Genomic DNA, 57,160 nt, shown 5'->3' with positions numbered 1-57,160 from the left:
CACATACAAAGCGTGATCGCGGGTGTGAGGTCGTCCTCCCCGGGCTCCCTTCCACGGAAACCTAACCGGCGGAGAAAATCCCGCATTCCCTGGTCGGCAAGCGGCCGGCAAGCCGTCTTACAGCCGGTTTATGACCGAAAGGGGCAGGATAGAGGCCACACCCCACGAACAGACCTGCCCTCAGGGGCACAGAGGAAGGACAGCGCCGTGCGCGTACTCGTCGTCGAGGACGAGCAGCTGCTCGCCGATGCGGTGGCCACCGGACTGCGCCGGGAGGCCATGGCCGTCGACGTCGTGTACGACGGAGCGGCCGCCCTCGAGCGCATCGGGGTCAACGACTACGACGTCGTCGTGCTCGACCGGGACCTCCCGCTCGTGCACGGGGACGACGTCTGCCGCAAGATCGTCGAGCTCGGCATGCCGACGCGCGTCCTGATGCTCACCGCGTCGGGCGACGTCAGCGACCGCGTCGAGGGCCTGGAGATCGGCGCCGACGACTATCTCCCCAAGCCCTTCGCGTTCAGCGAGCTCACGGCACGCGTGCGTGCCCTCGGGCGGCGTACGAGCGTGCCGCTGCCGCCCGTCCTGGAGCGCGCCGGGATCAAGCTGGACCCCAACCGCCGGGAGATCTTCCGCGACGGCAAGGAGATCCAGCTGGCCCCCAAGGAGTTCGCGGTCCTCGAGGTGCTGCTGCGCAGCGAGGGCGCGGTCGTCTCCGCGGAGCAGCTCCTGGAGAAGGCCTGGGACGAGAACACGGACCCGTTCACGAACGTCGTCCGGGTCACCGTCATGACCCTGCGCAGGAAGCTCGGCGAGCCGGCCGTCATCGTGACGGTGCCGGGCTCCGGCTACCGGATCTGATCCCCGGTGGCCGCGACCCCGGCGCCACCGGCGGCGCCCCCGAAACCGACCTGGGACCCCCGAAAGGTCGAAGTACCTTTCCCGTGGCTGCGCCCCACCATCCGGATACGGCTCACGCTCCTCTACGGAGGCATGTTCCTGATCGCGGGCATCCTGCTGCTCTCGATCATCTATCTGCTCGCCGCGGAGGCCCTGAACGTCGGCAGCGACCTGCCGTTCAAGATCGTCGAGGGCAGGGTGACCAGCACGGTCTGCAACCTGCCCGACAAGGCGTCGCCGACCGAGTTCAACGCGGCGATGAACGACTGCGTCAACACCCAGCGCCAGCACGCCCTGGACAACCTCCTGAGCCGCTCGCTGCTGGCCCTGCTCGGCCTCGCCGTGATCGCCTTCGCCTTCGGGTACGCGATGGCGGGCCGCGTCCTTTCGCCGCTCGGCCGCATCACGCGCACCGCGCGCCGCGTGGCCGGCACGGACCTGACGCGACGGATCGAACTGGACGGTCCGGACGACGAGTTGAAGGAGCTGTCGGACACCTTCGACGAGATGCTGGACCGCCTGGAGCGGGCCTTCACCGCCCAGCAGCGGTTCGTCGGCAACGCCTCGCACGAGCTGCGCACGCCCCTGGCGATCAACCGCACGCTCCTTGAGGTGCAGCTCTCCGACCCCGGAGCGCCGCCCGAGCTCCAGCAGCTCGGCAAGACGCTGCTCGCCACCAACGAGCGCAGCGAGCAGCTCGTGGAGGGTCTGCTGCTGCTCGCCCGGAGCGACAACCAGATCGTGGAGCGCAAGCCGGTCGACCTCGCCGAGGTCGCCAACCGCGCGGTCGACCAGGTGCGCTCCGAGGCCGAGGCGAAGGGCGTGGAGATCCGCGGGGAGCGCGCTCTGGCGGTCGTCCAGGGCAACGGCGTACTCCTGGAGCGGATCGCCCTGAACCTCGTCCAGAACGCCGTCAGGTACAACGTGCCGGAGGACGGCTGGGTCGAGGTCACCACGGAGGCCCAGCACGGCCAGGCGGTCCTCGTGGTGTCCAACACGGGCCCCGTCGTCCCGGCGTACGAGATCGACAACATCTTCGAGCCGTTCCGGCGGCTGCGGACGGAGCGTACGGGCAGCGACAAGGGGGTCGGACTCGGCCTGTCGATCGCCCGGTCGGTGGCGCGGGCCCACGGGGGCCGTATCATCGCGGAGCCGCGCGAGGGGGGTGGGCTCGTGATGCGAGTCACCCTGCCTCTCTGAGATGCTGCCGCGGACGCGCCGCGATGTTCGCTTTGCGCGGAATTTTCGGGACCTGAACCCGGGAGATCCGTGTGTGATCGATCACAGGGGCGAATTTTCGGCCATCTACTCTCCGTGATCGTGAAAGTCCTCGGAAAGCCGGGAAAATGCGGGTTTTCGGGGGTCCAGATCACGGGAAGTACACGGGGTGGCGCCTGTGAAGTGCGACATTCGGACCGTGTACGGTCCCGATCGCCATCCAAACCGATCACCTCTTCAGGGGTGCGGTTGGGTGTCGATTGAGTAACAGACCTTGATGTGAGGCAAAATCTCCGCCTCAGGTCGGGCACAAGTCCGGCCTCTCACGCGTTACGTGCGCTGAGACACCGCAGACACCCAGAGGGGGAGAGCGACATGGCAACGGACTACGACACCCCACGCAAGACCGACGATGACGTCAACGAGGACAGCATCGAAGAGCTGAAGGCTCGGCGGAACGACAAGTCGACCTCGGCGGTCGACGTCGACGAGTTCGAGGCCGCAGAGGGCCTCGAACTGCCCGGCGCGGACCTTTCCAACGAGGAGCTCGCCGTTCGGGTGCTCCCGAAGCAGCAGGACGAGTTCACCTGCATGAGCTGCTTCCTGGTGCACCACCGCAGCCAGCTGGCCAGGGAGAAGAACGGCCAGCCGATCTGCCGCGACTGCGACTAGGGCAGGGTCGGCCGTGACAGGCTCGACCCCGCCCAGGAAGCGCCGCTTCCGCAAGCGCGGGGCGGACGAAGCAACCGCCGTCCCCGACGGCGTACGTGACGACGAGCGGGGCTCTTCCCCCACAGGGACGGCCTCGCTCGAACCGGCGAACGCCTTCGAGACGGCACCCGACGAGGCGGCGGCCGACAAGGCGTCCGGGACGAGGACCGGCAGGACCGAAGAGTCCCGTACGTCCAAGGGCCGCCGCGTTGCCGCCGTCGCCGGCGGAGTCAAGGCGGGCGTGCTCAAGAGCGGGCGCGGCGCCAAGGCCGGCATCGGCTATCTCGCCGACCGGATCATCGAGAACGCCCCACGGGTGCCGATCCGCGATCTGGCCACCCTCCGCAAGCAGTTCCCGGGCCTGGACCCCGAGCAGCTCGCGGACAAACTCATCGCCGGCGCGGCCAACGCGACCTCCACGGTCGGGGCCGGAGTCGGCGCAGCGGCGATGCTGCCCGTGCCGCCCGCGATGCCCGCGGAGCTGGCCGCCGAGATCACCGGCGTCGCGGCCATAGAGCTGAAGCTGATCGCCGAGCTGCACGAGGTCTACGGCAAGCGCCCGCCCGGCAATCTCAAGGACCGCAGCACCGCCTACCTCACGGCGTGGACCGAGGAGCGCGGCATCGATGTCGCGAAGCCCGCGTCGATCAACGCGGCGCTCGGCAGCCAGATGAAGCGCGAGCTGCGCCAGCAGATCATGAAGCGCATGGTGCGGAACCTGCCGAACCTGATGCCGTTCATGGTGGGCGCCGCGGTCGGGGCGGTCATGAACCGCCGTGACACCAAGAAGCTGGCTGAGCGGGTCCGTAAGGACCTGCGGAAGGCCCAGGTGTCCTGGGACGCCCTGCCTGAGCTGCCGCCCCTTGAGCAGCCGCTCAAGCCGCTCAAGCTGCTTAAGCCGCTCGACCCGCTGTGGCCCGGCGGCCGCGCCAAAGAGCTGGGGCGCTGACCCCGGGGGCCCGGGGCTAGGAGGCCCGGACGGCCGTCAGCGCCGCCGCGAGCGCCTCCGGGTTCCGCGTCGAGACGTACACGTACGGAGTCGGGTCCTGCGGGTCCGTGATCTCGATCCGCAGTGCCGTCGGGATGTAGGCGCGCAGAAGCATGAAGGCGCGCGGGTCGGCCTTCTGTCCGCGCCAGGCGCGCGCCTCTTCCGGGTCGAGCACCTGCGGCTCACCCAGGGCGGCGACCGGGATCTTCGCGTCGCCGACGACGAGCGAGTCCGCCACCACGCGGATCCGCGGCGAGCCGTACGAGCTGGTGACGACCGCGGCGACCGCCGTCCCGGCGACCAGGCCGCCGAGCAGCGGCAGGGCGCCGAAGGGGAGCATGATCAGCGCCATCGCGATGCCGACCAGGAGCGAGACAAGCCACCAGGAACGGGGCGCCGTCAGGCGTTCTTCGTAAGGCTGCATGAAGTCAAGCTTGGCACGATGAGCTGAGTCACTGGACTCGCGGGTAAGGTCTGCGGCTGTGAGTGGTACATCAGCAGCTCTGACGCCCCCGGCCGACGCCATAGCGCCCGTCCGCCACCCCGACGCGCCCGCCCCCGGCGAGCTCATCGGAGCCCACTACGAGCACTGTTTCGGGTGCGGCGACGGCCAGGCCCACGGGCTGCATCTCGCCGCGCGCGCCGGTGAAGGCGTCTGCATCACCGCCGAGTTCACGGTCCGCGAGGCGCATCAGGGCGCTCCGGGCCTCGCCCACGGCGGGATCCTCGCCACGGCGCTCGACGAGACGCTCGGCTCGCTGAACTGGCTGCTGAGGGTGATCGCCGTGACCGGACGGCTCGAGACGGACTTCGTGCGGCCCGTGCCGGTGGGCACCGTGCTCTTCCTGGAGGCCGAGGTGACCGCGGTCGCCGGGCGGAAGATCTACTCCACGGCCACGGGGCGGATCGGCGGCCCCCAGGGGCCCGTCGCCGTCCGTGCCGACGCCCTCTTCATCGAGGTCAAGGTCGACCACTTCATCGAGAACGGCCGTCCGGAGGAGATCCGGGCCGCCATGGACGACCCGGACCAGGTCCGGCGCGCACGCGCCTTCGAGGTGAACCCGTGACCCCCGTTTCCCGTACCCCGGCGCCCCGTCCCGAACTCGACGTCCTGATCCGTCGCGTGGACTCGGAGGTGCCGCTGCCCGCGTACGCGCAGCCCGGCGACGCCGGGGCGGATCTGCGGACCACCGAGGCGTGCGAACTCGCCCCGGGTGAGCGGGTGGTGCTGCCCACCGGGGTGTCCATCGCGCTGCCCGAGGGGTACGCGGCCTTCGTGCACCCGCGTTCCGGGCTCGCCGCCCGCTGCGGTGTCGCTCTGGTGAATGCCCCAGGGACGGTGGATGCCGGGTACCGTGGGGAGATCAAGGTGATCGTGGTGAATCTCGACCCGCGCGAGCGTGTGCGGTTCGAGCGCTTCGACCGGATCGCCCAACTGGTCGTCCAGCAGGTCGAGAAGGTGCGCTTCCGGGAGGTGGCGGAGCTTCCCGACTCGGCGCGGGCCGAGGGGGGCTTCGGGTCCACCGGCGGCCATGCCGCCGTGGGCGCCGGCTCGGGTGAACAAACGGGTGGGAATCGATACGCATCGGTCGTATCTGACCGGGAAGGACAGTGACGTGTTCGGACGTCGCAAGAAGGACAGTGCCGCCGAGGACGCGGCGGGCGAGGCCGAGCAGGTCGTCGACAGCGGCGACGCAGCGGAAGCGCAGTCCGAGCGTGTGAGGCTCGAGCCCGAGCCGCGCCCCGACGGGCCCTGGGACGCCTCCGAGGTCCGCGAGCCCGGCGAGGGCCGGGTGGACCTGGGCGGGCTCTTCGTGCCGGGTGTCGAGGGCATGGAGCTGCGGGTGGAGGTGGCGGGTGACGCCATCGTCGCGGCCACCGTCGTGCTGCAGGACAGCGCGATCCAGCTGCAGGGCTTCGCCGCCCCCAAGCGGCAGGGCATCTGGGGCGAGGTCCGCGAGGAGATCGCCTCGGGCATCACCCAGCAGGGCGGTGTGATCGACGAGGTCGAGGGCCCGCTGGGCTGGGAGCTGCGGGCGCAGGTGCCGGTGCAGCTGCCGGACGGCACGGGCGGTGTGCAGGTCGTGCGCTTCATCGGCGTCGACGGCCCGCGGTGGTTCCTGCGCGGAGTCATTTCCGGCCAGGGCGCGGTGCAGCCGCAGGCGGCCGGACTCCTGGAGCAGATCTTCCGGGACACGGTCGTGGTGCGCGGCGAGGGCCCCATGGCGCCCCGTGACCCGATCGTCCTGAAGCTGCCGGACGACGCCCAGATGGTCGCCGAGGGCGGCGTCAAGGAGGAGCCGCAGGAGGGCTCGCGGTTCTCCGGCGGCATGGGCCAGCTCGCCCGCGGACCGGAGATCACCGAGGTGCGCTGAGGCGTACCGACCGGAAGTCGTGTGCCGATGGGCCGCACCCCTGATGGGGTGCGGCCCATCGGCGTTTTCGCACGTAGGAGCGGGCGGGCGGCAAGACCCGTAAGAGAGTCGTCAATGGACGACCGGCGGCCGTAAGGGAGGCGTCAACGACGGTCGGATCCGGCCATCGAGGGGGTTTGCTCAAGACGTCAGGAAACCCGAACTCATCTAGGAGCACACGATGGCCGACGTGGCCTTCGTCGTCACCACGATCGCGGTGTTCGCGCTGGTGGCCTTTGTCGCCAAGGGGGTGGCGAAGCTGTGACTGCCGAAAACATCGTCGGTCTTGTCGTGGCCGTCGCCCTGCTGGGCTATCTCGTTCTCGCTCTTGTGTTCCCGGAGAGGTTCTGAGTACGGATATGAGCCCCGTTCTTGCTGGTGTGCTCCAGCTGCTCGCGCTGATAGTCGCGCTGGGCCTCGCATACCGTCCGCTCGGCGATTACATGGCCCGGGTCTACTCTTCCGAGAAACACCTCCGGGTGGAGAAGTGGATCTACAAGGGCATCGGCGCCAACCCGAACGCCGAGATGCGCTGGACCGCCTATCTTCGCGGCGTCCTCGCGTTCTCCGCCGTGAGCGTCCTGTTCCTCTATCTGCTGCAGCGGGTGCAGGGTTCGCTGCCCGGCTCGCTCGGCTTCAGGTCGATCGACCCGGACCAGGCGTTCAACACCGCCGCGTCCTTCGTCTCCAACACCAACTGGCAGTCGTACTACGGCGAACAGGCCATGGGCCATGTCGTGCAGACCGGCGGCCTCGCGGTGCAGAACTTCGTTTCGGCCGCCGTCGGCATCGCGGTCGCGGTCGCTCTCGTACGGGGCTTCGCGCGTTCCCGTACCGGTGAACTCGGCAATTTCTGGGCCGACCTGGTGCGCGGTGTCGTCCGCGTCCTGGTCCCGATCTCGGTGATCGGCGCGCTCGTTCTCGTGGCGTGCGGTGCCATCCAGAACTTCTCCGGCATTCACGAGGTCGGTCAGTTCACGGGCGGTACGCAGGAATGGAACGGCGGGGCGGTGGCCTCGCAGGAGGTCATCAAGGAACTGGGCACCAACGGCGGCGGTTACTTCAACGCCAACTCGGCCCACCCCTTCGAGAATCCCAACGCCTTCTCGAACCTCTTCGAGGTCTTCCTGATCCTGGTCATTCCGTTCGCGCTGACACGGACGTTCGGCAAGATGGTCGGTTCGGTCAAGCAGGGTTACGCGATTCTCGCCACGATGGCGACGATCTGGATCGGCTTCACGGCGCTGATGATGTGGACCGAATTCCACCACGGCGGCCCGGCGTTCGACGCCGCGGGCGGTGCGCTGGAGGGCAAGGAGACCCGGTTCGGGATCGGCGGTTCGGCGATCTTCTCCGTCGCGACGACCCTGACGTCGACGGGCGCGGTGAACTCCTTCCATTCGTCCAACACCGGTTTCGGCGGCGGACTCAACCTGCTGGGCATGCAGCTCGGCGAGATCGCGCCCGGCGGCGTGGGCTCGGGCCTCTACGGCATGCTGATCATGGCGATCATCGCGGTGTTCATCGCGGGTCTGATGGTCGGCCGTACGCCGGAGTACCTGGGTAAGAAGATCGGCACCCGCGAGATCAAGCTGGCGGCCTGCTACATCCTGATCACGCCGGCGCTGGTCCTCGGCTTCACGGCGGTGTCGATGGCGCTGCCCACGCCGAAGGAATCGATGCTGAATTCCGGGGCGCACGGATTCTCGGAGATTCTGTACGCCTTTACTTCCGGGGCCAACAACAACGGTTCGGCCTTCGCGGGGCTGAGCGCGGACACGAACTGGTTCAACACCACGATCGGCCTCGCCATGCTGCTCGGCCGATTCCTGCCGATGGTGTTCGTGCTCGCGCTCGCCGGTTCGCTCGCCGAACAGCAGCCGATCCCGAAGACGGCGGGCACCCTGCGTACCGAGAAGCCGCTCTTCACCGGGCTGCTGGTCGGCACGATCATGATCATCACCGGTCTGACCTACTTCCCCGCACTGGCCCTCGGGCCGCTCGCCGAGGGGCTGGCGTCATGACCACCGACACAAAGAAGCCAGAGGAGCCCCGCTCCATGTCCACCGCTACTCCCACACGGGCACCGCACCAGGATCTGCCCGGCGCGCACACGGACGGCGGCGGCCGGGTCGGCGGGGGCCTGTTCGACCCCAAGCAGCTCCTGAAGTCCTTCCCGGACGCGGTGCGCAAGCTCGACCCGCGGGTGATGGTCAAGTCGCCGGTCATGTTCGTCGTCCTGGTCGGCTCGGTGGTCACCACCGTGCTCGCGGTCAAGGACCCGGGGGACTGGTTCGGCTGGGCGATCGCCGGGTGGCTGTGGCTGACGACGATCTTCGCCAACCTGGCGGAGGCGGTGGCCGAGGGCCGCGGCAAGGCGCAGGCGGACACCCTGCGCAAGGCCAAGACCGACACCGTGGCGCGCCGCCTCAACGGCGGCACCGAAGAGTCGGTGCCGGGCACGGAACTGCGCATCGGTGATCTGGTCGTCTGCGAGGCGGGCGACGTGATCCCCGGCGACGGTGACGTCGTCGAGGGTGTCGCGTCCGTCGACGAGTCGGCGATCACCGGTGAATCGGCCCCGGTCATCCGGGAGTCGGGCGGTGACCGGTCCGCCGTCACGGGCGGCACGAAGGTGCTCTCCGACCGGATCGTCATCAAGATCACGACGAAGCCCGGCGAGACGTTCATCGACCGCATGATCAACCTGGTCGAGGGCGCGGCCCGGCAGAAGACGCCCAACGAGATCGCGCTGAACATCCTGCTCGCGTCGCTCACCATCGTCTTCCTGCTCGCGGTCGTGACGCTCCAGCCGTTCGCCGTGTACGCCGGTGCCGAGCAGTCCATGATCGTGCTCGCCGCGCTCCTGGTGTGCCTGATTCCCACCACGATCGGTGCGCTGCTCTCCGCGATCGGCATCGCGGGCATGGACCGCCTCGTGCAGCGGAACGTCCTCGCCATGTCGGGGCGGGCCGTCGAGGCCGCCGGTGACGTGTCGACGCTGCTGCTCGACAAGACCGGCACCATCACGCTCGGCAACCGGCAGGCCGCCGAGTTCGTCCCGGTGCGCGGCACCACCGCCGCCGAACTGGCGGACGCCGCCCAGCTGTCGTCGCTGGCCGACGAGACGCCCGAGGGCCGCTCCATCGTCGTACTCGCGAAGGAGAAGTACGGCCTGCGCGAGCGCCACCAGGGCGAGCTGGTCGGCGCCGAGTGGATCGCCTTCACCGCGCAGACCCGGATGTCCGGGGTCGACCTTGTCGAGAACGGCTCGGCCCGCAAGGTCCGCAAGGGCGCGACCGGTTCGGTCGTCGCCTGGGTGACCGAGAACGGCGGCACCGTCTCCGAGGACGCCCAGGAACTGACCGGCGCCATCTCGCAGGCCGGCGGCACGCCGCTGCTGGTCGCGGCCATGGACGACAAGGGGGCGCGGGTCCTCGGTGTCATCCACCTGAAGGACGTCGTCAAGGAGGGCATGCGGGAGCGGTTCGACGAGCTGCGCCGGATGGGCATCAAGACGGTCATGATCACGGGCGACAACCCGCTGACCGCCAAGGCGATCGCGGACGAGGCGGGCGTGGACGACTTCCTCGCCGAGGCCACGCCCGAGGACAAGATGGCGCTGATCAAGCGCGAGCAGGCCGGCGGCAAGCTCGTGGCGATGACCGGCGACGGCACCAACGACGCGCCCGCGCTCGCGCAGGCGGACGTGGGCGTGGCGATGAACACGGGTACGTCGGCCGCCAAGGAGGCCGGCAACATGGTCGACCTCGACTCCAACCCCACCAAGTTGATCGAGATCGTCGAGATCGGCAAGCAACTGTTGATCACGCGTGGTGCATTGACCACGTTCTCGATCGCCAACGACGTCGCGAAGTACTTCGCGATCATCCCGGCCATGTTCGCGGTGGTCTATCCGGGCCTGGACAAGCTCAACATCATGAACCTGTCCTCTCCGGAGTCGGCGATTCTCTCCGCCGTCATCTTCAACGCGCTGATCATCGTCGCGCTGGTGCCGCTGGCCCTGAAGGGCGTGCGCTACCGGCCGATGAGCGCGGACCGGATGCTCCGGCGCAACCTCGGGGTCTACGGGCTCGGCGGCCTGATCGCCCCGTTCATCGGCATCAAGATCATCGACGTACTCATCTCTCTCATCCCCGGGATCGGCTGACGGCCATGAACAACTCCGTACGAAACACCGGCCGGTTGCTGTCGGCGGGCCTGCGCGCCCTGATCGTGCTCACCGTGATCTGCGGCGTCATCTACCCGCTCGCCGTCACCGGGATCGCCCAGGTCGCCTTCAACGACACGGCCAACGGCTCGGAGATCAAGTCCGGCGGCAAGGTGGTCGGTTCGTCGCTCATCGGGCAGACCTATCTCACCAAGGACGGCAAGCCCGACCTGAAGTGGTTCCAGCCCCGCCCGTCCAACGGGCTCGGCGAGAACAGCGTCAACACCCAGTACCAGCTGATCCTCTCCGGCGCCACCAACCTGGCCGGCGACAACAAGGACCTGATCAAGCAGGTCAAGGACGCCAAGGCGGCCGTCGTCAAGGACAACTCCACGGCCGACTTCAAGGTCAAGCCCTCCGACGTGCCGGCCGAGGCCGTCACTTCCTCGGGCTCGGGCCTCGACCCGCACATCTCGCCCGCGTACGCCGAACTCCAGGCACACCGCGTCGCCGAGAAGAACCACCTGGACGTGAAGCAGGTCGACAAGCTGGTCGCCGACCACGTCGACGGGCGGATCCTGGGCTTCATGGGGGAGCCCCGCGTGAACGTCCTCGAACTCAACGTCGCCCTCAAGGAGCTCGTCGCCGACAAGGGGTGACGATGCCTCAACTCCCGTGTGGCCCGCGGTGATCCGGTCCTTCCGGAGCATTGCGGGCCACATTCGCGTACGTCCATACTGTGCCGGTCACGCGGGGGGAGACCGGTACGGTGAGCGGACGGCGCGTGCCCGCCGTGGTGCGGAGCGGCCGGTATCACGGGATGGTGCTCGGGGCCGCCGGGCTCGCCGTGCTGCTCGCGGCCACGGTCCTCGCAGCGCTCGCCGCGCTCACCGAGAAGGCGGTCGAAGGCGGCGTACGGCAACGCCTCGCCGCGGACCGCGACGCCGTCGTCGAGGTCGCCGGGCGCCACGAGGCCGACCGGGTACGGCAATGGGACGCGGACGTGCGGACCGCGGTGGACCGCGTCTACGGAGACGTGCCCCACCGGACCCGGCTCGCGCTGCGGGCGCCCGCGGCACGGAACGACGAGCTGACCGTGACCGAGGCCGGCGGACGCCGCCGCGAGGACGCCACCGCGTCCGTGGTCGCGCTGGAGGGAGCCCGGCAGCAGGCCGATCTGGTGGCCGGCCGGTGGCCGCGCGGCGGCTTGGGAGACGGCGCCGTGGAGACCGTGCTGACCAAGGCCTTCGCGGCCGAACTCGCGGTGCGCACCGGTGACGAACTGCGCGTGGGCGGCGGCGAAGGCCGGCCGGTGCGGCTGCGGGTGGTCGGGCTCTACGCGACCGAGGGGCACGCGCCCGCGGTGTGGGCCGCGCTGAGCAGCACGTTCGGGACCGCCGACTCCATCGCGCTGGTGCCGCGCGCCGCGTTCACGGCGCGGCCGGTGCTCGCGCGGGACGCCCGCGCGGTGTGGCTCGGGGTGCCCGAGGCGCGGGGGCTGCGGCTCGGTGACATCGGCCCGCTCGCGGAGCGGGCCCGGCAGTTCGGCGGCAGCGACGCCTCGCTCTCCGTGCTGCGCGGCAAGGGGCCCGCGGCCGATCTGACCGTATCCGCCGGGCTGCGCAGGGTCCTGGACCGGCTGACGACGCCCGTCGCCGTGGCCCGTGCGGGGCTGTATGTGCCGGCCACGCTGCTCGCCGCCCTCGCGGTCGCGGCGCTCGTGCTCACCGGGCGTCAGCTCGCCGAACACCGTCGCCCGGAACTGGTGTTGCTGGCGGCCAGGGGCGCGGGGACGCGCCGCCTCATGATGTCGGCGGGCGCGCAGTGGGCTGCCGTCGCCCTGCCGACGGGGATCGCCGCGCCGTTTCTCGCGGGGCCGCTGCTCCGGCTGCTCGAAGCGGCCGGGCTGCTGCACGGCGGCGTACCGGACGCGGCCGCGGTCACCGACGCCTGGGTGGCCGCCGCGCTCGCCGTCCTGGTGCACGGAGCCGCGGTGCTGCTGCCGACGGCGCGGGCGGTGCGGGACCGGCGGGCGGTGCGCCGGCTGCGGCTGCGGGTGGGGCGGTTCGCGGGCGCGCAGCGGGTCGGGGCGGATGTGGCGCTGGGCGCGGTGGCGGTCCTCGGGTGGCTGCAACTGCGGCAGTACCGGTCGCCGGTGACGAGCGGCGGCGTCGACCCCGTGCTCGTCTTCGCGCCCGTGGTGATGACCACCGCGGCCGCGCTGCTCGTCCTGCGGCTGCTGCCGCTGCTCGCGCGCGGCGCCGACCCGCTGGCCCGGCGCGGCAAGGGGCTCGTGCTGCCGCTCGGCGCCCTGCAGATCGGGCGGCGGGCGGCGCGCCACGCGGGGCCCGCCCTGGTGGTGACGCTCGCGCTCGCCGTCGCGGCGCTCAGCAGCACCGCGCTGGCGATCCTCGACCGGGGGGACGCGGACCAGGCGGCCTTCCAGGTGGGCGCCGATCTGCGGATCGAGCCGGGCGAGAGCGTGCCCTCGGGGGAGCGGCGCGTGGCGTACGGCGGGCTTCCGGGGATCACCGCCGTGACGCCCGTGGTGACCACGGAGGGCTATGTCGGGCAGGACGCGGTGGCGGTCACGGGGATCAACACCGGGCGTGGTCCGGTGCCTTCGCTGCGGGGCGATCTCGCCGACCGGCCGGTGCGGGAGCTCGTCGCGCCGCTCGGGAAGGGGATTCCCCCGCACGGGCTCGCCGTCGCTCCTGCCCGGCCCGCGGGCGAACTGCCGCTCCGGGTACGGCTCTCCGCCGACGGGCCCGGTCGTGCCGTACCCGTCCGGCTCACCGTCTTCTTCGAGGACGACGACGGCCTCGTCCACTCAAGTGCCGTACTTCTTAAAGAAGGTGGTTCCCGGACGGTGCCGCTGAAGGTGCCGGTGCGCTCCGGCGGCGTACGTGTGCTGCAGATCGACCTGAGCATGGTGGGCGAGACGGTGCGGCGCACCTACCGGCTCCGGGTCGACGGGGTGCCCGGACTCACCGAGGCGGCGCGCTGGCACGACCTGCGCACGGACGCGCCGGACCGCTACGGGGCGGGGTGCCCCGACGCAGAGCGGCCACGCGGGGCGATGGGGGAGGCGCCGGGGCCCGTGCTCTGCGGCGACCGGCCAGGAGCCGGCGTGCTGCTCGACGCCGTGCTCCGGGGGCCCGACACACGGCTCAAGTACCCGACGTGGAGCGTCCGGCTCGGCACGGACAGCGCCGAGCAGCGCCCCGCCGCGCCCGCGCTCGCCGACGACACGCTGCTCGACTCCGGGGCGGTGCGGGTCGGGGACACGGTGACGGTGCGGAGCGGCACGGGCGGTGACGCACGGCTGCGGATCGTCGGGCGGATCGCGGCGGTGCCGGGCGTCGCGCGGGACCGGCCCCGGCTCCTCGCCGACTCGCGGGCCATCGCCGCCCAGTTGGTGCTGAGCGGGGCGCTGCCGGGCGCGGAGAGCGTGTGGTGGGCGCGGGCCGGGCAGGGCGAGGCCGGTGCCGCGTGGCAGGCGGTGCGGGACCGGCCGCGGCTCGGTACGGCCGTGGATGTGCCGCACGCGCGCGTGGCGCTCGGCGACGACCCCCTGCGGAGCGGCGCGCGGGCCGGACTCGTGCTGTGCCTCGCGCTGGCACCGGCGTTCGCCGTCATCGCCTTCACCCTGCACACGGTGCTCTCGGCGCGCGCCAGGGGGCGGGAGTTCGCGCTCCTGAGGGCCTTGGGCGTACGACGGACACAGCTCGCCGCGTACCTGTGGACCGAACAGCTGACGCTGGCCGGCGTGGCGGCACTCCTGGGCACGGCACTGGGAGCGGGGCTCGCCGTCGTGATCATGCCGGTGGTGACCGTGGACGCCACGGGCGAGCCCGTCTTCCCCGGCCTGCTCACGGAGGTCCCCTGGGGACGGGTCTGCCTGGTCGCCGCAGCCGTGACGGCGGTGATCTGCGCGGTGGTGAGCGGCGCGGCGCGCATGCTGGCGCGGGTGGACCTGGGGCGGGTGCTGCGGGCGGGGGAGGACGGATGAGGCGGTTGGGGCGTCTGCGGGGCGAGTTGGCGCTGCTCGGGTGTCTCGCGGTGCTCGTCGCCGTGCTCAGTGGCGTCGTCGTCGCCGGGCCCGGGCTGCTCGAGCGGGCCTCCGGGGGCGCGTTGGACTCGCGGCTCGACCGGGAGCAGCGGGCGGCGCCCGGGATCACCCACAGCATCCGGTTCGAACCGGCGGAGGAGCGGCCCGGCGGGACGAGCGCGCTCGGCGCCGACCTCCGGGGGGTCTCGACCGTCATCGAGAACGCCGCGCCCGCCACCCTGCGCGGCAGCCTCGTCCGCGACTCCACCCGGATCGCGCTGCCCGCCGTACGGACCGGCGACGGCACGGCGCTGTCCCTCGTGTACGCCTCCGACGCGCCGCCCCGTGGCGCCTACGCCGAGGGAAGGCCGCCCGCCGCGCGCGGGCGCGTGGTCGAGATCGCCGTCTCCACCCGCACCCGTGACGAGCTGAACCTGCGCATCGGACAGGAACTCCGGCTCGGGCCCGGCACGTTGCCGGCCGTGGACGCCCCGGCTCGGGTCGTCGGGTTCTTCGCGGCCGACGACGGGCGGCGGCTCTGGCGCGAGCAGCCGCTGCTCGCGCGGACGGCACGGGATCCGCGCGGCGGCGGGGACGGCGCGGACGGCGCGGCGCGGTTCGCGGGCGCCCTCGTCGCGCCGCGCGGCGTCGAAGAGCTGCAGAACCAGTCGCTGGCCCCGCTCACCGTGATCTGGGGCATGCGGCTCGACCTCGGCGCGGACGCCGCGCGCTTCGTCGGCGACCAGGGGCAGCGCGACTTCGAGCGCCTCATGCTGCGCTATCCGGAGGCGGTGCGCGGCGTCACCTGCGGCGCCCCGATGTTCGGCGGTGGCGGCCTGCCCTGCGCCCTCGGCCCGCACCCGGCAGCCGAGGTGGAGAGCGCCACCGAACTCCCGGACACCCTGGCCGAGTTCCAGCGCCAGTGGCGGCAGGCGAGCGTCGTGATCTCCTTCGCGCTCGCCTCGGTGACGGCCGTGGGGCTCGCCGCGGTCGTGGCCGCCGGGCTGCTGTCCGTGCGCCGCGGGCTTGACGCGCACCGGCTGCAACGCGCGCGTGGGGCGTCGGCGGCGGGCATCGCCCTGGGGCGCGCGCTCTGGACGGCGCCGGCCGCGGTCCTGGGATTCGCGGGCGGCTGCGCGGCCGCTTCGGCGCTGCCGGGCGCGTCGTCGGCGTACGGGCGCGGGCTGCTCGTCGCGCTGTGCGCGTGGCTGCTGCTGCCCCTGCTCACCTGGTGGGCCCTGCGGGACCGGGCGCTGCTCCGCGCGCGGGACAGCGGGCCCGGCGGGGGGCCCGGCGGGGGCCGCCGTGTCGTCGCCGAGGCGGGCGTGGTGCTGGTGGCCGCCGGGGGTGTCTTCGCGCTGCGGGCCCGTGGCACCGCGGGTGGCGCGGGCGACGATCCGCTGCTCGCCGCGGTGCCGGTGCTGCTCGGGCTCGCCACGGTGGTGGTGCTCGCGCGGCTCTATCCGCTGCCGGTGCGCCTCGTCGCGCGCTGGGCCGCCCGGTGGCGCGGCGCCGTGGTCCTCATCGCGCTGTCCCGTGCCGCCAAGGACGCTCCCGCGCGGGCGCTCGCGCTGCTCGTCCTGGTGGTGACGCTGGCCGGTGCCGTGTTCGGCGGTCTGGTCGCGGGGACGCTGACGGAGGGGCGGCGGGACGCGGCGGCCTGGCGGGCGGGCGCCGACGCAGCCTTCGTGGGGGCGGCGCGGGATCCCGCCACCGCCGGGCGGCTCGCACGCGCGCGTGGAGTGCGCGATACGGCGACGGTGCGGCAGCTGCGGGTCGACCCTATGAGCGGGCGGGACGGCGGGCGGTACGGGGTGGCGAGCCTGATCGGCGTCGACGCCGTGAAACTCCGGTCCGCGGCGGGCGATTCACCGGCGGCGCGGGCGCTGCTCGACGCGGGGATCGGCCGGGGCGCGGACAGCGGCGGGGACAGCGGCGGGGACATCCGGGTGCTCGCCGACGCGGCCCGCCCGGGCGAGACGCTCACCGCCACCGTGCACGGCAAGGAGCGGCGGCTGCGCGTCGTGGGCGCACTCCCCGAAGCCGTGGAGAGCGACCCCGCGCTCGGGCCCGTACGCGCCGCCGACGAGTCCGGGGAGCGCCTCCTGCTCACCGACAACCGATACCTCAAGGGCTTCGACGCGAGCGAGTTCGAGGAGTCCGCGCTGCTCCTGTACGGGCCCCGCCTGGACCCGGAGCGGCTGCGCTCCGTCGTCCCGCGCACCGCACCGGGCACCGGCGCCGGAGAGCTGCGGATCCGCGCCGAGGAGCAGGCGGAGGCCGACGAGGACAGCCTGGTCGCGGCGGTCACCGCGGCCCACACCGCGTGCACCGCCCTTGCCGTGCTCCTCGCGCTGCTCGCCCTCGTGCTCGACCTGCTGCTGTCCGCCCCGGCGCGCGGCAGCACCGCCGCCCGGCTGCGCACCCTGGGGATGGGCGGCCGGGCCACCGCCGGGCTGCATCTGCTCCAGCTGCTGCCGCTGGTGCTCGCGGCCGTGGCGGGCGGCGTCGCGCTCGGTCTGACCCTGCCCGGGCTGCTCGGACCCGCCCTCGACCTGCGGGAGTTCACGGGTGGGCCCACCGCGCCCGCCCTGCGGACCGACGCGCCGTTCACCGTGGTGCCGGCCGCCGGGACCCTCGCCCTGGTGGCCGTCGCGGTGGGCGTGGAGACATGGCTCGGACGGCGCCGCGGTCTCGGTGCCGTCCTGCGACTGGGGAGAACCGATGACTGAACCGACTGAACTCGCCGAACTGGAGGCGCGGGCCACCGCCGCCCGCGCTCCCGCCGGTGACGAGGGCCTGGTCGTCTGCGACAACGTCGTACGCGTCTATCGCACCGACGCGGTGGAGGTGCAGGCCCTCCAGGGGCTGGACCTGGTGGTCCGCGAGGGAGAGTGCGTGGCCCTCGTGGGCGCCTCCGGGTCCGGCAAGTCCACCCTGCTCTCGATCCTCTCCGGACTCGATCTCCCCACCGCAGGACGGGCCAGGGTCGCGGGCCACGACCTGCTCGCCATGGGGCGCCGCGAACGCCTCGGCTACCGCAGGCACACCGTCGGCTTCGTCTGGCAGCAGACCGGGCGCAACCTCCTGCCGTACCTCACGGCGGCGGAGAACGTCGCGCTGCCGATGAAGTACGCGCGCGTGCCCCGCCGCAGGCGGCTGAAGCGGGCCGCCGAACTCCTGGACGTACTCGGCGTCGCGCACTGCGCACAGCGGCGGCCCGCCGAGCTCTCCGGCGGCGAACAGCAGCGGATCGCCGTCGCGGTCGCCACCGCCAACGGGCCGCGCGTGCTGCTCGCCGACGAGCCCACCGGGGAGCTGGACACGGCGAGCGGCGAGCAGGTGTTCGCCGCGCTGCGCCGCGCCAACGAGGAGCTGGGCGCGACGGTCCTGGTCGTCACGCACGATCCGCTCGTCTCCGGGCAGGTCCGCCGCACGGTGCGCATACGGGACGGCCGTACGTCTACGGAGACGCTGCGCGAACGGGGCGGTACGGGGGAGGAGTTCACGGTTCTGGACCGGGCGGGGCGGTTGCAGCTGCCGCGGGAGTACGTCGAGCGCTATGGGCTGCGCGGGCGGGTGCGGCTCACGGAGGAGACGGACCACATCGGGGTCTGGGGTGACTCCACGCCTTGACGGAAGGCTGGTCCGTACCTATGGTCACGGGCCAACACGCGTGTTCAGAAAGGCACTTGAAGTTCACATACGAGAATGGATGGCCCTTCGCATGGCCGACACCCCCACACCCGTGCGTCACCGCCGCAGACGTCGCACCACCGTCCTGGTTGCCGTCGCCTCCGTAGTGACCGCCTTGGTCGCCACCGCCCTCGCCTGGCCCGGCGCCGAGCGCGCCGACGCCGCGCCGAGCACCTTCGCCCACCCCGGAGTCGCCGTCTCCCGCGGCCAGCTCGACTTCACCAGGGAGAAGGTCAACGCGGGCGCCCAGCCCTGGAAGGGCGCCTACGACCAGATGCTGGGAAGCAGGTACGCCTCCCTGTCGCGCACACCGAAGCCCCGCGCGGTCGTCGAATGCGGCTCCTACTCGGACCCCAACTACGGCTGCACCGACGAGCGCGAGGACGCGATAGCCGCGTACACGACCGCCCTGGCCTGGTACATCAGCCGTGACGAGCGCTACGCGAAGAAGTCCATCGAGCTGATGGACGCCTGGTCCGGCACCATCAAGGACCACACCAACAGCAACGCCCCGCTGCAGACCGGCTGGGCGGGCTCGTCCTGGCCCAGGGCCGCCGAGATCATCAAGCACACGTACACCGGGGGCTGGGCCAACTCGGGGCGCTTCGCGACGATGCTCAAGAACGTCTATCTGCCCGAGATCATCAACGGCTCCAACTCCAACGGCAACTGGGAGCTGTCGATGATGGAGGCCGCCGTCGGCATCTCCGTCTTCCTCGAGGACAAGGGGTCGTACGACAAGGCCATGGCGAAGTTCCGTACGCGTACGGCCGCCTACGTCTACCTGGAGTCCGACGGCGCGCTTCCGAAGACCGTGCCCAGCCAGAACCTGGACACCCGCGAGAAGATCGTCAAGTACTGGCAGGGGCAGGGCACCTTCGTCACCGGGCTCAGCCAGGAGACCTGCCGCGACTTCACGCACACCGGATACGGGCTCTCCGCCATCTCGCACGTCGCCGAGACCAGCCGCATCCAGGGCGACGACCTCTACAAGACCGACGTGGGCGAGCGGCTGCGCCAGGGCCTCGGCTTCCACGCCAGGTACGAGCTGGGCGAGGCGCCGCCGAACTGGCTCTGCGGCGGCTCGGTCGACCGGGGCCTCGGACCCGTCACGGAGGTCGGCTACAACGCCCTGCACGGCCGCATGGGGCTGCCGATGACCAACACCCAGAAGCTCACGGAGCAGAACCGCCCCGCCGGTTCCAACAACCTCTTCGTGGCCTGGGAGACGCTGACCCACGCGGGCAACCCCAGCTGATCCGCACCTTGTCGGGCCGGGCGCCCGGTGCACATACTGGCGCCCGGCTCAACAGGACCGTACGGGGGAGCGCGGATGACCGGGAGTGCCGTCGTCGTCGAGGACCTGCACCGCTCGTACGGCAGCGGTCCAGCCGCCGTGCACGCCCTGCGCGGTGTCTCCTTCACCGTCCCGCGCGGCGAGCTGGTCGCCCTCAAGGGGCGTTCGGGGTCCGGCAAGACCACCCTGCTCAACCTCGTCGGCGGGCTCGACACCCCCGACGCCGGGAAGATCACCGTCGAGGGGCTCGAACTCGCGGGCCTCGACGAGGACGGCCTCCTGGAGCTGCGCCGTGACCGCGTCGGCTTCGTCTTCCAGTCCTTCGGGCTCATCCCGATCCTCACCGCCGCCGAGAACGTCGGGGTGCCGCTGCGGCTCAAGAAGACCGAGCCACGCGCACGCGCGGAGCGGGTCGCCCTGCTGCTCGCCCTCGTGGGCCTCGCCGACCACGCCGAGCAGCGGCCGGGCGAGCTCTCCGGAGGGCAGCAGCAGCGCGTGGCGATCGCCCGCGCGCTCGCCAACGAGCCGTCCCTGCTGATCGCCGACGAACCCACGGGGCAACTCGACGCGGAGACCGGACTCGCGGTGATGGAGCTGCTGCGCGCAGTCGTCCGCAGCCAGGGCGTCACCGCCCTGGTCGCCACGCACGACGCGGCGCTGCTCGACCTCGCCGACCGGGTCCTGGAACTGGGCGACGGCGAGATCGTGGAGCACTGAACGCCGCAGCCGGGGCGCCCACCAGCACATCAGGGTTGTGTCAAGGAGCGTCGCCCCGCGCCCCCTCGTCCCTTTTGCGGGAATTGTTGGCCGTAAGGTCGACGCTGCGTACAGAGCCGGCCCTGCGCACGGAACGGAGTCGGCACTGCGTACAGCGCAGTCTCGGGAAGACAATGGGGCCATGGCACGCGGCAAGCTTCGGATATACCTCGGTTCGGCACCGGGCGTCGGCAAGACGTACGCGATGCTCTCCGAGGCGCACCGCCGCATCGAGCGCGGCACCGACTGCGTGGTCGCCTTCGTGGAACACCACGACCGGCCACGCACCGAGGTGATGCTGCACGGCCTCGAACAGCTGCCCCGCAAGGAGCTCGAGTACCGCGGCACCCTCTTCACCGAGATGGACGTGGACGCCGTCCTGGAGCGGTCACCCGCCGTCGCCCTGGTGGACGAGCTGGCGCACACCAATGTCCCCGGCTCGCGCAACGCCAAGCGCTGGCAGGACGTCGAGGAACTCCTCGCCGCCGGCATCGACGTCGTGTCGACCGTGAACATCCAGCACCTGGAGTCCCTCGGCGACGTCGTCGAGTCGATCACCGGCGTACGCCAGCGCGAGACCGTACCGGACGAGGTGGTGCGCCGCGCGGACCAGATCGAGCTGGTCGACATGTCGCCCGAGGCGCTGCGCCGGCGCATGGCCCACGGCAACATCTACAAGCCCGACCGCATCGACGCATCCCTCTCCAACTACTTCCGCCCCGGCAACCTCACCGCCCTGCGCGAACTCGCGCTCCTCTGGGTCGCCGACCGGGTCGACGAGTACCTCCAGCAGTACCGGGGCGAGCACAACATCCGCTCCACCTGGCAGGCCCGTGAGCGCATCGTCGTCGGCCTCACCGGCGGCCCCGAGGGCCGCACGCTGATCCGCCGCGCCTCCCGGATGGCGGCCAAGGGCTCCGGCAGCGAGATCCTCGCCGTCTACATAGCCCGCAGCGACGGCCTCACCGCGGCCTCGCCCAAGGAGCTGGCCGTCCAGCGGACCCTTGTCGAGGACCTCGGCGGCACCTTCCACCACGTCATCGGCGACGACATACCGGCCGCGCTGCTCGACTTCGCGCGCGGCGTCAACGCCACCCAGATCGTCCTCGGCTCCTCGCGCCGCAAGACCTGGCAGTACATCTTCGGGCCCGGCGTCGGCGCGACCGTGGCCCGCGAATCAGGCCCCGACCTGGACGTCCACATCGTCACGCACGACGAGGTCGCCAAGGGGCGCGGGCTGCCCGTGGCGCGCGGGGCACGGCTCGGCACGTCCCGGATCATCTGGGGCTGGCTGGTGGGCGTCGGCGGCCCCGCGCTCCTCACCCTGCTCCTGACCCATGTCGACGCGGACCTCGGGCTCGCCAACGACATGCTCCTGTTCCTGACGCTCACGGTGGCGGCCGCGCTGCTCGGCGGGCTGCTGCCCGCCCTGGCCTCGGCGGCGTTCGGCTCGCTGCTCCTGAACTACTACTTCACGCCGCCGCTCCATCTGTGGACGATCTCCGACTCCAAGAACATCGTCGCGATCATCGTCTTCGTGGGCGTCGCGATCTCCGTCGCCTCCGTGGTGGACCTCGCCGCACGCCGCACCCACCAGGCCGCCAGGCTGCGCGCCGAGTCGGAGATACTCTCCTTCCTCGCCGGCAGCGTGCTGCGCGGCGAGACGTCCCTCGACGCCCTCCTGGAGCGGGTCCGCGAGACCTTCGGCATGGAGTCCGTGGCCCTCCTGGAGCGCGAGAGCGACGTGGCGCCCTGGACCTCCGCGGGCAGTGTCGGCCCCCAGCCGCTCGGCCGCCCCGAGGACGCGGACGTGGACATGCCCGTCGGGGACCACATGGCGCTCGCGCTCTCCGGCCGGGTGCTGCCCGCCGAGGACCGCAGGGTGCTCGCCGCGTTCGCCGCGCAGGCGGCCGTCGTCCTGGACCGCCAGCGCCTGCAGTCCGAGGCCGACCAGGCCCGCACCCTCGCCGAGGGCAACCGCATCAGGACCGCGCTGCTCGCCGCCGTCAGCCATGACCTGCGTACGCCGCTCGCGGGCATCAAGGCCGCCGTCACCTCCCTGCGCTCCGACGACGTCTCCTGGTCCGAGGAGGACCAGGCCGAGCTCCTGGAGGGCATCGAGGACGGCGCCGACCGCCTGGACCACCTGGTGGGCAACCTCCTGGACATGTCGCGCCTGCAGACCGGCACGGTCACCCCGCTGATCCGCGAGATCGACCTGGACGAGGTCGTCCCGATGGCGCTCGGCGGCGTACCGGACGGCAGCGCGGAACTGGACGTCCCCGAGACGCTGCCCATGGTCGCCGTCGACAAGGGGCTCCTGGAGCGCGCGGTCGCCAACATCGTCGAGAACGCGGTCAAGTACAGCCCCGACGCCGAACCCGTCCTGGTCTCCGCGAGCGCGCTCGGCTCCCGCGTCGAGGTCCGGGTGGTGGACCGGGGCCCCGGCGTCCCGGATGGAGCCAAGGAGCGCATCTTCGAGCCGTTCCAGCGCTACGGTGACGCTCCGCGGGGCGCGGGCGTCGGCCTGGGCCTCGCGGTCGCCCGCGGCTTCGTCGAGTCCATGGGCGGCACGCTCGAGGCCGAGGACACCCCGGGCGGCGGTCTCACCATGGTCCTCACCCTGCGGGCGGCGGCGGACCGGCCGCCGGTCCGCCCGGATCTCTCCCCCCAGGTCACCTCGTGACCCCGAACCAGAAGCCGGAAAGGCAGGTACGCATGACCCGGGTGCTCGTGGTCGACGACGAGCCGCAGATCGTCCGCGCCCTCGTGATCAACCTCAAGGCGCGCAAGTACGAGGTGGACGCCGCACCGGACGGGGCCACCGCGCTCCAGCTCGCCGCCGCACGCCACCCCGACGTGATCCTGCTGGACCTCGGTCTTCCCGACATGGACGGCGTGGAGGTGATCCGGGGGCTGCGCGGCTGGACGCGCGTCCCGATCCTGGTGCTCTCCGCGCGGCACAGCTCGGACGAGAAGGTGGAGGCCCTCGACGCGGGGGCCGACGACTACGTGACCAAGCCGTTCGGCATGGACGAGCTGCTGGCCCGCCTCCGCGCCTCCATCCGCCGGGCCGAGCCGGTCGGCGCGGGCGAGGACGACGTGATGGTGGACACGGAGGACTTCACGGTCGACCTGGCCGCCAAGAAGGTCAACCGGGACGGCCGCGACGTACGCCTGACGCCCACCGAGTGGCATCTGCTGGAGGTCCTGGTGCGCAACACGGGACGGCTGGTCAGCCAGAAGCAGCTGCTCCAGGAGGTGTGGGGGCCCTCGTACGGCACGGAGACGAACTACCTGCGCGTCTACATGGCCCAGCTCCGCCGCAAGCTGGAGGCGGACCCGGCGCATCCGCGGCACTTCATCACGGAGCCGGGGATGGGTTACAGGTTCGAGCGATGAGTCAAGGGTCGGACCGGGACTGAGCGGGCATAAGCACAGATGAGCGCACCCATTGCGGCGCTGTCGGCGACCCCCGGTACGCTTCCTGTATGAGTGCTGTTCCTGGTTCAGAGAAGCCGGCGGGCCGTTTCCGGCGCATGCTCGACCGGCTGTCCTCCTCCCAGGAGGACCTGGAGTCGGAAGAGCTGCGCGAGGACTCCGCGACGGCTGGATGCACCCGTATCGGAGACTGCAAGGACCGCCAGATAGTGACGGTTACTGGTACCTTGCGCACGGTCACCCTGCGGCCACGCGCCGGGGTCCCGGCCCTGGAGGCGGAGCTCTTCGACGGCTCGGCGGCGCTGGACGTGGTGTGGCTCGGCAGGCGTTCCATCGTGGGGATAGAGCCGGGGCGCAAGCTGATCGCGTCGGGCCGGATCTCGATGAGCCGGGGCCGCCGGGTGCTCTTCAACCCCAAGTACGAACTCAGACCCCTCGGACGGGAGTAGCCGGTGACGTCCCTCGACAAGCCGACGGACCAGGGAGCCACGGATCAGGACGCCGACTCCAGAGCCGTGACCGAGGCCGCGCTCTTCGAGGCCTTCGGCGGCGTCCGGGGCATGGTGGAGACAGTCGTCCCCGGCCTGCTTTTCGTGACGATCTTCACGATCAACAAGGACCTGCACATGTCGGCCATCGCGGCCCTCGCGGTGTCCCTGGTGCTCGTGGCGGTCCGCCTGGTCATGAAGGACACCGTCAAGCACGCCTTCAGCGGCGTCTTCGGTGTGGCCTTCGGCGTGGTCTTCGCGATGATGACCGGCAACGCCAAGGACTTCTATCTGCCGGGCATGCTCTACACCCTTGGCCTCGCCCTCGCCTACATCATCACGACCCTCGCGGGTGTCCCGCTGATCGGCCTGATCCTCGGCCCGGTCTTCAAGGAGAACCTCTCCTGGCGCACCCGCAACCCCGGCCGCAAGAAGGCGTACGCGAAGGCGAGCTGGGCCTGGGGCCTGATCCTGCTCGCCAAGTGCGCGATCCTCTTCCCGCTGTACTGGTGGGCGGACACGACGCAGTTCGGCTGGGTCCTCGTCGCCCTGAAGATCCCGCCCTTCCTGCTCGCCGTCTACCTGACGTGGCTGTTCCTCGCGAAGGCGCCGCCGCCGATCGACGTCTTCGCGGAGATGGAAGCGGCGGAGAAGGCGGAAGAGGAGCGGAAGGCTTCCGCCGGTCAGCACCGCAACGAGGCCTAGCAGCACTCTTCGGTACGTGAATGGGGGCGCCCGGGATATCCCGGGCGCCCCCATTCACGTACCAGAAGCGACTAGCTGGCCGCGTCCTCCCGGCGCACCGACAGCAGGTCCTCCAGCTGCTCCTCGCGGGCCTGGGCCGCCACGAACAGCAGCTCGTCGCCCGCCTCGAGGGAGTCGTCCGCGGTCGGCGCCAGGACGCGCGTGCCGCGGATGATCGTGACCAGGGAGGTGTCCTCGGGCCACTGGACGTCGCCGACCCGCGTGCCCGCGAGGGCGGACTCCGGGGGCAGCGTCAGTTCGACGAGGTTCGCGTCGCCGTGGCTGAAGCGGAGCAGCCGTACGAGATCGCCGACGCTCACCGCCTCCTCGACGAGCGCGGACATCAGGCGCGGCGTGGAGACCGCGACGTCGACGCCCCAGGACTCGTTGAAGAGCCACTCGTTCTTCGGGTTGTTCACGCGGGCGACCACCCGCGGCACCCCGTACTCGGTCTTCGCGAGGAGCGAGACGACCAGGTTCACCTTGTCGTCGCCCGTCGCGGCGATCACGACGTTGCAGCGCTGCAGCGCCGCCTCGTCCAGGGAGGTGATCTCGCAGGCGTCGGCGAGCAGCCACTCGGCCTGCGGGACGCGCTCGACCGAGATGGCGGTCGGCGCCTTGTCGATGAGAAGGACCTCGTGCCCGTTCTCCAGGAGCTCACCGGCGATGGACCGGCCCACCGCGCCCGCTCCGGCAATGGCGACCCTCATCAGTGACCTTCCTCGGGGCCTTCGGCGAACGCCGCTTCGACCTTTTCCACTTCGTCCGAACGCATCATCACGTGCACCAGATCGCCCTCCTGCAGCACCGTCTGGGAGGTCGGCAGCATCGCCTCGCCCAGCCGGGTGAGGAAGGCGACGCGTACGCCCGTGTCCTCCTGGAGGCGGCTGATCTTGTGCCCGATCCAGGAGTCGGAGGCGTGCACCTCGGCGAGCTGTACGCCGCCGGTGGGGTCGCGCCACAGCGGCTCGGCCCCGGAGGGCAGCAGCCTGCGCAGCATCTGGTCGGCGGTCCAGCGGACCGTGGCGACGGTGGGGATGCCCAGGCGCTGGTAGACCTCGGCGCGCCGCGGGTCGTAGATACGGGCCGCCACGTTCTCGATGCCGAACATCTCGCGGGCCACCCGGGCGGCGATGATGTTGGAGTTGTCGCCGCTGCTGACGGCGGCGAAGGCGCCCGCATCCTCGATGCCGGCCTCGCGCAGGGTGTCCTGGTCGAAGCCGATGCCGGTGACGCGGCGGCCGCCGAAGCCGGAGCCCAGGCGGCGGAAGGCGGTGGGGTCCTGGTCGATCACGGCGACCGTGTGCCCCTGTTGTTCCAGGGTCTGCGCGAGAGCGGATCCGACTCTCCCGCAGCCCATGATGACGATGTGCACGCCCGTCCTTCCGGCTGTGTCAATACTTTTTGCTCAGGCTGAACGGTAAAAGCGTCTCAGACCGACGCCCAAGCTACACACGCGCGGTCCGTGCGGGGCACCCCTGTGCACGGGGCGGCTGTCACCGGCGGGTGCTCAGTCGACGCTGCGCAGCAGGCTCTCGACCTTCTCCAGACGGTGGCCGAGCTCGACGAGCTGCAGCCGGTTCGCCTCCTGCTCGGACCTGGCGCGCTCGACGGCCTCGCGGTAGCCCTGCATGGCCTCCGCGTACTGCCGGTCGCGCTCGCGGTTGCGCTGCGACTGGAAGTAGGCGACGGCGACGACCGCACCCGCGAGTATCAGGAAGAAAGCGACCGGGATGATCACGTCGTCCATCAGGACCCCTCTGTTGAGTTCTCGTGCTCCGCGTCCTGCCGGGTGTCCTGCCGGGCGGCCGCGAGGATCGTCTGGAGGTTCAGCCGCACGTCGAACGGGGCCAGCTCGAAGTACTTGAGCGCCTTGCCGTCGTCGGAGAGTGCCAGGTGGCCGACGACGAGGCCGGCCTTCTCCAGGCGTTCGAGGTGCATGTAGAGCAGGGGACGGGACACGCCGAGCCGCCGCGCCAGTTCGCTGACGTACAGCCGGCCCTCGGCGAGCTCGGTGATGATCCGGATGCGCTGCGCATGGCCGACCGCGGCAAGGAAGGCGAGCAGCTCTTCGCTGTCCATGGCCCGCCTTCGCGCTGGTCCCGAAACCTGTCAGCCAAGACTTACGCATGGCGGGATCGGCTGTCAAACCCCGATCCGTCCCCCATTTTTCGCTGCCTCGTCCTCATCCCTATGACAGTTGACGGTTCCTTCCGTCACCTGTCAGTCTCCACTTACACATGACGGAGTTGATGTTGAGGGGGTTGGTCATGAGGAAGCGATCGGTCACGGTGCGCGTGGCCCGATGGAGCGCGCTGCACCCATGGCGCGCGGTCATCGGCTGGCTGGTGTTCGTCGTGCTGTGCCTCGGCGCGGGCATGGCCGCCGGCATGAACAGCGCGACCGCGGAGGACTTCCGCGTCGGCGAGGCGGGCCGGGCCGAGCAGCTGGCGACCGAGGGCGGAGTCCCGCTGCGGTCCACGGAACATGTGCTGATCCGCGCCGAGTCGGGCGCGCTGGACAAGGCGGCGGCGGACGCGGCCGTCAAGGACGTCACCGCGCGGATGAAGGCGCTGCCCGAGGTCGCCTCGGTGGCGGCACCGGTCCGCTCCGAGGACGGCGGCGTCCTGCGGGTCAAGGTGGAGCTGCACGGCTCCGAGCAGGAGGACCAGGAGCACGTACCGCCGCTCCAGGAGCAGACTGCCCAGGTCGCGAAGGCCCACCCCGGCCTGGTCGTCGAGGAGACCGGCGACGCCTCCGTGAGCAAGGGCGTCGACGGCCAGCGCGACAAGGACCTGCAGTTCTCCGAGGCGATCACGCTGCCGATCACGCTGATCACGCTGGCCGTGGTCTTCGGCTCGGTCGTCATGGTCGGCGTACCGCTGCTGCTCGCCGTCACCTCGATCATGGCGACGATGGGCCTGGCGATGGTCGCGTCGCATCTGCTGCCGGACACCGGCGTCGGCATGAGCATGATCCTGCTGATCGGCATGGCCGTCGGCGTCGACTACACGCTCTTCTATCTCAAGCGCGAGCGCGAGGAGCGGGCCCGCGCGGGCGGCCGGCTCACCTCCGAGGCCCTGATCGAGGCCGCCGCCGCGACGGCGGGCCGCGCGATCGTCGTCTCCGGGCTCGCCGTGATCGTCTCCACCACCGCGCTCTACCTCGCCGGTGACGTCATCTTCGACTCCCTCGCCACCGGCACGATCCTGGTCGTCGCCGTGGCCGTGATCAGCTCCGTGACCGTGCTGCCGGCGCTCCTTGTCAAGCTCGGCCGCCGGGCCGAGCGCCGCGCCGCCAAGCGGATCGCACGGGGCAAGTCGGTACGGTCGTACGGGGAAGCGGCGCACGGGGAAGCGGCGTACGGAGATGCGGCGCACGAGGCGGCGGTGTACGGGGAGAAGAAGCCCGGCCGGGTCTGGGACGCGCTGCTCGCGCCCGCCCGCAAGAACCCCGCGCTCACCCTCTGCCTCTCGGTCCTCGTCATGCTGGGCCTCGCGCTCCCCGCGCTGAACCTGAACCTCAAGAACCCGGCGCGGGACAGCTTCTCGCGCGAGATCCCGGAGATGCGGGGGTACGACAGGCTCCTCGAGGCCTTCCCCGAGCAGCGCGTCCGGCATGTCGTGGTGGTCCGGGCGGAGGCCTCGCAGGCGGCCGACGTACGCGAGGCGCTGGGGAAGCTGCGGCGCGAGGCGCAGGCCGACCCGCTCTTCGCGGACACCTCCGGTGCTCCGGTCCTCCGCTCCTCAGAGGACCTGAGGACCACCACCATGGAGCTGAACACCACGCACCCCACGTACTCCAAGAAGGCCGAGGACTCGCTGCGCCACCTGCGCGACGACTATCTCCCCGCGACCGTCGACCGGCTGCCCGGCGTCGAGACCGCCGTCACCGGCGAGGTGCCCCGCGGCATGGACTACGTGGAGCACCAGAACCAGAAGCTGCCGCTCGTCCTCGGCTTCCTGCTCCTGATGACCTTCGCCATGACGGTCTACGCGTTCCGTTCCGTCGTCCTCGGACTCCTCGGCATCGTGCTCAACCTGCTCTCCGCCGCGTCCGCGCTCGGACTGCTCGTCCTGGTCTTCCAGGGCCAGTGGGCCGAGGAACTGCTGTCGTTCGTCTCGCTCGGCGGCATCTCGTCGCGCGTGCCGCTCTTCCTCTTCGTGATCCTCTTCGGGCTCTCGATGGACTATCAGGTCTTCGTGGTCAGCCGGATCCGTGAGGCCGCGCTGAACGGCGTACCCACGAGGCAGGCCGTCCTCCAGGGCATCGCGTCCTCCGCCAAGGTCGTCACCAGCGCCGCGATCGTCATGGTCACCGTCTTCGCGAGCTTCGTGATGCTGCACATCCTGGAGATGAAGCAGATGGGCTTCGTGCTCGCGGTGGCCGTGCTGCTCGACGCGTTCGTGATCCGCGTCATGATCCTGCCCGCGGCGCTGCTGCTCCTCGGCCGCGCCACCTGGTGGCCGTCGCGTGCGATCCGGCGTGCGGAGACGCTCGCGGCCCAGCGGTACGGGGCGTCGACGGCCGCCGATCAGCGCCCGTTCCCCGCGCCGGTCCCCGGGCACGCCTCCGGGCAGGGGGTGGCTCATCGTGGCTAACCGGAGCAGTTAGGGGGTGGTGGGTGGGCGGGCACCCATTCGAACGCTTACGATCCTCTGCGTGTCCAAACTGACCGACGTGCCCAAACGGATCCTCATCGGGCGCGCACTGCGCAGCGACCGGCTCGGAGAAACTCTCCTCCCGAAGCGCATCGCTCTCCCCGTGTTCGCGTCCGATCCGCTCTCCTCCGTGGCCTATGCGCCGGGAGAGGTGCTCCTCGTCCTCTCCATCGCGGGTGTGTCGGCGTACCACTTCAGTCCCTGGATCGCCGTCGCGGTCGTCGTGCTGATGTTCACGGTCGTCGCGTCGTACCGCCAGAACGTGCACGCCTACCCGAGCGGTGGCGGCGACTACGAAGTCGCCAACACCAACCTCGGCCCCAAGGCCGGACTCACCGTCGCCAGCGCGCTGCTGGTCGACTACGTCCTGACCGTGGCGGTGTCGATCTCCTCGGGCATCGAGAACCTGGGCTCGGCGATCCCGTTCGTCGTCGAGCACAAGGTGCTCTGCGCGGTCATCGTCATCGTGTTGCTCACGCTGATGAACCTGCGCGGGGTGAAGGAGTCGGGCAAGCTCTTCGCCATCCCGACCTATGTCTTCGTGGCCGGCGTCTTCATCATGATCGCGTGGGGTGCCTTCCGGGGCATCGTCCTCGGCGACACGATGAAGGCGCCCACCGCGGACTTCGAGATCAAGCCCGAACACCAGGGCCTCGCCGGTTTCGCGCTCGTCTTCCTTCTCCTGCGGGCCTTCTCCTCCGGCTGTGCGGCGCTCACCGGCGTCGAGGCGATCAGCAACGGCGTCCCGGCCTTCCGCAAGCCGAAGTCCAAGAACGCCGCCACGACGCTCGCGCTCATGGGCGGTCTCGCGGTCACCATGTTCTGCGGCATCATCGGCCTCGCCATGGCGACCGACGTCAAGATGGCCGAGAACCCCGCGCACGACCTGATCGACAAGGGCGTCGCGGTCGGCGGCGACTACGTCCAGAACCCGGTGATCTCCCAGGTCGCCGAGGCCGTCTTCGGCAACGGCAGCTTCCTGTTCATCGTGCTCGCCGCGGCCACCGCGCTGGTCCTCTTCCTCGCGGCCAACACGGCGTACAACGGCTTCCCGCTGCTCGGCTCGATCCTCGCGCAGGACCGCTATCTGCCGCGCCAGCTGCACACCCGCGGCGACCGCCTCGCCTTCTCCAACGGCATCGTGCTGCTGGCCGGCGCGGCCGCGCTCCTGGTCTTCGTCTACGGAGCCGACTCGACCCGGCTGATCCAGCTCTACATCGTCGGCGTCTTCGTCTCCTTCACGCTCAGTCAGATCGGCATGGTCCGGCACTGGAACCGCCATCTGCGCACCGAGAAGGACGCCAACAAGCGCCGCCGCATGATCCGCTCCCGGGCGATCAACACCTTCGGCGCCTTCTTCACGGGCCTGGTCCTGGTCGTCGTACTCGTCACGAAGTTCACGCACGGCGCCTGGGTCGCGCTGCTCGGCATGTGCATCTTCTACGCGACGATGTCGGCGATCCGCCGCCACTACGACCGCGTGGCCGAGGAGATCGCCGCTCCGGAGACGCCCACCGACGACAGCGTGCGCCCCTCGCGGGTCCACTCCATCGTCCTGGTCTCCAAGATCCACCGCCCGACGCTGCGGGCCCTCGCGTACGCGAAGCTGATGCGCTCGGACACCCTGGAGGCGCTCAGCATCAACGTCGACCCGGCGGAGACCAAGGCGCTCAAGGCCGAGTGGGAGAAGCGCGGCATCACGGTGCCGCTGAAGATCCTCGACTCGCCCTACCGCGAGATCACCCGGCCGATCATCGACTACGTGAAGAACCTGCGCCGCGACAGCCCGCGCGACGCGGTCAGCGTGATCATCCCCGAGTACGTGGTCGGCCACTGGTACGAGCATCTGCTGCACAACCAGAGCGCCCTTCGCCTCAAGGGCCGCCTGCTCTTCACGCCGGGCGTGATGGTCACGTCGGTCCCCTACCAGCTGGAGTCCTCCGAGGCCGCGAAGAAGCGGGCCCGCAAGCGGTCCGAGTGGAACGCGCCGGGTTCGGTGCGGCGGGGCCCGGTGGAGAAGCGGGCAAAGGAACCGACGAACAAGAGCTGACGGGCAAGAGCTGACGTCACCCTCCGGACCGTTGGCGAGCGGCCGGGCGACACCCACGTAGACTGGTGGGCTGTTGTCCGGCCGTTGCGCTGTCCTTGTGCCGTCCGATCCCCTTTTACGTTGTGGAGTCACCCCGCCATGCAGGCAGAACCGAAGAACTCGCAGGCTGGGGACGCGTCGAGGGGCGCGTCGGGGGAGGAGTCCCTGGTCGGCCGGGAGTACGAGGTCGAGGTCGGCCCCGTCGCCCACGGCGGCCACTGCGTCGCCCGCACGGCAGAGGGCCGGGTCCTTTTCGTCCGCCACACGCTGCCCGGCGAGAAGGTCGTCGCCCGCGTGACGGAGGGCGGCGAGGACTCCCGCTTCCTGCGCGCGGACGCGGTGACGATCCTGGAGGCGTCCAAGGACCGCGTCGAGGCGCCGTGCCCGTACGCCGGTCCCGGCCGCTGCGGCGGCTGCGACTGGCAGCACGCGAAGCCGGGCGCGCAGCGCCGCCTCAAGGGCGAGGTCATCGCGGAGCAGCTTTCGCGCCTCGCGGGCCTGACCCCGGAGGAGGCCGGCTGGGACGGCACGGTCATGCCGGCGGAGGGCGACAAGCTCCCGCCGGGCGAGGTCCCGCAGTGGCGTACGCGTGTCCAGTACGCGATCGACCCCGACGGCAACGCGGGCCTGCGCCGCCACCGCTCGCACGAGGTCGAGCCGATCGAGCACTGCATGATCGCGGCGCCGGGCGTCACTGAGCTGGGCATCGAGAAGCAGGACTGGTCCGGCATGGCGTCGGTGGAGGCGATCGCGGCGACGGGATCCCAGGACCGCCAGGTGATCCTGGAACCGAAGCCGGGCGCGCGGCTCCCCCTGGTCGAGCTGGACAAGCCGGTCTCGGTGATGCGGGTGGAGGAGAAGGACGGCGGCATCCACCGCGTCCACGGCCGCCCCTTCGTCCGAGAGCGCGCCGACGGCCGCACCTACCGCGTGGGCAGCGGCGGCTTCTGGCAGGTCCACCCGAAGGCGGCGGAGACCCTGATGCTCGCCGTCATGCAGGGCCTGACGCCCCGTAAGGGCGACACGGCGCTGGACCTCTACTGCGGGGTGGGCCTGTTCGCGGGCGCCATCGCGGACCGGGTCGGCGAGAAGGGCGCGGTACTCGGCATCGAGTCGGGCAAGCGAGCGGTGGAGGACGCGCGCCACAACCTCGCCTCCTTCGACCGCGTCCGCATCGAACAGGGCAAGGTCGAGTCGACGCTGCCGCGCACGGGCATCACGGAGGTGGACCTCATCGTCCTGGACCCGCCCCGCGCGGGCGCGGGCAAGCAGACGGTGCGTCACCTGACGGGTCTTGGGGCGCGGAGGATCGCTTACGTGGCATGCGATCCGGCGGCGCTGGCACGGGACTTGGGGTATTTCCGGGAGGGCGGGTACAAGGTGCGGACGCTGCGGGCGTTTGATCTGTTCCCGATGACTCATCATGTGGAGTGCGTGGCGATTCTGGAGCCTGCCGAGAAGGGGCGGTGACCTTCGGTTTCGTCGGGTGTGCATGATGTGCGCTGTGCGCTGTGGGCGATACGGGCGATGTCTTGACGCACGAGCGACGCGCGAGCGACGCGCGTGACGCACGTATGACGCGCGTTCGACGCATTTCCTGATGGAGTGTCAGGCGCGGGTTCCCGCAGGTGGCGATGTGTCAGGTGCGGTCCTCGGGAGGCGCCGCTTCATCGGCGTGCATGCCTTCGAGGTCGTACGCGACAAGCGACAGGGTCATCAGATGGTGCTCGGTGTGGTGACGAGTGTGACTTCGGTGGCCTTGACGCTGGTGAACACGGCAGTGCCGTCGGCGAGGCCGAGTTCGGCGGCGGCCTGTGGGGTGATTTCGGCGACGAGGTCGGGTCCCTTGTCGCCGGTGACGAGGACGCGCAGGCGGCTGCCGGCCGCGGTGATCTCGCGAACTGTGCCGGGCCAGACATTGCGGGGGCTTCCCTCGGGATGCGTCCGGTGCAGGGAGACCGCCTCGGGGGCGATGATCGCGAGTGCGTCCACGCCCTCCGCGACGACCAGATGGCCGCCGTCGGAGAGGGCCAGTGTGCCGCTCGCAGTGCCGGTTCCCGACAGGGCGTTGCGGCCGAGCATCCGCGCCACCCAAGGCGAGCGGGGGTGGCGGGATACCTCGGCGGGCGGAGCGTCCTGCAAGGTGCGGCCGTTGGCGAGAACGAGGACGCGGTCCGCCAGCGACACCGCTTCGACGGGGTCGTGGGTGACGATCAGGCAGACGCCGCCGAACCCTGCGAGGTGGGTGCGAAGGGTATGGCGTACGTGCGCGCGGGTGGTCTGGTCGAGGGCCGCGAGCGGCTCGTCGAGCAGCAGGAGGCGAGGGCTGGGGGCCAGCGCCCGGGCGAGCGCGACGCGTTGGGCCTGGCCGCCGGAGAGCTGGGACGGCTTGCGGTGTGCGAGATGGCCGACGCCGAGCCGGTCCAGCCACTGCCGTGCGCGTCGGCGAGCGTCACCACGCGGCACACCATGGGCGCGCAGCCCGTACGCGGTGTTGGACAGGGCACTCAGGTGCGGAAACAGGGCGCCGTCCTGGGGGACCCAGGCGACGCCGCGCTTGTGAGGAGGCAGCGCGGTGACGTCCGTCTCGCCCAGGCGCAGGTCGGCATGGGCGCGTGGAGTGAGGCCGAGCAGCGCTCGGAGCAGCGTCGTCTTGCCGGCGCCGTTCTCGCCGACGACGGCAATGGTGGTGCCGGGTTCCGCGTCGAGGGTGAGCTGGTTGAACCCGGTGACGTCGGCGTGCAGGGGCCAATGCTCCTGTGGCACAGGAGAGGTGACTGCCGCGGGAGTGCCTCCGGCCTCCGCGACGGGTACTTCTGACGGCCGGGCGTGGGGGCGCGCCGTGCGTTCGGCGGTGCCACCCGTCCAGCGCCCACGCAGTGCGATGAGCACGCCCATGGCGATGACCAGGAGCAGCAAGGATACGGACGTCGCGGCCTCGGGCTGGTCCTGCATCAGCAGGTACACCTGAAGCGGCAAGGTCTGCGTGGCTCCTGGGAGGTTGCCCGCGAAGGTGATCGTGGCACCGAACTCGCCGAGCGCCCTCGCCCACGTGAGGGCTGCTCCGGCGGCGAGTCCGGGGGCGACGATCGGCAGAGTGACGGTGAAGAAGACACGCACCGGGGAGGCACCGAGCGAGGCTGCGGTCTCCTCGTAGGAAGGGCGTAGTCCGGCGAGCGCGCCTTCCAGACTGATCACCAGGAAGGGCATGGCGACGAAGGTTGCCGCGATGACCGCGCCTGCGGTGCTGAAGGGCAGCACGACGCCGAAGGTGCTCTCCAACCAGGGCCCGAGCAGTCCGCGCCGCCCGAATCCGAGCAGGAGCGCGACACCGCCCACGGTCGGCGGCAGGACCATCGGCAGCAGCACAAGCGAGCGCACAAGTGCCTTGCCGGGGAAGGCGACCCGGGCGAGCAGCCAGGCCAGTGGCACACCGAGTACCAGGGACAGGCCCAGTGCCCAGAAGGAGACGTACAGCGACAGCTTGAGCGCCTCGGTGGTGCCGGGACTGGACAGATGACTGCCGAGCTGGCCCCAGTTGGTGCGGGCGAGGATGCCGATCAGGGGCAGCAGCAGGAACGCGATGGCGAGCAGCGCGGGCACCGCCAGGGCCACGGGCGTACGGGTGCCCGGGCGCCGGGTCTTCCGGGTGCTCGGTGTGCGGGCGATCTTCATCGGGTTCCTGCCGGAGGTGCGGGTCGGGTCGCGTCGTACGGGCAACGGGTTCAGGGGGTCGTGTCCGTCCTCCCGCGCCGGACACGACCCCCCGCCGTGCGGCGGTCGTACGGGCGAGGGGATTCCGCTGCCCTTACGACCGTGGTGCCTTACGGCTGCTGGAAGCCGGCGTCGGCGAGGATCTTCTGGGCCTCGGGCGAGGACAGCCACTTCACGAACTCGGCGGCGGCATCGGCGTTCTTGGACGCCTTGAGGCTGGCGGCCGGGTAGTCGGCGATGGCGTTCTGCGCGGTGGGGATGTCGATGCCTTCGGCCTTGTCACCTGCCGCGCTGATGTCGGTCTTGTAGACGATGCCGGCGTCGGCCTCGCCCAGCTCGACCTTCGACAGGACGGCGCGGACGTTGGGCTCCTGCGAGACCGGCTTGACCTCGACCTTCTGTGCGTCGAGGACCTGCTCGCTGTAGCGGCCCACGGGGACCTCGGGAGCGGCGAGGACGACCTTCAGGTCGCTCTTGTCGAGGTCCTTCAGCTCCTTGACGTTCTTCGGGTTGCCCTTGCCGACCGCGATGACCAGGCGGTTCTTGGCGATGACCGAGGGGTCGTTCACCTCCGCCTTCTGGCCGTCCATGGTCTTGGTGTCGGCCGTGACGAGCGCGTCGGCGGGCGCGCCCTGCTTGACCTGGGCGGCGAGCTCCTGCGAGCCGGCGAAGGAGAACTTCACGGTGGTCCCCGGGTGGGCCTCCTCGTACGCGGCGTCGACGGTCTTGAAGACGTCGGTGAGCGAGGCGGCGGCGAGGACCGTCAGCTCGGTCTTCTGCCCGTCCTTCTTCGTGCCGGCGGTGTCGCTGCCGTTGTCCTTCTTGTCGTTGCCGCACGCGGCGAGCGGAACGAGGACGGCGACGGTCACGGCGGCCGCGGTGATGCGGCGGCGGGTGAACAGCTGGGACATGAGGGTGCTCCTGAAAGGTGCGGGCTTCGCCTGCCTGAGGCGGCCCGAGCGGTACCGGCCCTGCACGGGGGCCGGGGGGCACGTGCGTGGGGGCTGCGCGTGGGGGACTGTGCGCGCGGTGGGTTGGCTCAGGTGCGGTCGATGTGCACGCTGGTCGACTTCACGCGGGCGGTGGCCCGCATGCCGACTTCGAGTCCGAGCTCCTCGACGGCCTCGCGGGTGAGCAGGGAGACCAGGCGGTGGGGTCCGGCCTGGATCTCGACCTGCGCGGCGACGTCGCCGAGCTTTACGGCGGTCACGATGCCGGGGAAGGCGTTGCGGGCCGTGGTGTACGAGGCGTCTTCCTCCGCGCCCGCGCCCTGGCCGACCTCGATGGAGAAGGCGGCCAGGTCTTTGCCGTTGATGAGGCGACGGCCGCTGCCGTCGCGGTGTGTGGCGACGCGGCCGGCGTCGGCCCAGCGGCGCGCGGTGTCCGGGCTGACGCCGAGGAGCCGTGCGGCCTGGCCGATCGTGTAGGACTGCATGTGCGCCAAAGTAGACGCCTTTGCATCGCATTCACAACTCACTGGATGAATCCCCATGGTAGATGCCAGGCGGTCCGGCGGAACCTCCAAGGGTCTGCCCGGGCCGGACCGGGCGCCGGCCGACGGTCCTCGGCCGGCATCGGTCGGTCCACTCAGTCGAGGCCCTCGCGATCGGCGATGATGTCGCTTTCGTAGTGGTCGATGATCTGCTGCGGAGTGCGGCCGGTGTGGTGGGCGAGGTCGTTGATCGCCGTGGTCGCCCAGTTCGCCACCGAAAGCGCCAAGGCCATGAGTTGGTCCTCGCCACGCGTGGTCCGCACGCCCAGCAGATGGGCCAGGTTGAGATACGGAACCATGTGCGATTCCGCGTCCTGGCCTGTGCTGGCCCGAAGCATGTCGATGGTGACCTGCGTGGCCGCCTCGTGTTCGGGCAGCAGGCGCTGCCGTTCGACCTGCACCTGCGCGATCATCTTGCGGCGAGCGAAAGGGTCCACCGGCTGCCTCTTCCTGTGAGGGTGTCCTGTCGGGTCAGGGTGTGGCCCGTAGCAGGACGAGTGACCCTTCGTAGGCGGGCCGGCTGCGCAGGTGTCCGAAGGCTTCGTCCCAGGAGCCGGACCCCAGGGCCCGGCGCAACGAGGTGTCGAAGTCGCGGCGGGTGCGGTCGTCGAGGAAGCTCCAGGCGGAGCAGGCTTGGCGTGCTGCGGGATCCAGGAGGAGTTCGGGCCGGCCGTAGTACGCCTCATTGAAGCCATCGGTGCAGTCCAGCGGGATGGGGATGGTCTGCACGGTGCTGGTGCCGCCGAGCGCGGCGAGGAGCCGGTTCAGAGGCGGGTAGCGGCGCGCTTCGGTGTCGAGGACTTCCGGGGCGTACTCATAGAGCCAGAAATCCCGTACGCGCAGCGGGTCACAGGTCAGGACGACGACGGGCCCCCGCGTGACGCGCCGCATCTCGCGCAGCCCCCTTGCCACATCCGACCACTGGTGCACGCTGAACAGCGTCATCGCCGCGTCGAACTCCCCGTCGGCGAACGGCAGGTCCTCGGCGACCGCGTCGACGGCGTCGACCAGTTCGGCCGGACGCTGCACGCGCATCGCGAGCGAGGGCTCCACTGCCGTGATCGTGCGGGCCGCGCTCTCGTAGGAGCCCGTCCCGGCCCCGACGTTGAGAACGGTGCGCGCATCGCCCAGTGCCTCGGCGATGAGACGGGCAATGCGCTCGTCGGGGCGGCGGTAGGCCGCGTATCCCGGGCCGAGGACTCCGTAGTCGACATCGCCGGCACTGCCGTCATGGGTGCGCATGACCATGGAGACCTCGTCTCGTGGGCCTGGGGCCGAGAGCGGTGGCAGTCGCTCTCCGGACAACAACGTCTCCTATCTTGCATCTGCCATGGATGATCGTGAAGAGCGCTCACGAATGCCTGGTTGATCGGCTAATTTCTGTGGCAACTGCATGGACCTTTTGGAGGTTGTGGTGCCGCGCCGTACCGCCCGTCAGGCTTCCTCGTCCTCCACGTCCTCCACGTCCTCCTCGTAGGAATAGCGCTGTCCGGCCCGTGGTGCGAGATCGGCGCCTTCGGTCCCGCAGGATCTGCCAGCTATCCGTGCCGTTCGGCCTGGCGGATGCAATGGGGTAGAAACAGGCACTTTGCGGGCGTATTACCTTCGGTGAAGGCAAAGCGGTGGGCCGCCCACGTCCCGCTGCTCCCTTCGACTCTGTGAGGCGCCACTCCATGGGCCTGTCCATCCGCAACCAGATCACCGGCACCGTCTCCGACGTCGCCACCGGTGGCGCCATGGCGTCGATCAAGGTCGACGTCGACGGTGGTGCACTCACCGCCGCGATCACCAAGGACGCCGTCGCCGACCTGGGTCTGGCCGCCGGCTCCTCCGTCGTCGCGCTGATCAAGTCGACCGAGATCTCCCTCTCCGTCTGACCCGTCATGCCGAATGGACCGTGCACCCGTACCGGTGCACGGCCCATTCGGATCTCCAGGGGCCTCACTTGGACGACGGCCGGACGGCCTGGCCTAGAGTGCGCCCTGTGCCGTCGTACAGCATTGGGCAGGCAGCGAGGCTGCTGGGCGTGAGTTCGGAGACCGTTCGAAGGTGGGCCGACTCCGGACGGTTGCGCATGGACCGGGACGGCCCGGGGAACCGCCTGATCGACGGGGTGAGTCTCGCGGGGTTCGCGAAGGAGCGAGCCGCGGGGATGCATGCGCTGCCGGACGCCCCGGTCGCCACTTCCGTGCGCAATGCCCTCTTTGGGATCGTGACGCGCGTAACGCTCGACGATGTTGTCGCGCAGGTCGAGGTGCAGTCGGGGCCGCACCGTGTCGTGTCCGTGGTGACCCGGGAGTCCGTCGAGGAGCTGGGCATCGAGGTGGGCGTCACCGTCACGGCTCGTGTGAAGTCGACCAGCGTGCACATCGACATCCCTTGAACCGCCGCTACGAAGGTCCCGGTTGACCCGCCGCTACGAAGGTCCTGGTGCACTGCACATGAGGGCAGCACGCAGGTCGAGTCTGTGGTCGAGGCGGGTCAGGTCCCGGCCGGTGAGGGACTGCACGCGCTCGATCCGGTAGTGCACGGTGTTGACGTGCACGTGCAGGGCCTCCGCGGTGCGTGCCCAGGAGCAGTTGTGGGCCAGGAAGGCCTCCAGGGTTTCCAGCAGTGTCCGGTGTGATTCGGCGCCGCTGTCGGCGAGCGGGCCGAGCATCTTGGCACCGAAGAGCCTGCGCACACCGGTTGGGACGCCGGCCATGAGCGAGTTCAGGGAATCGAGCTCTTCGATCAAGAGGACGCCGCCGGTCGGAGGGGCGCTGTGGCGTGCCGCCGTGAGTGCGTAACGGGCTTCGTCGAGAGCGGCCTGAAGTCCGACGGGTTCCGCGGCGAGGGCGCTGACGCCGACGTACAAGGGGATCTCGGGGCGGCAACTGCGCAGCAGGGCCCAGGGTTTGTCGAGTGGGAGGCCGCTCTCGCTGTTGGCGCGCACGACGGCCACGGCCTCCGCGTTCGACGTCGTACCGGCCGCGAAGACGGTCCGGGGCAGATGCTGCAGCGCCTCCCTGAGTGCCTCTTCGACCCCAATGCCCGAGTCGCGCCCATCGGGACCTGCGACCACGACCCGCCAGGGTCCCTCGGCGAGTGAACCGCAGGACTCAAGAGCGTACGCCGCTGCTCCCATATCGCCTCGTTCGATGAGGGTGATCAGCTCCTGTCCGCTGCGGCGTTGTTCCGCATGCCTGAGCTCGTGGAAGTGGCGGTACCGGCCGAAGACCTCGGCTATCTCGTGCAGTGCACGGGGTGGCGTGCCGCCGGAATCCGGGACGTGCAGATGCCAGGCGTCATACGGCGTGGACTCGGTGGGGATGCGCAGGGTTTCCCCGTCGCGGCCACGCAGGCACTCCACCGCCCGTTCCGCCGGCAGTTCGGGAGCCGACGAGGTGCGGGCGATGGTGCGCCCGGTCCTGGTGAGCACGTAGGCGGGCGGTGTGCCGAAGGGGGCGAGTGCCAGATGGAGCAGCTCGCCCGCGTCGGTGTCGCGGTCGACGAGCCGGCGCAGGTCGGCGCGGACGTTCTCGGGCAGGGCGAAGGCGTCGGCCGGGGAGCGACTGAGCTCGCCCCACTGGCGTCGGTAGACGACATCGGTGATCGCGCGGAAGTTGGTGTGTGCCGGTACGGACAGCAGCGCCATGCCGTGCGAGCGGCAGGCGTCGACGACATCTGCGGGGACGCTTCCGTGGGTCTCCTCGCCCGCGAGCAGTGCCGCGGCGCCGGACCGCGCAAGGGCGGCGACAAAGCGTTCCGCCCTGCCCCGTCCGTCCGCGGCGTTCCACCACACCAGACCGCTCAGTACGACCTCGCCGGGCTGGACGAAACGGGCGGGATCCTCCAGGTCGGTGGCGGTCACTCCGCTGATCGTCCGATGGAGCAGGTTCTCGCCACCCCAGACCAGGGCGAGATCAAGCTCGCCTGTCTGGAGGAGGTCTTGGACGTGCATGTGCTGACTCCTCGCGCGGTCGCCGGATCTTGGTTCCGGCTTCTCACATCCACCAGGTGAATATGAGCTCAAGCATCGTAGGTGCCAGGCTGCAGGAGGGGAATGCATCCTGGTTGATTCACCAGGGGCGGCGCGGTGCAGCGGGGGCTTTTCCGTGTGGCGAACCAGTCGTTTTCGGCCGTCGGCCCGGCTTCACTGAGGAAGGAATCAACCGGCCGACGGCGGTGGGGGACATGGATCTGAACACGGTGCTGGACGTGCGGGACGCACGCCGCCACGAGCCCTGGCGTCCGGGCGATGCCTGGCTCGGCGGCGGCACCTACCTCTTCTCCGAACCTCAGCCGCACCTGCGCCGGTTGATCGACCTGAGCCGCATGGGCTGGGAGCCGATCCAGATGCGGGAGGACGGCTCGGTCGAGATCGCGGCCACCTGCACGATCGCGCAGCTGTCCCGGTTCGGGCGGACGCTCGACGCGTCGGCGGCCCCGCTGGTCGAACAGTGCTGCCGGGCCTTCCTCGCCTCCTTCAAGATCTGGAACATGGCGACCGTCGGCGGAAACCTCTGCAACGCCCTGCCCGCAGGACCGATGATCTCCCTCACCGTGGCGCTCGACGGTGTCTGCCTGCTCCAGGCGCAGGACGGCTCCCTGCGGCAGGTGAGGGCCGCTGAATTCGTCACTGGAGCGGGCCGCAAAGTCCTGGCCGAGGGCGAGTTGATGCGCTCGGTGACGCTTCCCGCTCGCTCCCTGCGCTGCCGCACCGCGTTCCGGCAGGTCTCGCTGTACGGCCTCGGCCGCTCCGGCGCTCTGGTCATCGGCGCATTGGATCCGCTGGACGGTTCGCTGGCCATGACCATCACGGCCGCGACCACCCGCCCGTTCCGGCTCTGGTTCGCCCTGCCACCGGACCGCGAGCGCCTGGCGACGGCCATTGAGTCGGCCGTCAGCGACGCGGACTGGTTCGACGACATCCATGGACTGCCCGAATGGAGAGCGCACATGACCTTTCGCCTCGCCGAGCAGATCCGCCGCGAACTCGCCCTGGACGGTGCCCGATGAGCTTCCACCTTCAGGTCAACGACGAGCCCTCCGACGTCGAGCCCCGCGCCGGCCAGTGCCTGCGCACGTATCTGCGCGAGCGCGGCTGGTTCGGGGTGAAGAAGGGCTGCGACGCGGGAGACTGCGGGGCCTGCACCGTGCACGTCGACGGTGAGCCGGTCCACAGCTGCCTGTATCCCGCCGTGCGCGCGAAGGGCCGCTCGGTCACCACCGTGGAGGGACTGGCGTCGCCGGACGGCGAACTCCACCCCGTACAGCAGAAGTTCCTGGATGCCCAGGGCTTCCAGTGCGGCTTCTGCACTGCAGGGTTCCTGATGACCACGACCGCCTTGGAGCAGGAGCAGGGCACGGCGCACGACGACGGCAAACTCGACGACCTGCCCCGTGCCTTCAAGGGCAACATCTGTCGCTGCACCGGATACCGCGCCATCGAGGACGCGGTACGCGGCGTCCGGCACACCGAACGGCCCTGCGCCGGCAAAGCGGTCGGCAAGAGCCTCGGCGCACCCGCCGGCCCCCAGGTCGTGACGGGCACGGCCCGCTACACCTTCGACGTCGAGGTCCCCGGGATGCTGCACATGAAGCTGCTGCGCTCCCCGCACCCGCACGCCCGCATCCTCACCATCGACACCTCCGCCGCCCTGCGCGTCCCCGGCGTGTACGCCGTCCTCACCCACGAGGACGCACCCGCCACGCTCTACTCCAGCGCCCGCCACGAGCACCCCACAGAGGACCCCGACGACACCCGCGTCCTGGACGACACCGTCCGCTACGTCGGCCAGCGGGTCGCCGCTGTGGTCGCCGACAGCGAGCAGGCGGCCGAGGAAGGCTGCCGGCGCATCGAGGTGACCTATGAGCAACTCCCTTACGTCACCGACCCGGAGGAAGCCATGGCTCCCGGGGCGCCCGTCATCCACGCGGGCAAGGGACCTGAGGTGCGCATCGCCCGGGTGGAGAACAACATCGCCGGAGAGGTGCACGGCGAGATCGGCTGCGTCGAGGACGGCTTCGCCGAGGCCGCGGTGGTGTACGAGGACACCTTCCGCACCCAGCGAGTGCAGCACGCCAGCCTCGAAACCCACGGCTGTGTCGCCTACTTCGAGCCCAAGGAGGACGGCACCGGGGAGCGGCTCACCGTCCGCTCCAGCACGCAGACACCGTTTCTGACCCGGCGTGCGCTGTGTGCGCTGTACGGCCTGCCGGAGGACGAAGTCCGGGTGGTCGCGGGCCGGGTGGGCGGGGGCTTCGGCGGCAAGCAGGAGATGCTGACCGAGGACATCGTCACCCTTGCCGCACTCAAGCTGCGCCGGCCGGTCAAGCTCGAGTACACGCGCGCCGAGCAGTTCCACGGAGCCACCACCCGCCACCCGTTCACGATCCGGATCAAGCTCGGCGCCCGGGCCGACGGCACCCTGACCGCGCTCCAGATGCGGGTGGTCGCCAACACCGGCGCGTACGGAAACCACGGCCCGGCCGTCATGTTCCACAGCGTCGGCGAATCCTTCGCCGTCTACCGGGCCCCGCACAAGAAGGTCGACGCCTACTCCGTCTACACCAACGCCGTCCCCGCAGGTGCCTTCCGCGGCTACGGCCTGGGACAGGTCACCTTCGCCGTCGAGTCCGCGATGGATGAACTGGCCCGCCGCCTGGGCCTGGACCCGCTCGCCCTTCGCGAGAAGAACATCATCGGCCCTGGCGACCCCATGCTGAGCCCGATCGGAGAGGAGGAGGACCTGCACATCGCCTCGTACGGCCTCGCCCAATGCCTGGGCATCGTCCGCAAGGCCATCGCAGAGGATCACGGCACCGACGACGTACCGGAAGGATGGCTCACCGGCCAGGGCACCGCCATGGCGATGATCGCCACCGGCCCGCCCGGCGGGCACTACGCCGACGCCACCGTCAGCCTCCTGCCCGACGGCACCTACGACATCGCCGTCGGCACCGCGGAGTTCGGCAACGGCACCACCACCGTCCACAAACAGATCACCGCCGGAGCCCTCAACACCACCGTCGACCGGATCACCATCCGCCAGTCCGACACCGACGTCGTCCGCCACGACACCGGCGCCTTCGGCTCCGCCGGCACCGTCGTGGCCGGCAAGGCGGTCCTGCTCGCAGCGGAATCCCTGGCCGGACGCATCAAGACGTTCGCAGCCAGGTACATGGGGGTGGCACGACACCTCTGCGCACTCGCCGCGGAAGGCATCGACTGCGCCGGGCGCACCGTCACCCTCAAAGAGCTCTACGAGGCGGCCCACGCCCAAGGAGCGCAGAACGAGATCACGGCCGATGGCCATTGGGGCGGCACACCTCGCTCCGTCGCGTTCAACGCCCAGTGGTTCCGCATCGCCGTCGACCCCGACAGCGGCGAGATGAAGATCCTGCGCAGCGTCCACGCCGCCGACGCCGGCAAGGTCATGAATCCGCTGCAATGCCGCGGCCAAGTCGAAGGCGGCGTCGCCCAAGCGCTGGGCGCCACCCTCTTCGAAAACGTACGCCTCGACGAACGCGGCGAGGTCACCACCGCCGCCTTCCGCCGCTACCGCCTCCCGCAGTACGCCGACATCCCCCGCACCGAGGTCCACTTCATGGAGACCACCGACGCGATCGGACCGCTCGGCGCCAAATCGATGAGTGAGAGCCCCTTCAACCCAGTGGCCCCAGCCTTCGCCAACGCCCTGCGCGATGCCACCGGCATCCGCTTCACCGAGATGCCTGTGACCCGCGACCGCGTCTGGCTGGCCATCGACCGGCGGACTCGGATGATGAACCAGAAAGTGCCATCTGATTCCACGTACTAAGCTCTCAACTACTAACTGGAATGGGAATTCCAGCTGGCATGCGGGATTCTCCAACTCGGCGATCGGGTATCACTTCACGCGGTACTGATCGCCGACCCGAAGGGGAACTGATGAGTCAGCCGAGCGCCGCACCGCTCACTACCGCATCTCCCCAGGCCGGCGTCGCTTCCTTCGTCGTCTGCGGGGATGTCGCGGAGCCCGTCACCCTCACGGTCGCCGACCTCCGCGACGGCTGGCCGCAGCACCAGGCCGACGTGACCTTCGACTGCGCCACCAGCGGACCCCAACACCACCGCTTCGAGGGTCCGTTGCTGTCCGACGTCATCAGCGCGGCCCGACCGCGGTTCGACCCGCGAAGCCGCAAGGCCCGTTCCCGCTTCCTGCTCGCGGTCAGCGGCGGCGATGGCCACCACACGGTCCTCTCCTGGGGAGAGATCGATCCGGACTTCGCCGGCGCACCCGTACTGCTGGCCACCCGCCTCGATGACGCGGCCCTTGACGCAGTTGGCTCTCAGCTCGTGGTCCCCTGGGACCGCTGCGGCGCTCGGTACATCAGCGCGATCACCGGCGTCTGGACCGGGGCCTGCCCCTCGGCCACGGCCTGACAGAGGAGCCAAGCCCCGTGAGATGGGTCGCTGACCTGGCTGTCCATCGACGGCGCGCTCGGCACCGGCGGCCCTTTCGTATGGCCCTTACTGCTCGATCCGCCAGTCCTGCCACCGGATGGCGCCCCACACGCCGGAGCCCTCGAAGTCGATCTCCCGGACCTTTCGAACGCCTCCCTGAAATGCGAGGGGATGCAGGGCTTCGAGATCAAGAGTGCACCGCTGCCGGTGCAGCCAGTTCTCGACGCGGGACCAGGCAGAGGGGGCATCGCTCATGGTGCGCCACGCTATGAGTGCGCGTCACGTGTGCGCCTCCTTCGGGGCCTTCGACCTCTCCGCAGGCCTGGACCTCGTCAGCCACGCGCCCGTGAACGCCGCCGTGGTCAAGGTGATCGCGCCCGCAGTCAGGAACGCCGTGTTGAGGCCCGTTTCGAAGGAGGCGCCGGTGGATTGGCGGGTGCGGACCACTGCTCCCAGTACCGCCACGCCCAGCACCGCGCCGATCTGGCGGGTCGTGCTGCTGATGCCTGAGGCGAGGCCGCCCTCCTGTGGGCTGACCGACTGGATGGCGGCACCCGTCAGGGGGGACATGGTCAGGGCGAAGCCGGTGCCGGCCAGGGCCAGGCGCCACCACACGTTTTCGTAGCCGGTGTCGGCGTGGACCGTGCCGAGGGTCAGGAGGCCCAGGCCCGCCAGGGCCAGACCGGTGGTGACCACGACGCGGAAGCCGTACCGGGCCGCCAGTCGGCCCGCGAACGGGCTCACGACCACCATGGCCAGGGACACCGGCAGGGTCTGCAGGCCGGCGCGCAGGATCGAGCTGCCCTGGACGTACACGAAGAACTGGGAGAAGAAGAACGACGAGCCCATGAGGGCGAACCCCACCACCGTCATCGCCGTGTTCGATGCCGTGAACAGGCGTTGCCGGAACAGTCCCAGCGGGAGCATCGGAGCGGAACGGCGTGCCTCGACAGCGATGAACGCGGCCAGGAGGATCGCCGCTGCGGCGAAGCTGCCCAGGATGACCGGTGAGCTCCAGCCCCGGACTCCTCCCTCGATCATTCCGTACGTCAGTGCCCCTACCGCCAGGACCGAAAGCACCGTGCCCGGTACGTCGATCGCCGGGGCGCTCGGGTTGCGGGACTCGGTCAAGTGGCGCAGGCCGACCAGCAGGAGAATCACGCCGATGGGCAGGTTGACCAGGAAGATCGCCGGCCAGCCGAAGGCCTCCGTCAGTACGCCGCCCGCCACCGGGCCCGCGGCCAGGCCGATTCCGCTGAATCCCGCCCACAGCCCGATCGCCTTCATGCGTTCCTGCGGTACGGGATAGGCCGCGGCGAGCAGCGCGAGCGAGGCGGGGCTCAGCGCCGCCGCCCCGATGCCCTGCAGCACCCGGCCCGCCACCAGCCAGCCGAGCGAAGGCGCCAGGGCGCACACCAGCGACGCCGCGGTGAACACCGCCGCGCCGGTCAGGTACACCCGCTTGCGGCCGAACCGGTCGGCGAAGACGCCGCCGGACAGCAGCAGCATGGCCACCAGCAGTACGTACGCGTCGACGATCCACTGCAGACCGGTCAGCTCGGTGTGCAGGCGCTGCTGCATGTCCGGCAGAGCCGCTCCGACGATCGTGTTGTCGAGCAGCACCATGAATTGGCCCAGGCAGGTCACCGTGAGCAGCACGGCCCGGTTCGGTCGACCGCCTGCGGACGCATGCGGTGCGGTCATGGGGATCCCCCTCAGGTCAGCTGAAGCAGTTGACTAATGCAGTCAGCGACTGCGTTAGGGGACTTTAGGGAGGGGTGACCGTAAACGCAAGCCCCGACTGCTTTAAGGTGGGTCCATGAGTGAGCGACAGCCAGTCCGGCGGCCCGGCGGGCGCAGTGCCCGCGTCGGTGCGCAGGTGCATCAGGCCGTCACCGAGCTGATCAGCGAGCGCGGCTACGGCAACTTCACCGTCGGCGAGGTCGCGGCCCGCGCGGGCGTGGCCGACAGCAGCATCTACCGGCGGTGGGGGAGTCTGGAGGCCCTGCTCACCGACGTGGCGCTCACCCGGCTCAACGCGCAGTCCCCGATGCCCGACACCGGGAGCCTGGCGGGTGACCTGCGTACGTACGCCGCCCAAGTCGCCCGCGAGATCACCGGGCCCGACGGGCCCGCGGTGCTGTACCTGGCGGTCGCCCTGTCGAGCAGCGGTCAGCAGGGAATGCGGGCCGGCGCCGAGCTTCGCGCCGAACGCACCCGGCAGATGCAGGTGATGCTTGATCGTGCCCGTGAGCGGGGCGAGCGTGCGCCCGACGCGGTGGAGGTGCTCGACCACATCCTGGCCCCCATGTACATCCGCGTCCTCTTCGGCATGGGGCCGCTCGCACCGGACTACATCGACGGGCTGGTCGACCGGTTGTTGTGATCTCGAACGGCATCGGGCGGTCCTGGAAGGGGGGCGGACCGACGGTCCGCGCCGAGCTGGACCTGTCTGGACCTCAACTGACCTGCCGGGACCGGTAATTCTGTTGCCCTGAGCACCAGTTGCCGCGACACTGCGCCCACCATGACTTCTGCTCCCGGGGACACTTCCGTCACACCAGGGGGCCTGTGGTCCCGTAACTTCGCGCTCTTCTTCGCCGCCCGTGGCGTCGCCCGGCTCGGCGACATGATGGCTCCGGTGGCGCTCGCCGCCGGTCTTGTGCTCAGCGGGTACGGGGCCGGGGTCGTGGGGGCCGTGCTCGCCAGCATGACGGCCTGTTTCGCCGGGTTCGTCGTCTTCGGCGGGGTCATCGCCGACCGGGTCGACAACCGGGTGCTGATGATCGGGGCGGATCTCGTACGCGTCGTCGTGCAGGCCGTCATGGCCGGGCTCTTCTTCAGCGGGCACATCGTCGTCTGGCAGATCTGTCTGCTGTCCGCCGTCAACGGCATCTGCGCCGCGCTCTTCCAGCCCGGTCTGCCCACCCTCATCCCGAGGATCGCCGACGACGTCCAGGGCGCGAACGGGGCCATCCGCACCATCGAGTCCCTGATGACCATGGCAGGGCCCGCCGTGGCCGGTGCGCTGGTGGGGTTCACCGAGCCCGGTGGCGTGTTCGTCGCGTACGCCTTCACCTATCTGGTGAGTGCCGTCTGTCTGGCGCTGCTGCGGCTGCCGGACGCCCCGGCGGACCCGGCCGCGGCCGTGAAGGAGAAGTCCTTCCGGTCCGATCTCGTGCAGGGATGGCAGGAGTTCAGGTCCCGCACCTGGCTCTGGGGCGTCATCGTGATCTGGATGGTCCTCATGATCGCGTCCTGGGGGCCGATGGTCCCGCTGATCGCGACCGAGGTCGTCTCCGAGCACGGCCCCCGCACGCTCGGCCTCGTCAACTCGGCCATGGGCGCGGGCATGGTGGCCGGTGCGCTCGTCGCCATGCGGGTACGGCCGGTGCGACCGCTGCGGGCCGGTTCCGCCGCGCTGCTGCTGTACTGGCTGCAGCCCGCGTCGGTGGCGCTCGGGCTTCCCGTGCCGCTGATCGCCGCCGGGCTCGCGGCGGCCGGTGCGGCCAACGCCTTCTGGGGCGTGATGTGGACGACCAGCATCCTGACCCAGGTACCGGCCGACGTACGCAGCCGGGTGCACGCCTACGACGTGGCCGGGTCGGTGGCGATGATGCCCGTGGGGCAGGCGCTCGCCGGACCCGCGTCGGAGATCTTCGGGGTGCGTGAGGTGCTCGGGTTCAACGCGGTGATGGCGGTGGGCGTCGCGGTGGCGCTGCTGTCCGTTCCCGCCATCCGCAATCTGCGCAAGGTGGAGGGCCCGGTGCCGGTCAGGCCTCCGCTCGCGGCTGCCCCTGCCCGGCGGTCCGCTCGCTGGTCCCGCGCTCGCCGGCGTTGACCAGGCCCGTCTCGTACGCGACGATGACGGCCTGGACGCGGTCCCGGAGGCCGAGCTTGGCGAGGATGCGGGCGACGTGCGTCTTGACGGTGGCCTCGGCGAGGTGGAGGCGGGCGGCCAGTTCGGCGTTGCTGAGGCCTCGGGCCAGCAGGCCGAGCACCTCGAGCTCCCGTGGTGTGAGCGAGGCCAGATCGCGGTGGAGCGGGGCGGAGTCGTTGCCGTGCCGGGTGAAGCGCTGCACGAGGCGGCGGGTGATCGCGGGCGCCAGGAGCGCGTCTCCGGTGCGGACGGTGCGTACGGCCGCGGTCAGTTGCTCCGGGGTGACGTCCTTGAGGAGGAAACCGCTGGCTCCGGCCGACAGCGCCGCGTAGACGTACCGATCGAGGTCGAAGGTCGTCAGGATGATGACTCGGGGGGCGTCGGCGACGCCGGTGAGAATGCGGCGGGTGGCCTCCAGGCCGTCCATCTCCGGCATGCGTACGTCCATCAGGACCACATCGGGGCGGGTGCGGCGGACCGCGTCGACCGCCTCGGCCCCATTGGTCGCCTCGGCCACGACCTCGATGCCGTCGGCGCCGAGGATCAGCCGGAACCCGGTGCGGACCAGGGTCTGGTCGTCGGCGAGCAGCACCCGCAGCGGCTCGGTCACGGTGTCTCCAAGGGGATCAGGGCCTCCACACGGTAGCCGCCGGTCAGCCGGCGGCCGGTGGTGAGGGTGCCGTCGTACACGGCCAGGCGCTCGCGCAGACCGATCAGGCCCCGGCCGCTTCCGGTGCCCGTGCCGGGGTCTCCGCCGGTGTCGGTGATCTCCGCCCTGAGCCGCTCCGGCTCGTAGGCGACGGTGACGGCGGCGGTGGCGCCGGACGCGTGCTTCACGGTGTTGGTCAGGGCTTCCTGGACCACGCGGTACGCGGCGAGTTCGAGGCCGGGAGGGAGGGGGCGGGGGTGGCCGATGACGGTCAGGGTTACGGGAAGCCCGGTGTCCCGTACGCGTCCGACGAGCGTTTCCAGCTGGTCCAGGCCGGGTTGCGGGGCCGGCACTGCCGCCGCGTCGGTCAGGCCGTCGGCGTCGTCCGTCCGTTCGCCCTCGTCGGCCATGGTGAGCAGGCCCATCACGTGGCGCAGTTCGGCCATGGCGGCCCGGCCGCCCGCCTCCACGGCGAGCAGCGCCTCGCCGGCCTGCTCGGGGGAGTTCCGCATGATCTTGCGGGCGGCACCCGCCTGGATGATCATCACGCTGACGTTGTGCGTGACGACGTCGTGCAGTTCGCGGGCGATCCTGGCCCGCTCCTGCTCGACGGCCCGGCGCAGCGCCTGAGCCTGTTCGCGTTCCAGGGCGGAGAGGCGGGTGCGGCCCTCGTCGGTACGGAGTTTCCACGTACGGAGACCGATGGCGGCCCCGGCCATCGGGACCAGGATCAGCAGCGCGATGTACTGGTTGGGGACGATCGGCGTGACCGAGTTCCCCGAGGTGCCGACCAGGAGGACCGACACCGGCAGCGCGGCCAGGGTCGCCGTCCGGTACGGGCTGTGCACGGCGGCGCTGTAGACGGCGACGACGAACGCGTAGAACGTCAGCCGCATCACGCTGTGCGGTGTCGCCAGCGTCGCGGCCGTCACGACGCAGAGCACGGCGAGCGGGACGCGGCGGCGCAGCGCCAGGGCGCCCGACGCGACGACGGCGAGGGCCACCATGAAGGCCAGGCCGCCGGGTCCCGACGGGCGCGGCACGACGTGTCGCACGCCGGCTGCGGTCTCGCGGACCACGACGTTGTCCACGTTGTCGATGCCGTAGTAGACGGTGGCGATGCCGAGCGCCAGGGCCACCAGTGCGTCGAACAGCCAGGCGCGCCGGGTGGGCCGCAGGGGAGGGCCGCTGGGGCGTCCGGCGTCACGGACCGCCCGGCGGGCGGCCTTCCGCAGCCGCGCAGGCACCGTACGTATGTCCGTCACCAGGTCATTGTCGCCGCCGCGTTGACGCGTGGGGTCCGTCTCCGTGGTGGTCCTCGCGGCGCCGGATACCTCGTCCGCCTACATCGCAGGGATGACGTTCCAGGGGCTCGTCCCGACGCGGTACGGCAAGGGGTCCGGGCGGGCGACGCGCGCGGGCCGGGGCGCTCCTAGCGTTCACCAGGCCAGTCGCCCAGGCCCGAGGAGCACTTCATGACCATGCCGGTGATCGAAACCCTGCCGGTGAACGAAGCCATGCCGGTGATCGAACTGCGCGGGGTGAGCCGCCGCTACGACAGCGGCCCGCCCGCCCTGCACGAGGCGACGCTGACCGTGCGGCCCGGCGAGGCCGTCGCCGTCCTCGGCCCGTCCGGCAGCGGCAAGTCCACGCTGCTCCATCTCATCGCGGGCCTCGACCGGCCCGACGCGGGGACCGTCACCGTGGACGGGGTGCGGGTGGACCGGCTCGGCGAAGCCGGAGCGGCGCGCTACCGGCGGTCGAGGATCGGCATGGTCTTCCAGTTCTTCAACCTGCTCGACGATCTGACCGTCGCCGACAACGTCGTCCTGCCCGCGCGCCTCGCGGGCATGGCACGCGGCGCGGCGGGCCGCCGGGCGGCGGAACTCCTGGAGCTGCTCGGCATCGGCCGGCACGCCCGCGCCTACCCGAGCCGGCTCTCCGGCGGCGAGCGGCAACGCGTCGCGGTGGCACGGGCGTTGATGAACCGGCCGCCGCTGCTCCTGGCCGACGAGCCGACCGGGGCGCTGGACACGGCGTCCGGGCAGGACGTCGGCAGGCTGCTCACCGAGCTCAACGCCGAGGGGCAGACCGTCCTCGTGGTCACCCATGACCTGGCCCTTGCCCGCTCCTGCACGCGGCGCACGGTGCGGATCGCGGACGGCCGGATCACGCAGGACGTCCGGTCAAGGGACCTCGCACCGGAGTCCGCAGCCTCGGATGCCGCAGCCTCGGAGTCCGCCCGATGAGCGCGTTCGGCTCGGTCGTGCGCTCGGGGGTGGGCCGGCGGCGGGTGCAGACGCTGGTGATCGGGCTCGCCACGATGATGGCGGTGGCCGCGTCCGTCCTCGGGGGTTCGCTCCTCGTGGTCTCCGGCGCGCCCTTCGCGGACGCCTTCGCCGCGCAGCACGGCGCGCATCTGTCGGTGGAGTACGACGCGGACAAGGTGAGCGCCGGGCGGCTGGCGAAGTCGAAGGACGCGGAGCAAGTGAGCGGTGCGGCAGGGCCGTTCCGTACGGCGACCGTCACTCCGGAGGCGGACGGCAGCCCCGGCTGGCCGATGACGGTGGTCGGCCGGGGCGATCCCGGCCGTGACGTGGACGAGGTGGCGCTGCTCGACGGGCGGTGGCCCGCGCGCCCCGGTGAGATCGCGCTGTCCGCCGACTCCACGGTCATCCCGACCCTGGGCATGAAGGTGATGTTCCCGGAGCTGTCCGGCGGCCCCGCCCTGAAGGTGGTCGGTGTGGCCCGCTCGGTCACGCGGACCGCGGACGCCTGGGTGGTCCCGTCCCAGATGCCGGCGCTCACCGCGCCCGGCAGGGGCGGCCACCAGATGCTCTACCGCTTCACCGACGCGGACACCGCCGCGCGGATCACCGCGGGCGGCAGGGCCGTGACGCGGTCCCTGCCGAAGGGAGCGGTCGTCGGCCGGCAGTCGTGGCTCACCGTCAAGAAGAGCGCGGAGCGCGACACCGCCGTGTACGTCCCCTTCCTCGTCGCGTTCGGCGTCCTGGGCCTGGCCATGTCGGTGCTCGTCGTCGGCAACGTCGTCGCGTCGGCCGTCGGCACGGGAACGCGCCGCATCGGGACCCTCAAGGCCGTCGGCTTCACCCCGGCGCAGGTCGTGCGGGCCTATGTGGGCCAGGCGTTGATCCCGGCGGCCGCGGGCACGGCCCTCGGGGTCCTCGCCGGTCATCTGCTCGCCGTTCCGGTACTGGCCGAGACCGAGGAGGTCTACGGCACCTCGTCGCTCGGCATCGCCCCCTGGGTCGACCTGGCGGTGATCGCCGGGGTGCTCGGCCTGGTGGCGGCGACGGCGTGGGCGAGCGCCTGGCGGGCGGGGCGGCTGCGTACGGTCGACGCGCTCGCCGTGGGGCGCAACTCGTCGGCGGGGCGCGGCCGTCGGGCGGCGCGTCTCGCCGCCCGGCTCCCGCTGCCGCGGCCGGTCGCCCTGGGTTTGGCCCGGCCCTTCGCGCGGCCCGCCCGCGCGCTGGCCATGGGGACGGCGGTCCTGTTCGGCGCCGTCGCCGTCACGTTCACCGTGGGGATGGGCGCGTCGCTCGGCGAGGTGATGAAGGCGAGGGCGCACGACGCCGCCGATGTCGTGGTGCCGGCGCCGTTGCCGGACTTCGGGGGTGGTGGCCCGGGCCCCGAGCAGCAGCCGAGAAAGGCCGATCCCGCCGATCCCTCCGAGGTCGCCGCAGCCGTCAAGTCGGCCGCCGGGACCGGGAAGTACTACAGCGCCACGACGGTACGGACCACCGTCTCCGGCCTCACCGGCACCGTCGACACGATCGCCTTCACCGGTGACGCCTCGTGGGGCGGCTACGCGATGGTCTCCGGCCGCTGGCTCGACGGGACCGGCGAGGCGGTGGTCCCGACGCCCTTCCTGGCGGCCACCGGTACCCGCGTCGGCGACACCGTCACCCTGAACGGCCTTGCCGAGCCGGTCACGCTCCGGATCGTCGGCGAGGTCCTCGACCCCCGCAACGACGGCATGCAGGTCTTCACCGACGTCTCGGCCCTCAAGGGCGCACGCCCCGACCTGACGGAGACGAGCCACCACATCGCGGTCACTTCAGGCACCGACGTGACGGCCTATGCCGCCGCACTGAACCGGGAGTTGACCCCGCTCGGGGTCACTGCCCAGGTCGGCGGGACCGACAACGGCAGCGACATGGTCGCCACGCTCGACGCGCTCTCCGCGATCCTCACGCTGATGCTGGTCGCAGTCGCCGCGCTGGGCGTACTCAACGGCGTACTGCTGGACACCCGCGAACGCGTCCGGGAGATCGGTGTGCACAAGGCGCTCGGCATGACTCCCCGTCAGACCGTCACGATGGTCCTCACGTCGGTCGTCGTGACGGGCCTTGCCGCGGGCGCGCTGGGCGTCCCGCTCGGCGTGGCCCTGCACGGCAGGGTCCTCCCCGCGATGGGCGACAGCGTGGGACTCCGCCTGCCCGAATCCGTCATCGCCGTCTACCACGCGGCCGAACTGCTCCCGCCGGCACTGGGCGGCCTGCTCATCGCGGCCGTGGGGGCGCTCCTGCCCGCCGGGTGGGCGGCGCGGGCGCGGACGGCGACGGCTCTGCGGACCGAATAGGCACGGGAATTCAACGCGCCCGGGCGGCGGTCGCCCGGGCGCGCATATTTGCATCGCGGCGACACGCGCGCAAGAACGCGGCGGCAAACGCGGGTTGTTCACCCCGTCGTCGTCGCGTTTATTCGTGACCGCGTTCCCGATTTCGTACTCGCGCTGCTTCAATGTGGCAGAAATTTCCGCAGACGAGACGGGATCAAGGTGTCGCACATAAACACGGAACGGTCTACGCGCAACGCCCGTGCGGCGTCGCCACGGCGTTATCTGATGTGTCGTCCAACGCACTTCGACGTCACTTATTCCATCAATCCGTGGATGGACCCGAACAGAGCCACATCGGCGGAGGTCGGGCTCGCCCAGTGGAAGTGGCTGCACGACACGTTCGTCGCCCTCGGGCACGACGTGCAGCTCATCGAGCCGGTGCCGGGGCTGCCCGACATGGTGTTCGCGGCCAACGGGGCCACCGTCGTGGACGGCAAGGTGCTCGTCGCCCGGTTCCGGCACGAGCAGCGGGCCGACGAGTCCGCGGCGTACCTCGAATGGTTCGGCCGCGGCGGCTGGTCCGAGGTGCGGCAGGCCGAGTACGTCAACGAGGGCGAGGGCGACTTCCTCTACGTGGGCGGGGAGATCCTGGCCGGCAGCGGCTTCCGCTCCGACCTGCGCGCCCACGACGAGATGCGCGAGTTCTTCGGCCGCCCCGTGGTCAGCCTGACGCTGGTCGACCCGCGCTTCTACCACCTCGACACGGCGCTCTCGGTGCTCGGGGACGGGGAGATCATGTACAACCGGGCGGCGTTCTCGAAGGGGAGCCAGCAGCTGCTCGCCGAGCGCTTCCCCGACGCGATCCTGGCCGACGAGGCCGACGCCGCCGTGTTCGGGCTCAACGCGCTGTCGGACGGCCGGAACGTGATCCTGCCGCGCGCGGCCACCGGCCTCGCGGCGCAGTTGCGCGAGCGCGGTTACACGCCCGTCGGCGCCGATCTGACGGAGCTCCTGAAGGCGGGCGGCAGCGTCAAGTGCTGCACGCTCGAACTGCGGGGCGAGGAGGGCTGAGGGGGCGGTTCGACGCCCGTCCGGACCGGCTGTCCCGTTGACCGGACAGCCGCGTTCGGGCGTACCCGGAATCGGAATCCGGGAATGCGGCATGCGGGAGCGAATGCGGCACATCCGCGTCGGCGGCTCAATCGCTTCGGCTGCCCTTTTCCCGCCGAAGAGAGGAAGCAGCGATGAATACCACGCGCCGTCACAACTCCGTGCGCAGCAACTGGATACGTCAGTACCACGAGCCGAAGGGCGAAGGGCCGGCCCTGCTCTGTCTCCCGCACGCCGGAGGTTCCGCCTCAGCCTATTTCTCGCTGTCGGCGGCCTTGTCCGCCACGAGTGAGGTACTGATAGCGCAGTATCCCGGTCGGCAGGACCGGCTTGCCGAGCCCGCCCTGGAGGATCTCCGGGAATTGGCCGACGAGATCGTGAAGGCTCTGGCGCCCTGGCTGGACCGGCCGTTGGCGCTGTTCGGGCACAGCATGGGGTCGGCGCTGGCCTACGAGGTCGCGCTGCGGTTGGAGCGGCAGGGCCGCGGGCCCGTGGGCGTGATCGTGTCCGGTCGCGCCGCTCCGTCGATCCTTCAGGACCGGGGCATCCACCGGCTCGACGACGCGGGCATCACCGCGCACATGGCGGAGCTCGCGGGCACTCCGGCCGCCCTGCTGGCCGACGAGGAGCTCCTGGCGACCGTGATCCCGCCCATGCGCGCCGACTTCAAGGCGGTGGAGACCTATCAGGACGTCTCCGGCGGCAGGCTCGCGTGCCCCGTCAGCGGGTACTGCGGGAAACAGGACGCGGACGTGTCGCGCGAGGGGTTCCTCCGGTGGGGCGAGCACACGACGGGGGAGTTCACGGCCGAGTTCTTCGAGGGCGGCCACTTCTATCTGCAGTCCGGGGAGGCGGAGGTGGTCCGGGCCGTCACGCGGGACCTGGCGGCGTTCACCGCCCGGTCCGTGACCGCCGGCTGACCCGGCACTCGCGGCTGACACGGCACTCGCGACTGTCGCGACTCAAAGACGATATGCGTCGCGACTTGACGCGATGTATCGCGTCTCCTAATCTCGAATTGCTGCTCAGCCGTCGGCTCACGTCCGACCTTTGCGAAGAACGGCCGCACATGCTCGAAACCATCCGATACCGGGGAGAACTCTTATGCCAGACGCCATCTACGCCGAAGGCCTGGTGAAGCACTTCGGCGACGTGCGGGCTGTGGACGGCGTCGACCTAGACGTCCCCCAGGGTTCCGTGCTCGGTCTGCTGGGTCCCAACGGAGCCGGCAAGACCACGGTCGTGCGGATGCTCACCACCTTGCTCAAGCCCGACGCCGGACAGGCCAAGATGGCCGGCATCGACGTGGTCAAGAACCCGAACGACGTGCGTCGCTCCATCGGCCTCTCCGGTCAGTTCGCCGCGGTGGACGACTATCTGACGGGCCGTGAGAACCTGCAGATGGTCGGTCAGCTCTACCAGCTGAGCAGCCGTGACGCGAAGGCCCGCGCCGCCGACCTGCTGGAGCGCTTCAACCTCACCGACGCCGCCGACCGCCCCGCCAAGACGTACTCCGGCGGTATGCGGCGACGGCTCGACCTCGCCGCGGCGCTGGTCGTCCGGCCCCCGGTGATGGTGATGGACGAGCCGACGACGGGCCTCGACCCGACCAACCGGCAGGCGCTGTGGGACGTACTCCAGGAGCTGGTCAAGGGGGGTACGACCCTGCTGCTGACC

General features: G+C 70.8%; 49 protein-coding genes and 1 pseudogene (1 of these 50 only partly in view). 35 read left to right on the top strand and 15 right to left on the bottom strand.

Going from position 1 to position 57,160, the window contains the following annotated elements; translation table 11 throughout:
• Positions 1 to 207 precede the first annotated feature (207 nt).
• The 4 genes from ACIBKX_RS30535 (at position 208) to ACIBKX_RS30520 (ending at position 3,778) form a co-directional block, all read left to right on the top strand.
• On the top strand, positions 208 to 861 hold the full coding sequence (locus ACIBKX_RS30535; RefSeq protein ID WP_135331070.1) for a response regulator transcription factor: 654 nt from the start codon (positions 208 to 210) through the stop codon (positions 859 to 861).
• 6 nt (positions 862 to 867) lie between these two features.
• Positions 868 to 2,100, top strand: coding sequence for a HAMP domain-containing sensor histidine kinase (locus tag ACIBKX_RS30530; RefSeq protein ID WP_363276750.1), 1,233 nt, complete (start codon positions 868 to 870; stop codon positions 2,098 to 2,100).
• 393 nt (positions 2,101 to 2,493) lie between these two features.
• Positions 2,494 to 2,790: a DUF4193 domain-containing protein gene (locus tag ACIBKX_RS30525; RefSeq protein WP_055544889.1), complete on the top strand. Its 297-nt coding sequence runs from the start codon at positions 2,494 to 2,496 to the stop codon at positions 2,788 to 2,790.
• Between the two features lie 13 nt (positions 2,791 to 2,803).
• On the top strand, positions 2,804 to 3,778 hold the full coding sequence (locus ACIBKX_RS30520; protein WP_363276749.1) for a hypothetical protein: 975 nt from the start codon (positions 2,804 to 2,806) through the stop codon (positions 3,776 to 3,778).
• A 16-nt stretch (positions 3,779 to 3,794) separates the two neighbouring features.
• On the opposite strand, the gene ACIBKX_RS30515 is transcribed toward ACIBKX_RS30520, so the two are convergent.
• Entirely contained in the window at positions 3,795 to 4,241 is a 447-nt protein-coding gene (locus ACIBKX_RS30515; RefSeq protein WP_363276748.1) for a DUF3093 domain-containing protein, read from the bottom strand.
• Between the two features lie 58 nt (positions 4,242 to 4,299).
• Between ACIBKX_RS30515 and ACIBKX_RS30510 the strand changes: the two genes are divergently transcribed.
• From ACIBKX_RS30510 to ACIBKX_RS30435, 16 genes are all read left to right on the top strand, one after another.
• Positions 4,300 to 4,884, top strand: coding sequence for a hotdog domain-containing protein (locus tag ACIBKX_RS30510; RefSeq protein ID WP_363276747.1), 585 nt, complete (start codon positions 4,300 to 4,302; stop codon positions 4,882 to 4,884).
• Positions 4,881 to 5,432 (top strand): dUTP diphosphatase, encoded by a 552-nt coding sequence (dut, locus tag ACIBKX_RS30505; RefSeq protein ID WP_363276746.1) that lies wholly within the window; start codon positions 4,881 to 4,883, stop codon positions 5,430 to 5,432. Before ACIBKX_RS30510 ends, dut begins: the two co-directional genes overlap by 4 nt.
• A gap of 1 nt (position 5,433) precedes the next feature.
• On the top strand, positions 5,434 to 6,192 hold the full coding sequence (locus ACIBKX_RS30500) for a DUF3710 domain-containing protein (RefSeq protein WP_363276745.1): 759 nt from the start codon (positions 5,434 to 5,436) through the stop codon (positions 6,190 to 6,192).
• A gap of 300 nt (positions 6,193 to 6,492) precedes the next feature.
• On the top strand, positions 6,493 to 6,582 hold the full coding sequence (gene kdpF, locus ACIBKX_RS30495) for a K(+)-transporting ATPase subunit F (RefSeq protein WP_033264828.1): 90 nt from the start codon (positions 6,493 to 6,495) through the stop codon (positions 6,580 to 6,582).
• An 8-nt stretch (positions 6,583 to 6,590) separates the two neighbouring features.
• The gene (gene kdpA, locus ACIBKX_RS30490) at positions 6,591 to 8,255 is read left to right on the top strand and encodes a potassium-transporting ATPase subunit KdpA (RefSeq protein WP_363276744.1); all 1,665 of its coding nucleotides are present in this window, start codon (positions 6,591 to 6,593) and stop codon (positions 8,253 to 8,255) included.
• On the top strand, positions 8,252 to 10,402 hold the full coding sequence (gene kdpB, locus ACIBKX_RS30485) for a potassium-transporting ATPase subunit KdpB (protein WP_399376514.1): 2,151 nt from the start codon (positions 8,252 to 8,254) through the stop codon (positions 10,400 to 10,402). Before kdpA ends, kdpB begins: the two co-directional genes overlap by 4 nt.
• Positions 10,403 to 10,407: 5 nt before the next feature.
• Positions 10,408 to 11,061 carry a potassium-transporting ATPase subunit C gene (locus ACIBKX_RS30480; protein WP_399376512.1) on the top strand — a complete coding sequence of 218 codons (654 nt, stop codon included), beginning with the start codon at positions 10,408 to 10,410 and terminating at the stop codon, positions 11,059 to 11,061.
• 110 nt (positions 11,062 to 11,171) lie between these two features.
• Positions 11,172 to 14,414: an ABC transporter permease gene (locus ACIBKX_RS30475; RefSeq protein WP_363277081.1), complete on the top strand. Its 3,243-nt coding sequence runs from the start codon at positions 11,172 to 11,174 to the stop codon at positions 14,412 to 14,414.
• Positions 14,411 to 17,185, top strand: a complete 2,775-nt coding sequence (locus ACIBKX_RS30470; protein WP_363277082.1) for a hypothetical protein — start codon at positions 14,411 to 14,413, stop codon at positions 17,183 to 17,185. Before ACIBKX_RS30475 ends, ACIBKX_RS30470 begins: the two co-directional genes overlap by 4 nt.
• Entirely contained in the window at positions 17,178 to 18,089 is a 912-nt protein-coding gene (locus ACIBKX_RS30465) for an ABC transporter ATP-binding protein (protein ID WP_363277083.1), read from the top strand. Before ACIBKX_RS30470 ends, ACIBKX_RS30465 begins: the two co-directional genes overlap by 8 nt.
• Positions 18,090 to 18,180: 91 nt before the next feature.
• Positions 18,181 to 19,407, top strand: a complete 1,227-nt coding sequence (locus ACIBKX_RS30460) for an alginate lyase family protein (RefSeq protein WP_363277084.1) — start codon at positions 18,181 to 18,183, stop codon at positions 19,405 to 19,407.
• Between the two features lie 75 nt (positions 19,408 to 19,482).
• Positions 19,483 to 20,163, top strand: a complete 681-nt coding sequence (locus ACIBKX_RS30455; RefSeq protein WP_363277085.1) for an ABC transporter ATP-binding protein — start codon at positions 19,483 to 19,485, stop codon at positions 20,161 to 20,163.
• Between the two features lie 181 nt (positions 20,164 to 20,344).
• Positions 20,345 to 22,888, top strand: coding sequence for a sensor histidine kinase KdpD (locus ACIBKX_RS30450; protein WP_363277086.1), 2,544 nt, complete (start codon positions 20,345 to 20,347; stop codon positions 22,886 to 22,888).
• Positions 22,889 to 22,920: 32 nt separating this feature from the next.
• Positions 22,921 to 23,604 carry a response regulator gene (locus tag ACIBKX_RS30445; RefSeq protein ID WP_363277087.1) on the top strand — a complete coding sequence of 228 codons (684 nt, stop codon included), beginning with the start codon at positions 22,921 to 22,923 and terminating at the stop codon, positions 23,602 to 23,604.
• Positions 23,605 to 23,693: 89 nt separating this feature from the next.
• Complete coding sequence (locus tag ACIBKX_RS30440; RefSeq protein WP_363277088.1) at positions 23,694 to 24,092, top strand: OB-fold nucleic acid binding domain-containing protein; 399 nt, start codon at positions 23,694 to 23,696, stop codon at positions 24,090 to 24,092.
• 3 nt (positions 24,093 to 24,095) lie between these two features.
• The gene (locus ACIBKX_RS30435; RefSeq protein WP_363277089.1) at positions 24,096 to 24,836 is read left to right on the top strand and encodes a DUF3159 domain-containing protein; all 741 of its coding nucleotides are present in this window, start codon (positions 24,096 to 24,098) and stop codon (positions 24,834 to 24,836) included.
• A gap of 71 nt (positions 24,837 to 24,907) precedes the next feature.
• Here the strand turns inward: ACIBKX_RS30435 and ACIBKX_RS30430 are convergent, their stop codons facing one another.
• The 4 genes from ACIBKX_RS30430 to ACIBKX_RS30415 all read right to left on the bottom strand — a co-directional run bounded on the left by ACIBKX_RS30430 (position 24,908) and on the right by ACIBKX_RS30415 (position 26,957).
• On the bottom strand, positions 24,908 to 25,585 hold the full coding sequence (locus ACIBKX_RS30430; protein ID WP_363277090.1) for a TrkA family potassium uptake protein: 678 nt from the start codon (positions 25,583 to 25,585) through the stop codon (positions 24,908 to 24,910).
• Entirely contained in the window at positions 25,585 to 26,250 is a 666-nt protein-coding gene (locus tag ACIBKX_RS30425; protein WP_363277091.1) for a TrkA family potassium uptake protein, read from the bottom strand. The genes ACIBKX_RS30430 and ACIBKX_RS30425 overlap by 1 nt, the downstream gene beginning before the upstream one ends.
• A 135-nt stretch (positions 26,251 to 26,385) precedes the next feature.
• Positions 26,386 to 26,625 (bottom strand): hypothetical protein, encoded by a 240-nt coding sequence (locus ACIBKX_RS30420; protein WP_363277092.1) that lies wholly within the window; start codon positions 26,623 to 26,625, stop codon positions 26,386 to 26,388.
• On the bottom strand, positions 26,625 to 26,957 hold the full coding sequence (locus ACIBKX_RS30415; protein ID WP_363277093.1) for a winged helix-turn-helix domain-containing protein: 333 nt from the start codon (positions 26,955 to 26,957) through the stop codon (positions 26,625 to 26,627). Before ACIBKX_RS30415 ends, ACIBKX_RS30420 begins: the two co-directional genes overlap by 1 nt.
• A gap of 188 nt (positions 26,958 to 27,145) precedes the next feature.
• Between ACIBKX_RS30415 and ACIBKX_RS30410 the strand changes: the two genes are divergently transcribed.
• From ACIBKX_RS30410 to ACIBKX_RS30400, 3 genes are all read left to right on the top strand, one after another.
• The gene (locus ACIBKX_RS30410) at positions 27,146 to 29,476 is read left to right on the top strand and encodes an MMPL family transporter (protein ID WP_363277094.1); all 2,331 of its coding nucleotides are present in this window, start codon (positions 27,146 to 27,148) and stop codon (positions 29,474 to 29,476) included.
• A gap of 61 nt (positions 29,477 to 29,537) precedes the next feature.
• Positions 29,538 to 31,586, top strand: a complete 2,049-nt coding sequence (locus ACIBKX_RS30405; RefSeq protein ID WP_363277095.1) for an APC family permease — start codon at positions 29,538 to 29,540, stop codon at positions 31,584 to 31,586.
• Between the two features lie 138 nt (positions 31,587 to 31,724).
• Positions 31,725 to 33,095, top strand: a complete 1,371-nt coding sequence (locus ACIBKX_RS30400) for a class I SAM-dependent RNA methyltransferase (protein WP_363277096.1) — start codon at positions 31,725 to 31,727, stop codon at positions 33,093 to 33,095.
• A gap of 246 nt (positions 33,096 to 33,341) precedes the next feature.
• Here ACIBKX_RS30400 and ACIBKX_RS30395 read toward each other — a convergent pair whose 3' ends face one another.
• The 5 genes from ACIBKX_RS30395 to ACIBKX_RS30375 all read right to left on the bottom strand — a co-directional run bounded on the left by ACIBKX_RS30395 (position 33,342) and on the right by ACIBKX_RS30375 (position 38,073).
• Positions 33,342 to 35,300: an ABC transporter permease gene (locus ACIBKX_RS30395; protein WP_363277119.1), complete on the bottom strand. Its 1,959-nt coding sequence runs from the start codon at positions 35,298 to 35,300 to the stop codon at positions 33,342 to 33,344.
• A 149-nt stretch (positions 35,301 to 35,449) separates the two neighbouring features.
• Entirely contained in the window at positions 35,450 to 36,250 is an 801-nt protein-coding gene (modA, locus tag ACIBKX_RS30390) for a molybdate ABC transporter substrate-binding protein (RefSeq protein ID WP_363277097.1), read from the bottom strand.
• A 128-nt stretch (positions 36,251 to 36,378) separates the two neighbouring features.
• Positions 36,379 to 36,774 carry a helix-turn-helix transcriptional regulator gene (locus ACIBKX_RS30385; RefSeq protein ID WP_363277098.1) on the bottom strand — a complete coding sequence of 132 codons (396 nt, stop codon included), beginning with the start codon at positions 36,772 to 36,774 and terminating at the stop codon, positions 36,379 to 36,381.
• A 152-nt stretch (positions 36,775 to 36,926) separates the two neighbouring features.
• On the bottom strand, positions 36,927 to 37,268 hold the full coding sequence (locus ACIBKX_RS30380) for a hypothetical protein (protein WP_363277099.1): 342 nt from the start codon (positions 37,266 to 37,268) through the stop codon (positions 36,927 to 36,929).
• Positions 37,269 to 37,302: 34 nt separating this feature from the next.
• Positions 37,303 to 38,073: a class I SAM-dependent methyltransferase gene (locus ACIBKX_RS30375; RefSeq protein WP_363277100.1), complete on the bottom strand. Its 771-nt coding sequence runs from the start codon at positions 38,071 to 38,073 to the stop codon at positions 37,303 to 37,305.
• Between the two features lie 434 nt (positions 38,074 to 38,507).
• Here ACIBKX_RS30375 and ACIBKX_RS30370 point away from each other — a divergent pair.
• Positions 38,508 to 38,708: pseudogene (locus ACIBKX_RS30370) on the top strand (molybdopterin-binding protein); the annotation flags it as partial.
• A gap of 107 nt (positions 38,709 to 38,815) precedes the next feature.
• On the top strand, positions 38,816 to 39,214 hold the full coding sequence (locus tag ACIBKX_RS30365) for a TOBE domain-containing protein (protein ID WP_363277101.1): 399 nt from the start codon (positions 38,816 to 38,818) through the stop codon (positions 39,212 to 39,214).
• 33 nt (positions 39,215 to 39,247) lie between these two features.
• Here ACIBKX_RS30365 and ACIBKX_RS30360 read toward each other — a convergent pair whose 3' ends face one another.
• Entirely contained in the window at positions 39,248 to 40,774 is a 1,527-nt protein-coding gene (locus ACIBKX_RS30360; protein WP_363277102.1) for a helix-turn-helix domain-containing protein, read from the bottom strand.
• A gap of 233 nt (positions 40,775 to 41,007) precedes the next feature.
• Between ACIBKX_RS30360 and ACIBKX_RS30355 the strand changes: the two genes are divergently transcribed.
• From ACIBKX_RS30355 to ACIBKX_RS30345, 3 genes are all read left to right on the top strand, one after another.
• A complete protein-coding gene (locus ACIBKX_RS30355) occupies positions 41,008 to 41,832 on the top strand; it encodes an FAD binding domain-containing protein (protein ID WP_363277103.1) in 825 nt (274 codons plus the stop codon).
• Positions 41,829 to 44,636, top strand: coding sequence for a molybdopterin-dependent oxidoreductase (locus tag ACIBKX_RS30350; protein WP_363277104.1), 2,808 nt, complete (start codon positions 41,829 to 41,831; stop codon positions 44,634 to 44,636). Before ACIBKX_RS30355 ends, ACIBKX_RS30350 begins: the two co-directional genes overlap by 4 nt.
• Before the next feature lie 110 nt (positions 44,637 to 44,746).
• Entirely contained in the window at positions 44,747 to 45,241 is a 495-nt protein-coding gene (locus ACIBKX_RS30345) for a molybdopterin-dependent oxidoreductase (RefSeq protein WP_363277105.1), read from the top strand.
• 87 nt (positions 45,242 to 45,328) lie between these two features.
• On the opposite strand, the gene ACIBKX_RS30340 is transcribed toward ACIBKX_RS30345, so the two are convergent.
• A complete protein-coding gene (locus tag ACIBKX_RS30340; RefSeq protein WP_363277106.1) occupies positions 45,329 to 45,517 on the bottom strand; it encodes a hypothetical protein in 189 nt (62 codons plus the stop codon).
• 24 nt (positions 45,518 to 45,541) lie between these two features.
• A complete protein-coding gene (locus ACIBKX_RS30335) occupies positions 45,542 to 46,966 on the bottom strand; it encodes an MFS transporter (RefSeq protein ID WP_363277107.1) in 1,425 nt (474 codons plus the stop codon).
• 115 nt (positions 46,967 to 47,081) lie between these two features.
• Between ACIBKX_RS30335 and ACIBKX_RS30330 the strand changes: the two genes are divergently transcribed.
• Positions 47,082 to 47,648, top strand: a complete 567-nt coding sequence (locus ACIBKX_RS30330; RefSeq protein ID WP_363277108.1) for a TetR/AcrR family transcriptional regulator — start codon at positions 47,082 to 47,084, stop codon at positions 47,646 to 47,648.
• A gap of 141 nt (positions 47,649 to 47,789) precedes the next feature.
• Positions 47,790 to 49,103 (top strand): MFS transporter, encoded by a 1,314-nt coding sequence (locus ACIBKX_RS30325; protein ID WP_363277109.1) that lies wholly within the window; start codon positions 47,790 to 47,792, stop codon positions 49,101 to 49,103.
• Here ACIBKX_RS30325 and ACIBKX_RS30320 read toward each other — a convergent pair.
• Together ACIBKX_RS30320 and ACIBKX_RS30315 are read right to left on the bottom strand one after the other, a co-directional pair.
• Positions 49,036 to 49,752 (bottom strand): response regulator transcription factor, encoded by a 717-nt coding sequence (locus ACIBKX_RS30320; protein ID WP_363277110.1) that lies wholly within the window; start codon positions 49,750 to 49,752, stop codon positions 49,036 to 49,038. The two genes, ACIBKX_RS30325 and ACIBKX_RS30320, sit on opposite strands and share 68 nt — an antisense overlap.
• The gene (locus ACIBKX_RS30315) at positions 49,749 to 51,056 is read right to left on the bottom strand and encodes a sensor histidine kinase (protein ID WP_399376499.1); all 1,308 of its coding nucleotides are present in this window, start codon (positions 51,054 to 51,056) and stop codon (positions 49,749 to 49,751) included. Before ACIBKX_RS30315 ends, ACIBKX_RS30320 begins: the two co-directional genes overlap by 4 nt.
• 210 nt (positions 51,057 to 51,266) lie before the next feature.
• On the opposite strand from ACIBKX_RS30315, the gene ACIBKX_RS30310 reads away from it, so the two are divergent.
• The 5 genes from ACIBKX_RS30310 to ACIBKX_RS30290 form a co-directional block, all read left to right on the top strand.
• Positions 51,267 to 52,040 (top strand): ABC transporter ATP-binding protein, encoded by a 774-nt coding sequence (locus tag ACIBKX_RS30310; RefSeq protein WP_363277111.1) that lies wholly within the window; start codon positions 51,267 to 51,269, stop codon positions 52,038 to 52,040.
• Entirely contained in the window at positions 52,037 to 54,394 is a 2,358-nt protein-coding gene (locus tag ACIBKX_RS30305; RefSeq protein ID WP_363277112.1) for an FtsX-like permease family protein, read from the top strand. The genes ACIBKX_RS30310 and ACIBKX_RS30305 overlap by 4 nt, the downstream gene beginning before the upstream one ends.
• 198 nt (positions 54,395 to 54,592) lie before the next feature.
• Positions 54,593 to 55,444 carry a dimethylargininase gene (ddaH, locus tag ACIBKX_RS30300; RefSeq protein WP_363277113.1) on the top strand — a complete coding sequence of 284 codons (852 nt, stop codon included), beginning with the start codon at positions 54,593 to 54,595 and terminating at the stop codon, positions 55,442 to 55,444.
• A 173-nt stretch (positions 55,445 to 55,617) separates the two neighbouring features.
• Positions 55,618 to 56,403 (top strand): alpha/beta fold hydrolase, encoded by a 786-nt coding sequence (locus ACIBKX_RS30295; RefSeq protein WP_363277114.1) that lies wholly within the window; start codon positions 55,618 to 55,620, stop codon positions 56,401 to 56,403.
• A 184-nt stretch (positions 56,404 to 56,587) separates the two neighbouring features.
• Positions 56,588 to 57,160, top strand: the 5' portion of a protein-coding gene (locus ACIBKX_RS30290) for an ATP-binding cassette domain-containing protein (RefSeq protein ID WP_363277115.1). The gene runs 420 nt beyond the window's last position; only the first 573 of its 993 coding nucleotides appear in the window; the start codon lies at positions 56,588 to 56,590; the stop codon falls past the right edge of the window.

Origin of the sequence: Streptomyces sp. NPDC050658 (assembly GCF_044457025.1) — a bacterium.
Lineage (GTDB): Bacteria > Actinomycetota > Actinomycetes > Streptomycetales > Streptomycetaceae > Streptomyces.
The sequence above is the reverse complement of the archived record's forward strand: the minus strand, read 5'-3'. Positions and strand labels throughout refer to the sequence as shown.

What these genes read in the sequence shown, in the direction of transcription:
- ACIBKX_RS30400 (WP_363277096.1), top strand. Translation starts at nt 31,725, where the DNA reads ATGCAGGCAGAACCGAAGAACTCGCAGGCTGGGGACGCGTCGAGGGGC.
- ACIBKX_RS30325 (WP_363277109.1), top strand. Translation starts at nt 47,790, where the DNA reads ATGACTTCTGCTCCCGGGGACACTTCCGTCACACCAGGGGGCCTGTGG.
- kdpA (WP_363276744.1), top strand. Translation starts at nt 6,591, where the DNA reads ATGAGCCCCGTTCTTGCTGGTGTGCTCCAGCTGCTCGCGCTGATAGTC.
- ACIBKX_RS30445 (WP_363277087.1), top strand. Translation starts at nt 22,921, where the DNA reads ATGACCCGGGTGCTCGTGGTCGACGACGAGCCGCAGATCGTCCGCGCC.
- ACIBKX_RS30345 (WP_363277105.1), top strand. Translation starts at nt 44,747, where the DNA reads ATGAGTCAGCCGAGCGCCGCACCGCTCACTACCGCATCTCCCCAGGCC.
- ACIBKX_RS30355 (WP_363277103.1), top strand. Translation starts at nt 41,008, where the DNA reads ATGGATCTGAACACGGTGCTGGACGTGCGGGACGCACGCCGCCACGAG.
- ACIBKX_RS30525 (WP_055544889.1), top strand. Translation starts at nt 2,494, where the DNA reads ATGGCAACGGACTACGACACCCCACGCAAGACCGACGATGACGTCAAC.
- ACIBKX_RS30340 (WP_363277106.1), bottom strand. Translation starts at nt 45,517, where the DNA reads ATGAGCGATGCCCCCTCTGCCTGGTCCCGCGTCGAGAACTGGCTGCAC.
- ACIBKX_RS30470 (WP_363277082.1), top strand. Translation starts at nt 14,411, where the DNA reads ATGAGGCGGTTGGGGCGTCTGCGGGGCGAGTTGGCGCTGCTCGGGTGT.
- ACIBKX_RS30455 (WP_363277085.1), top strand. Translation starts at nt 19,483, where the DNA reads ATGACCGGGAGTGCCGTCGTCGTCGAGGACCTGCACCGCTCGTACGGC.
- modA (WP_363277097.1), bottom strand. Translation starts at nt 36,250, where the DNA reads ATGTCCCAGCTGTTCACCCGCCGCCGCATCACCGCGGCCGCCGTGACC.
- ACIBKX_RS30460 (WP_363277084.1), top strand. Translation starts at nt 18,181, where the DNA reads ATGGCCGACACCCCCACACCCGTGCGTCACCGCCGCAGACGTCGCACC.
- ACIBKX_RS30305 (WP_363277112.1), top strand. Translation starts at nt 52,037, where the DNA reads ATGAGCGCGTTCGGCTCGGTCGTGCGCTCGGGGGTGGGCCGGCGGCGG.
- ACIBKX_RS30480 (WP_399376512.1), top strand. Translation starts at nt 10,408, where the DNA reads ATGAACAACTCCGTACGAAACACCGGCCGGTTGCTGTCGGCGGGCCTG.
- ACIBKX_RS30515 (WP_363276748.1), bottom strand. Translation starts at nt 4,241, where the DNA reads ATGCAGCCTTACGAAGAACGCCTGACGGCGCCCCGTTCCTGGTGGCTT.
- ACIBKX_RS30410 (WP_363277094.1), top strand. Translation starts at nt 27,146, where the DNA reads ATGAGGAAGCGATCGGTCACGGTGCGCGTGGCCCGATGGAGCGCGCTG.
- ACIBKX_RS30415 (WP_363277093.1), bottom strand. Translation starts at nt 26,957, where the DNA reads ATGGACAGCGAAGAGCTGCTCGCCTTCCTTGCCGCGGTCGGCCATGCG.
- ACIBKX_RS30310 (WP_363277111.1), top strand. Translation starts at nt 51,267, where the DNA reads ATGACCATGCCGGTGATCGAAACCCTGCCGGTGAACGAAGCCATGCCG.
- ACIBKX_RS30450 (WP_363277086.1), top strand. Translation starts at nt 20,345, where the DNA reads ATGGCACGCGGCAAGCTTCGGATATACCTCGGTTCGGCACCGGGCGTC.
- ACIBKX_RS30395 (WP_363277119.1), bottom strand. Translation starts at nt 35,300, where the DNA reads ATGAAGATCGCCCGCACACCGAGCACCCGGAAGACCCGGCGCCCGGGC.
- ACIBKX_RS30420 (WP_363277092.1), bottom strand. Translation starts at nt 26,625, where the DNA reads ATGGACGACGTGATCATCCCGGTCGCTTTCTTCCTGATACTCGCGGGT.
- ACIBKX_RS30360 (WP_363277102.1), bottom strand. Translation starts at nt 40,774, where the DNA reads ATGCACGTCCAAGACCTCCTCCAGACAGGCGAGCTTGATCTCGCCCTG.
- ACIBKX_RS30330 (WP_363277108.1), top strand. Translation starts at nt 47,082, where the DNA reads ATGAGTGAGCGACAGCCAGTCCGGCGGCCCGGCGGGCGCAGTGCCCGC.
- ACIBKX_RS30430 (WP_363277090.1), bottom strand. Translation starts at nt 25,585, where the DNA reads ATGAGGGTCGCCATTGCCGGAGCGGGCGCGGTGGGCCGGTCCATCGCC.
- ACIBKX_RS30385 (WP_363277098.1), bottom strand. Translation starts at nt 36,774, where the DNA reads ATGCAGTCCTACACGATCGGCCAGGCCGCACGGCTCCTCGGCGTCAGC.
- ACIBKX_RS30375 (WP_363277100.1), bottom strand. Translation starts at nt 38,073, where the DNA reads ATGCGCACCCATGACGGCAGTGCCGGCGATGTCGACTACGGAGTCCTC.
- ACIBKX_RS30465 (WP_363277083.1), top strand. Translation starts at nt 17,178, where the DNA reads ATGACTGAACCGACTGAACTCGCCGAACTGGAGGCGCGGGCCACCGCC.
- kdpB (WP_399376514.1), top strand. Translation starts at nt 8,252, where the DNA reads ATGACCACCGACACAAAGAAGCCAGAGGAGCCCCGCTCCATGTCCACC.
- ACIBKX_RS30295 (WP_363277114.1), top strand. Translation starts at nt 55,618, where the DNA reads ATGAATACCACGCGCCGTCACAACTCCGTGCGCAGCAACTGGATACGT.
- ACIBKX_RS30335 (WP_363277107.1), bottom strand. Translation starts at nt 46,966, where the DNA reads ATGACCGCACCGCATGCGTCCGCAGGCGGTCGACCGAACCGGGCCGTG.
- ACIBKX_RS30350 (WP_363277104.1), top strand. Translation starts at nt 41,829, where the DNA reads ATGAGCTTCCACCTTCAGGTCAACGACGAGCCCTCCGACGTCGAGCCC.
- ACIBKX_RS30440 (WP_363277088.1), top strand. Translation starts at nt 23,694, where the DNA reads ATGAGTGCTGTTCCTGGTTCAGAGAAGCCGGCGGGCCGTTTCCGGCGC.